The sequence below is a fragment of the Burkholderia sp. AU32262 genome (assembly GCF_020419985.1).
GTDB classification, from domain to species: domain Bacteria; phylum Pseudomonadota; class Gammaproteobacteria; order Burkholderiales; family Burkholderiaceae; genus Burkholderia; species Burkholderia semiarida.
The window spans coordinates 168,499-220,791 of record NZ_JAIZRS010000005.1 but is presented as its reverse complement, the minus strand read 5'-3'; the positions used below and the strand labels follow the sequence as shown (position 1 = coordinate 220,791).

Annotated in this window: 69 protein-coding genes and 1 tRNA gene (2 of these 70 cut by a window edge); 39 read left to right on the top strand and 31 right to left on the bottom strand. The window is 64.3% G+C overall.

The window, feature by feature from the left end:
* Positions 1-854, bottom strand: partial view of a porin gene (locus tag LGN10_RS08005; RefSeq protein WP_059576905.1) — the 5' portion only. It extends 232 nt beyond the left edge of the window; only the first 854 of its 1,086 coding nucleotides appear in the window; the start codon lies at positions 852-854; the stop codon falls past the left edge of the window.
* A 542-nt stretch (positions 855-1,396) separates the two neighbouring features.
* Positions 1,397-2,323, bottom strand: coding sequence for a LysR family transcriptional regulator (locus LGN10_RS08000; protein WP_226222658.1), 927 nt, complete (start codon positions 2,321-2,323; stop codon positions 1,397-1,399).
* Between the two features lie 134 nt (positions 2,324-2,457).
* Between LGN10_RS08000 and LGN10_RS07995 the strand changes: the two genes are divergently transcribed.
* Positions 2,458-2,955 (top strand): GNAT family N-acetyltransferase, encoded by a 498-nt coding sequence (locus LGN10_RS07995; protein WP_059646352.1) that lies wholly within the window; start codon positions 2,458-2,460, stop codon positions 2,953-2,955.
* Between the two features lie 71 nt (positions 2,956-3,026).
* Here the strand turns inward: LGN10_RS07995 and LGN10_RS07990 are convergent, their stop codons facing one another.
* The 4 genes from LGN10_RS07990 to LGN10_RS07975 form a co-directional block, all read right to left on the bottom strand.
* Entirely contained in the window at positions 3,027-3,806 is a 780-nt protein-coding gene (locus LGN10_RS07990; protein WP_060311936.1) for an ABC transporter ATP-binding protein, read from the bottom strand.
* A gap of 18 nt (positions 3,807-3,824) precedes the next feature.
* Positions 3,825-4,538, bottom strand: coding sequence for an ABC transporter permease (locus LGN10_RS07985; RefSeq protein ID WP_059576621.1), 714 nt, complete (start codon positions 4,536-4,538; stop codon positions 3,825-3,827).
* Complete coding sequence (locus tag LGN10_RS07980; RefSeq protein WP_006489645.1) at positions 4,535-5,224, bottom strand: ABC transporter permease; 690 nt, start codon at positions 5,222-5,224, stop codon at positions 4,535-4,537. Before LGN10_RS07980 ends, LGN10_RS07985 begins: the two co-directional genes overlap by 4 nt.
* Before the next feature lie 226 nt (positions 5,225-5,450).
* Positions 5,451-6,233: an ABC transporter substrate-binding protein gene (locus tag LGN10_RS07975; RefSeq protein ID WP_059576902.1), complete on the bottom strand. Its 783-nt coding sequence runs from the start codon at positions 6,231-6,233 to the stop codon at positions 5,451-5,453.
* Positions 6,234-6,599: 366 nt separating this feature from the next.
* Here LGN10_RS07975 and LGN10_RS07970 point away from each other — a divergent pair, with 366 nt between their 5' ends.
* The gene (locus LGN10_RS07970; protein WP_226222656.1) at positions 6,600-7,310 is read left to right on the top strand and encodes a pirin family protein; all 711 of its coding nucleotides are present in this window, start codon (positions 6,600-6,602) and stop codon (positions 7,308-7,310) included.
* A 69-nt stretch (positions 7,311-7,379) separates the two neighbouring features.
* On the opposite strand, the gene LGN10_RS07965 is transcribed toward LGN10_RS07970, so the two are convergent.
* Complete coding sequence (locus tag LGN10_RS07965; protein ID WP_059576616.1) at positions 7,380-7,934, bottom strand: periplasmic heavy metal sensor; 555 nt, start codon at positions 7,932-7,934, stop codon at positions 7,380-7,382.
* Positions 7,935-8,158: 224 nt separating this feature from the next.
* Between LGN10_RS07965 and LGN10_RS07960 the strand changes: the two genes are divergently transcribed.
* Both LGN10_RS07960 and LGN10_RS07955 read left to right on the top strand, forming a co-directional pair.
* Entirely contained in the window at positions 8,159-8,884 is a 726-nt protein-coding gene (locus LGN10_RS07960; RefSeq protein WP_006493394.1) for a response regulator, read from the top strand.
* Positions 8,868-10,184, top strand: a complete 1,317-nt coding sequence (locus tag LGN10_RS07955) for an ATP-binding protein (RefSeq protein WP_059576612.1) — start codon at positions 8,868-8,870, stop codon at positions 10,182-10,184. The genes LGN10_RS07960 and LGN10_RS07955 overlap by 17 nt, the downstream gene beginning before the upstream one ends.
* 42 nt (positions 10,185-10,226) lie before the next feature.
* Here the strand turns inward: LGN10_RS07955 and LGN10_RS07950 are convergent, their stop codons facing one another.
* Positions 10,227-10,493 carry a hypothetical protein gene (locus LGN10_RS07950; protein ID WP_011545926.1) on the bottom strand — a complete coding sequence of 89 codons (267 nt, stop codon included), beginning with the start codon at positions 10,491-10,493 and terminating at the stop codon, positions 10,227-10,229.
* Positions 10,494-10,993: 500 nt separating this feature from the next.
* Between LGN10_RS07950 and LGN10_RS07945 the strand changes: the two genes are divergently transcribed.
* Complete coding sequence (locus LGN10_RS07945) at positions 10,994-12,751, top strand: ABC transporter permease (protein ID WP_226222654.1); 1,758 nt, start codon at positions 10,994-10,996, stop codon at positions 12,749-12,751.
* Positions 12,752-12,773: 22 nt separating this feature from the next.
* Positions 12,774-14,111 carry an AAA-associated domain-containing protein gene (locus LGN10_RS07940; RefSeq protein ID WP_059576606.1) on the top strand — a complete coding sequence of 446 codons (1,338 nt, stop codon included), beginning with the start codon at positions 12,774-12,776 and terminating at the stop codon, positions 14,109-14,111.
* A gap of 76 nt (positions 14,112-14,187) precedes the next feature.
* Here LGN10_RS07940 and LGN10_RS07935 read toward each other — a convergent pair whose 3' ends face one another.
* Both LGN10_RS07935 and LGN10_RS07930 read right to left on the bottom strand, forming a co-directional pair.
* The gene (locus LGN10_RS07935; RefSeq protein ID WP_059576585.1) at positions 14,188-14,682 is read right to left on the bottom strand and encodes a hypothetical protein; all 495 of its coding nucleotides are present in this window, start codon (positions 14,680-14,682) and stop codon (positions 14,188-14,190) included.
* The gene (locus tag LGN10_RS07930; RefSeq protein ID WP_059646366.1) at positions 14,679-15,230 is read right to left on the bottom strand and encodes a hypothetical protein; all 552 of its coding nucleotides are present in this window, start codon (positions 15,228-15,230) and stop codon (positions 14,679-14,681) included. The genes LGN10_RS07935 and LGN10_RS07930 overlap by 4 nt, the downstream gene beginning before the upstream one ends.
* Positions 15,231-15,519: 289 nt before the next feature.
* Between LGN10_RS07930 and LGN10_RS07925 the strand changes: the two genes are divergently transcribed.
* From LGN10_RS07925 to LGN10_RS07915, 3 genes are all read left to right on the top strand, one after another.
* Positions 15,520-15,729 (top strand): hypothetical protein, encoded by a 210-nt coding sequence (locus LGN10_RS07925; protein ID WP_081083214.1) that lies wholly within the window; start codon positions 15,520-15,522, stop codon positions 15,727-15,729.
* Between the two features lie 138 nt (positions 15,730-15,867).
* Entirely contained in the window at positions 15,868-17,289 is a 1,422-nt protein-coding gene (otsA, locus tag LGN10_RS07920) for an alpha,alpha-trehalose-phosphate synthase (UDP-forming) (RefSeq protein ID WP_060311941.1), read from the top strand.
* Positions 17,282-17,875 (top strand): AAA family ATPase, encoded by a 594-nt coding sequence (locus tag LGN10_RS07915; protein WP_099316945.1) that lies wholly within the window; start codon positions 17,282-17,284, stop codon positions 17,873-17,875. Before otsA ends, LGN10_RS07915 begins: the two co-directional genes overlap by 8 nt.
* Positions 17,876-17,905: 30 nt before the next feature.
* On the opposite strand, the gene LGN10_RS07910 is transcribed toward LGN10_RS07915, so the two are convergent.
* Together LGN10_RS07910 and LGN10_RS07905 are read right to left on the bottom strand one after the other, a co-directional pair.
* Positions 17,906-19,273, bottom strand: coding sequence for an MFS transporter (locus LGN10_RS07910; RefSeq protein ID WP_060311943.1), 1,368 nt, complete (start codon positions 19,271-19,273; stop codon positions 17,906-17,908).
* Between the two features lie 182 nt (positions 19,274-19,455).
* On the bottom strand, positions 19,456-19,836 hold the full coding sequence (locus LGN10_RS07905; protein WP_059576572.1) for a DUF5594 family protein: 381 nt from the start codon (positions 19,834-19,836) through the stop codon (positions 19,456-19,458).
* A gap of 117 nt (positions 19,837-19,953) precedes the next feature.
* Between LGN10_RS07905 and LGN10_RS07900 the strand changes: the two genes are divergently transcribed.
* On the top strand, positions 19,954-20,355 hold the full coding sequence (locus LGN10_RS07900) for a hypothetical protein (protein WP_099316704.1): 402 nt from the start codon (positions 19,954-19,956) through the stop codon (positions 20,353-20,355).
* 195 nt (positions 20,356-20,550) lie between these two features.
* Here LGN10_RS07900 and LGN10_RS07895 read toward each other — a convergent pair whose 3' ends face one another.
* Complete coding sequence (locus LGN10_RS07895) at positions 20,551-20,868, bottom strand: hypothetical protein (RefSeq protein ID WP_226222651.1); 318 nt, start codon at positions 20,866-20,868, stop codon at positions 20,551-20,553.
* Positions 20,869-21,011: 143 nt separating this feature from the next.
* Here LGN10_RS07895 and eco point away from each other — a divergent pair, with 143 nt between their 5' ends.
* Positions 21,012-21,512 (top strand): serine protease inhibitor ecotin, encoded by a 501-nt coding sequence (eco, locus tag LGN10_RS07890; RefSeq protein WP_226222649.1) that lies wholly within the window; start codon positions 21,012-21,014, stop codon positions 21,510-21,512.
* A gap of 29 nt (positions 21,513-21,541) precedes the next feature.
* On the opposite strand, the gene LGN10_RS07885 is transcribed toward eco, so the two are convergent.
* Positions 21,542-22,165: a TetR/AcrR family transcriptional regulator gene (locus tag LGN10_RS07885; RefSeq protein ID WP_089465039.1), complete on the bottom strand. Its 624-nt coding sequence runs from the start codon at positions 22,163-22,165 to the stop codon at positions 21,542-21,544.
* Between the two features lie 115 nt (positions 22,166-22,280).
* Here LGN10_RS07885 and LGN10_RS07880 point away from each other — a divergent pair, with 115 nt between their 5' ends.
* Positions 22,281-23,021 carry an SDR family NAD(P)-dependent oxidoreductase gene (locus tag LGN10_RS07880; protein ID WP_226222638.1) on the top strand — a complete coding sequence of 247 codons (741 nt, stop codon included), beginning with the start codon at positions 22,281-22,283 and terminating at the stop codon, positions 23,019-23,021.
* A 54-nt stretch (positions 23,022-23,075) separates the two neighbouring features.
* Here the strand turns inward: LGN10_RS07880 and LGN10_RS07875 are convergent, their stop codons facing one another.
* A complete protein-coding gene (locus LGN10_RS07875) occupies positions 23,076-23,408 on the bottom strand; it encodes a hypothetical protein (RefSeq protein ID WP_226222636.1) in 333 nt (110 codons plus the stop codon).
* A 210-nt stretch (positions 23,409-23,618) separates the two neighbouring features.
* Positions 23,619-23,695: transfer RNA gene (locus tag LGN10_RS07870), tRNA-Met, on the bottom strand.
* Between the two features lie 173 nt (positions 23,696-23,868).
* Here LGN10_RS07870 and LGN10_RS07865 point away from each other — a divergent pair.
* The 6 genes from LGN10_RS07865 (at position 23,869) to LGN10_RS07840 (ending at position 28,331) form a co-directional block, all read left to right on the top strand.
* On the top strand, positions 23,869-24,450 hold the full coding sequence (locus LGN10_RS07865; protein WP_226222634.1) for an RNA polymerase sigma factor: 582 nt from the start codon (positions 23,869-23,871) through the stop codon (positions 24,448-24,450).
* 12 nt (positions 24,451-24,462) lie between these two features.
* Positions 24,463-24,771, top strand: coding sequence for a hypothetical protein (locus LGN10_RS07860; RefSeq protein ID WP_059576549.1), 309 nt, complete (start codon positions 24,463-24,465; stop codon positions 24,769-24,771).
* A gap of 2 nt (positions 24,772-24,773) precedes the next feature.
* Positions 24,774-25,070, top strand: coding sequence for a 4Fe-4S dicluster domain-containing protein (locus tag LGN10_RS07855; RefSeq protein ID WP_226222782.1), 297 nt, complete (start codon positions 24,774-24,776; stop codon positions 25,068-25,070).
* A 101-nt stretch (positions 25,071-25,171) separates the two neighbouring features.
* Entirely contained in the window at positions 25,172-25,894 is a 723-nt protein-coding gene (locus tag LGN10_RS07850) for an O-methyltransferase (protein WP_413227139.1), read from the top strand.
* A gap of 63 nt (positions 25,895-25,957) precedes the next feature.
* Complete coding sequence (locus tag LGN10_RS07845) at positions 25,958-27,127, top strand: tyrosine-type recombinase/integrase (RefSeq protein ID WP_226222630.1); 1,170 nt, start codon at positions 25,958-25,960, stop codon at positions 27,125-27,127.
* Positions 27,128-27,602: 475 nt separating this feature from the next.
* Positions 27,603-28,331 carry a hypothetical protein gene (locus LGN10_RS07840; protein WP_226222628.1) on the top strand — a complete coding sequence of 243 codons (729 nt, stop codon included), beginning with the start codon at positions 27,603-27,605 and terminating at the stop codon, positions 28,329-28,331.
* A 37-nt stretch (positions 28,332-28,368) separates the two neighbouring features.
* Here the strand turns inward: LGN10_RS07840 and LGN10_RS07835 are convergent, their stop codons facing one another.
* The 15 genes from LGN10_RS07835 to LGN10_RS07770 form a co-directional block, all read right to left on the bottom strand.
* Positions 28,369-28,668 (bottom strand): hypothetical protein, encoded by a 300-nt coding sequence (locus LGN10_RS07835; protein ID WP_226222627.1) that lies wholly within the window; start codon positions 28,666-28,668, stop codon positions 28,369-28,371.
* Between the two features lie 26 nt (positions 28,669-28,694).
* Positions 28,695-29,405 carry a hypothetical protein gene (locus LGN10_RS07830; protein WP_226222625.1) on the bottom strand — a complete coding sequence of 237 codons (711 nt, stop codon included), beginning with the start codon at positions 29,403-29,405 and terminating at the stop codon, positions 28,695-28,697.
* A 16-nt stretch (positions 29,406-29,421) separates the two neighbouring features.
* On the bottom strand, positions 29,422-30,225 hold the full coding sequence (locus tag LGN10_RS07825) for a ParB/RepB/Spo0J family partition protein (protein ID WP_226222623.1): 804 nt from the start codon (positions 30,223-30,225) through the stop codon (positions 29,422-29,424).
* A gap of 1 nt (position 30,226) precedes the next feature.
* A complete protein-coding gene (locus tag LGN10_RS07820) occupies positions 30,227-31,021 on the bottom strand; it encodes a PRTRC system ThiF family protein (protein ID WP_226222780.1) in 795 nt (264 codons plus the stop codon).
* Positions 31,018-31,824: a PRTRC system protein A gene (locus LGN10_RS07815; RefSeq protein ID WP_226222621.1), complete on the bottom strand. Its 807-nt coding sequence runs from the start codon at positions 31,822-31,824 to the stop codon at positions 31,018-31,020. Before LGN10_RS07815 ends, LGN10_RS07820 begins: the two co-directional genes overlap by 4 nt.
* A 4-nt stretch (positions 31,825-31,828) precedes the next feature.
* Positions 31,829-32,539 carry a PRTRC system protein B gene (locus tag LGN10_RS07810; protein WP_226222619.1) on the bottom strand — a complete coding sequence of 237 codons (711 nt, stop codon included), beginning with the start codon at positions 32,537-32,539 and terminating at the stop codon, positions 31,829-31,831.
* Positions 32,536-33,615, bottom strand: coding sequence for a PRTRC system protein F (locus LGN10_RS07805; protein ID WP_226222617.1), 1,080 nt, complete (start codon positions 33,613-33,615; stop codon positions 32,536-32,538). The genes LGN10_RS07810 and LGN10_RS07805 overlap by 4 nt, the downstream gene beginning before the upstream one ends.
* Before the next feature lie 178 nt (positions 33,616-33,793).
* On the bottom strand, positions 33,794-34,189 hold the full coding sequence (locus LGN10_RS33635; RefSeq protein ID WP_319001216.1) for a PRTRC system protein C: 396 nt from the start codon (positions 34,187-34,189) through the stop codon (positions 33,794-33,796).
* A gap of 14 nt (positions 34,190-34,203) precedes the next feature.
* Positions 34,204-34,752 carry a PRTRC system protein E gene (locus tag LGN10_RS07795; RefSeq protein ID WP_212159257.1) on the bottom strand — a complete coding sequence of 183 codons (549 nt, stop codon included), beginning with the start codon at positions 34,750-34,752 and terminating at the stop codon, positions 34,204-34,206.
* A gap of 315 nt (positions 34,753-35,067) precedes the next feature.
* On the bottom strand, positions 35,068-35,274 hold the full coding sequence (locus LGN10_RS07790) for a hypothetical protein (protein WP_059499130.1): 207 nt from the start codon (positions 35,272-35,274) through the stop codon (positions 35,068-35,070).
* Between the two features lie 7 nt (positions 35,275-35,281).
* Positions 35,282-35,407: a hypothetical protein gene (locus tag LGN10_RS33480; protein ID WP_264163085.1), complete on the bottom strand. Its 126-nt coding sequence runs from the start codon at positions 35,405-35,407 to the stop codon at positions 35,282-35,284.
* Entirely contained in the window at positions 35,404-35,640 is a 237-nt protein-coding gene (locus LGN10_RS07785) for a hypothetical protein (RefSeq protein WP_226222615.1), read from the bottom strand. Before LGN10_RS07785 ends, LGN10_RS33480 begins: the two co-directional genes overlap by 4 nt.
* Positions 35,641-35,648: 8 nt before the next feature.
* On the bottom strand, positions 35,649-35,789 hold the full coding sequence (locus LGN10_RS07780; protein ID WP_226222613.1) for a hypothetical protein: 141 nt from the start codon (positions 35,787-35,789) through the stop codon (positions 35,649-35,651).
* A gap of 386 nt (positions 35,790-36,175) precedes the next feature.
* Entirely contained in the window at positions 36,176-36,640 is a 465-nt protein-coding gene (locus LGN10_RS07775; protein WP_034174089.1) for a helix-turn-helix domain-containing protein, read from the bottom strand.
* 9 nt (positions 36,641-36,649) lie between these two features.
* Complete coding sequence (locus tag LGN10_RS07770; protein ID WP_226222611.1) at positions 36,650-36,949, bottom strand: hypothetical protein; 300 nt, start codon at positions 36,947-36,949, stop codon at positions 36,650-36,652.
* 227 nt (positions 36,950-37,176) lie between these two features.
* On the opposite strand from LGN10_RS07770, the gene LGN10_RS07765 reads away from it, so the two are divergent.
* The 21 genes from LGN10_RS07765 to LGN10_RS07670 form a co-directional block, all read left to right on the top strand.
* A complete protein-coding gene (locus tag LGN10_RS07765) occupies positions 37,177-37,728 on the top strand; it encodes a phage regulatory CII family protein (RefSeq protein ID WP_226222609.1) in 552 nt (183 codons plus the stop codon).
* Positions 37,729-37,754: 26 nt separating this feature from the next.
* Positions 37,755-39,122, top strand: a complete 1,368-nt coding sequence (gene dnaB, locus LGN10_RS07760; RefSeq protein WP_226222600.1) for a replicative DNA helicase — start codon at positions 37,755-37,757, stop codon at positions 39,120-39,122.
* Between the two features lie 38 nt (positions 39,123-39,160).
* Complete coding sequence (locus LGN10_RS07755) at positions 39,161-40,132, top strand: helix-turn-helix domain-containing protein (RefSeq protein ID WP_226222598.1); 972 nt, start codon at positions 39,161-39,163, stop codon at positions 40,130-40,132.
* Between the two features lie 12 nt (positions 40,133-40,144).
* Positions 40,145-40,543 (top strand): hypothetical protein, encoded by a 399-nt coding sequence (locus LGN10_RS07750; RefSeq protein ID WP_226222596.1) that lies wholly within the window; start codon positions 40,145-40,147, stop codon positions 40,541-40,543.
* A gap of 135 nt (positions 40,544-40,678) precedes the next feature.
* On the top strand, positions 40,679-41,092 hold the full coding sequence (locus tag LGN10_RS07745; RefSeq protein WP_226222595.1) for an HNH endonuclease: 414 nt from the start codon (positions 40,679-40,681) through the stop codon (positions 41,090-41,092).
* A 100-nt stretch (positions 41,093-41,192) separates the two neighbouring features.
* On the top strand, positions 41,193-41,681 hold the full coding sequence (locus tag LGN10_RS07740; RefSeq protein WP_226222594.1) for a phage terminase small subunit P27 family: 489 nt from the start codon (positions 41,193-41,195) through the stop codon (positions 41,679-41,681).
* 116 nt (positions 41,682-41,797) lie between these two features.
* Complete coding sequence (locus LGN10_RS07735; RefSeq protein ID WP_226222593.1) at positions 41,798-43,345, top strand: terminase large subunit; 1,548 nt, start codon at positions 41,798-41,800, stop codon at positions 43,343-43,345.
* Positions 43,346-43,348: 3 nt separating this feature from the next.
* Positions 43,349-44,599 carry a phage portal protein gene (locus LGN10_RS07730; protein WP_226222592.1) on the top strand — a complete coding sequence of 417 codons (1,251 nt, stop codon included), beginning with the start codon at positions 43,349-43,351 and terminating at the stop codon, positions 44,597-44,599.
* Positions 44,596-45,531, top strand: coding sequence for a S49 family peptidase (locus tag LGN10_RS07725; protein ID WP_226222591.1), 936 nt, complete (start codon positions 44,596-44,598; stop codon positions 45,529-45,531). Before LGN10_RS07730 ends, LGN10_RS07725 begins: the two co-directional genes overlap by 4 nt.
* 77 nt (positions 45,532-45,608) lie before the next feature.
* Positions 45,609-46,883, top strand: a complete 1,275-nt coding sequence (locus LGN10_RS07720; protein ID WP_226222590.1) for a phage major capsid protein — start codon at positions 45,609-45,611, stop codon at positions 46,881-46,883.
* 16 nt (positions 46,884-46,899) lie between these two features.
* Positions 46,900-47,220: a hypothetical protein gene (locus LGN10_RS07715; RefSeq protein WP_155626463.1), complete on the top strand. Its 321-nt coding sequence runs from the start codon at positions 46,900-46,902 to the stop codon at positions 47,218-47,220.
* Positions 47,217-47,711: a head-tail connector protein gene (locus LGN10_RS07710; RefSeq protein ID WP_226222589.1), complete on the top strand. Its 495-nt coding sequence runs from the start codon at positions 47,217-47,219 to the stop codon at positions 47,709-47,711. Before LGN10_RS07715 ends, LGN10_RS07710 begins: the two co-directional genes overlap by 4 nt.
* A complete protein-coding gene (locus LGN10_RS07705) occupies positions 47,711-48,046 on the top strand; it encodes a phage head closure protein (RefSeq protein ID WP_059723184.1) in 336 nt (111 codons plus the stop codon). The genes LGN10_RS07710 and LGN10_RS07705 overlap by 1 nt, the downstream gene beginning before the upstream one ends.
* A complete protein-coding gene (locus LGN10_RS07700; RefSeq protein WP_059723129.1) occupies positions 48,036-48,506 on the top strand; it encodes a hypothetical protein in 471 nt (156 codons plus the stop codon). Before LGN10_RS07705 ends, LGN10_RS07700 begins: the two co-directional genes overlap by 11 nt.
* 7 nt (positions 48,507-48,513) lie before the next feature.
* Complete coding sequence (locus LGN10_RS07695; RefSeq protein ID WP_059723127.1) at positions 48,514-49,104, top strand: hypothetical protein; 591 nt, start codon at positions 48,514-48,516, stop codon at positions 49,102-49,104.
* Positions 49,101-49,361, top strand: coding sequence for a DUF2635 domain-containing protein (locus tag LGN10_RS07690; protein ID WP_226222588.1), 261 nt, complete (start codon positions 49,101-49,103; stop codon positions 49,359-49,361). The genes LGN10_RS07695 and LGN10_RS07690 overlap by 4 nt, the downstream gene beginning before the upstream one ends.
* Entirely contained in the window at positions 49,358-50,854 is a 1,497-nt protein-coding gene (locus LGN10_RS07685; RefSeq protein ID WP_226222586.1) for a phage tail sheath subtilisin-like domain-containing protein, read from the top strand. Before LGN10_RS07690 ends, LGN10_RS07685 begins: the two co-directional genes overlap by 4 nt.
* Positions 50,855-50,923: 69 nt before the next feature.
* The gene (locus LGN10_RS07680; RefSeq protein ID WP_226222584.1) at positions 50,924-51,271 is read left to right on the top strand and encodes a phage tail tube protein; all 348 of its coding nucleotides are present in this window, start codon (positions 50,924-50,926) and stop codon (positions 51,269-51,271) included.
* On the top strand, positions 51,268-51,558 hold the full coding sequence (locus tag LGN10_RS07675) for a phage tail assembly protein (protein ID WP_226222582.1): 291 nt from the start codon (positions 51,268-51,270) through the stop codon (positions 51,556-51,558). Before LGN10_RS07680 ends, LGN10_RS07675 begins: the two co-directional genes overlap by 4 nt.
* Entirely contained in the window at positions 51,555-51,689 is a 135-nt protein-coding gene (locus tag LGN10_RS33475) for a hypothetical protein (RefSeq protein WP_264163084.1), read from the top strand. Before LGN10_RS07675 ends, LGN10_RS33475 begins: the two co-directional genes overlap by 4 nt.
* Before the next feature lie 2 nt (positions 51,690-51,691).
* On the top strand, positions 51,692-52,293 hold the beginning of the coding sequence (locus tag LGN10_RS07670; RefSeq protein ID WP_226222580.1) for a phage tail tape measure protein. 1,336 nt of this gene lie beyond the right edge of the window; only the first 602 of its 1,938 coding nucleotides appear in the window; the start codon lies at positions 51,692-51,694; the stop codon falls past the right edge of the window.

Here is a 52,293-nt window from a genome sequence, read left to right as displayed (position 1 = left end):
TACACGGCCGCGATCAGCGCCGCTGCCGGCGTGGCTTGCCACGTTACGCCGCCCCACACCTGTTGCGTACCGGTCACGCCGGCGTTCGCTGCCGGGCCGCCGCTGCCGTCGGCGCGCGATGCCTGGTAAGCCGCCTGAACCTTGAACTGGCCGAGGAACACGTTCACGCCCGCGAAGTATTCACGCGAGTAGTTGAACACGTCCGAGAAGCGACCGTTGCTGTCGCGCGTTTCGTCGTAGATGCCGCGCAACTGGAACAGCGAGTTCGTATAGGTGACCTGACCGCCCATGGCACGGCCGGGCGCGCCGGCCGTCGTGTTGCCGTTGAAGCTGGTCGAGTTCGAGAACGAGAACTGGCCGTAGAAGTCGAGGCCGTAGACCGACGGCGACTGGTACGACACGTTGTTGCTGGTCTTGTTCCAGTTGCGGCCGCGCACCAGCGAGGCCGTCGACCAGGCCGACTGGCCGAACGGGTCGAAGTCCCACACGCCGTTGGCGATCGCGAGTTCGCGACCCAGCAGCAGCGTACCGTAGCGGTCGTTCGAGATACCGACGGTCGCGAAACGATCCCAGATCGAGCCGCTCGTGCCGAGGCCGCCGTTCATCGTGTTGAACGCGCCTTCGAGGTGGAACAGGATCTTGTTGCCGCCGCCGATGTCCTCGCTACCCTTCAAGCCCCACAGGCTCGTGCCCCAGTCGCCGCTCTCCGCACGGTAGCGATGGCCGTCCTGCAGGCCGTTCATGTACTCGAGGCCGGCATCCAGGCGGCCATACAGCGTGACGCTGCTCTGCGCGTGCGCCGTCACCACCCCAGCAGCCATCAGCGCGGCCGCGACCAAAGCTTTCTTCATCATCTCCTCCATACCCTGTCAAAAAGTCAACCCAGACTGCACGAGATGCCCGGAGCGCGAGCGCCGGGCAAAAGCGGGATAACCAGGGAGACCTCGTGCAGGGCCGGTAAGCGCGGCACGCGGGCAAGCAGACGGAAAACCGTTGAGCGGTCCCGCGCAGCCGGGTCGGCCTGCGGGGTCTCCTTGTTGTGTCGTGAAGCTAAACTACATTTCACGAACTTCGTTTTGCTACTTTGGTTACTAATTTAGCAAAAATACAATTTTGTGGCGACGGAAATCGTTGTTTGACTAACCGCTGTCGCCAAATTGCCATGCAACACGGTGCGCGACAGGTGTCCCAAGGGTGCTCGATTACCGGAAAACCCTTGTGCCACAAGGGAAACGTGGTTTCCGCGGGCGTGGGTCAAGGATTGCCACTATTGACGTTGCCAGGGCGCCGGCGTAAGCGCGAAAGTCGCGAAATTGGTAAGTATTTCGTAATGATTCGGGCGATTGCCGCCATCGCCGGTCGACGCCGGGAACGTCCGTGCTGCCGCGTGCCGCGCTCAGTCCGGGCTCGGCCGCGCGTCGAGCATCTGCGCGCGAATCCAGCGGTGCGCATCGGTGCGCGCATGCTTCGCGTGCGAGTAGACCTTCACCGTGTAACGCGGGATCTCGAACGGCGCGGGGAAGATGCGGATCGGCGCCGCGTGCCGCAGCGCCTGCGCGGCGCGGTTCGGCACGGTCATCAGGAGTGCTGACTCCGCGATCACGAACGGCGCGGCCAGCACGGTCGGCAATTGCACGGCCACGTGCCGCGCGAGGCCGAGGCGATCGAGCACGTAGTCGACGACGCCGCGCGACTCGTTCCACGGCGTGACGACGACGTGGCGAGCCGCCAGATACTGGTCGAGCGTCAGCCGCCGGCGGATGTCCGGATGCGCGGCGCTCGCGATCACGACGTAGTCGTCGGAGAACCAGTCGAAGTCCTCGATGCCTGGCGCGTCGGCCGCCGATTCCTCGTGGTAGCCGAGCGCGAAGTCGATACGGCCGGCCGCGAGCTCGTCGACGGAAATCTTGCGGTCCGAATGGACGACGCGAATCCGCAGGTGCGGCGCCACGTGCTGGATGCGGGCCAGGAACGCCGGCAGTACCGCGAACGCCGTGTAGTCGGTCGCGGCGAACACGAACGTGCGGTCGCTGTGCGCCGGATCGAAGCGGCGCGCGCGGGCGAGCCCCTTCGACATCGCATCGAGCGCGTCGCCGACCCACGTGGCGATGTCGTCGGCGCGCACGGTCGGCTGCATCTCGTTGCCGAGGCGCACGAACAGCGCATCGCCGATCGCGTCGCGCAGCCGCGCGAGCGCGTGGCTCAACGCCGACGGGCTCAGCGCGAGTTCGTGCGCGGCCGCCGCGACCGACCGGTGGCGGTACAACGCGTCGAACACGAGCAGCAGGTTCAGGTCGAGGCGGCGCAGATCGGGATGCATCATGTTCAGGTCTGGATGAAGAAACTGCACTTCCTGCAGGCACGGCGCGAACGTAGCATGACGGTTCGAACGGCGCCAGTGCGGTTGCGCGGCGCCGCTTGTCCGTTTCACATCCGGGCCGGAGGAGGGCTCAACCCGTGCAAATCGATATTCGCTCCGCGACCGTCGCCGACGTGCCGCTGATCCTGCGCTTCATCACCGAACTGGCCGTCTACGAGAAGGCCGAGCACGAAGTCGTCGCCACGCCCGAATCGCTCGAACGCAGCCTGTTCGGCGAAGGCTCGCCGGCGCGTGCGCTGATCTGCGAGGTCGACGGCGAGCCGGCCGGGTTCGCCGTGTATTTCTTCTCGTATTCGACGTGGCTCGCGCGGCAGGGGCTGTATCTGGAGGATCTGTACGTGTCGCCGCGTTTTCGCGGCGCCGGTGCGGGGCTGCAACTGCTGAAGGCGCTCGCGCGGGTCGCGGTCGAGTCGGGCTGCGGGCGTTTCGAATGGAGCGTGCTCGACTGGAACGAGCCGGCGATCCGCTTCTACGAGCGCGTCGGCGCGGCGCCGCAGAGCGAATGGGTGCGCTACCGGCTGGCGGGCGACGAGCTGCGCGCGTTCGCCGACGGCGCGCCGGTGAGCGCCGCGTGACGGGTAAACGCAAAACGGGCGCCGCGCGGCGAACCGCGGGGCGCCCGTTCGGGCGTGGCGGGTGACGGGCGTTACTTGAGGCTGCCCGACAGGAACGCGCGCAGGCGCTCGCTCTTCGGATGCGCGAGCACCTCGGCCGGCACGCCTTCCTCCTCGACGCGGCCCTGGTGCAGGAACATCACGTGATTCGACACGTTGCGCGCGAAGCCCATCTCGTGCGTGACGACGATCATCGTGCGGCCTTCCTCGGCCAGCTTCTGCATCACCTTCAGCACTTCACCCACCAGCTCCGGGTCGAGCGCGGAGGTCGGCTCGTCGAACAGCATCACGTCCGGATGCATCGCGAGCGCGCGCGCGATCGCCACCCGCTGCTGCTGGCCGCCCGACAAATGCGACGGATACTGTTTCTCGACGCGCGGCGCGAGGCCGACCTTCTCGAGATACTCGCGCGCACGCTCCTCGGCTTCCTTCTTCGGGATGCCGAGCACGTTCACCGGCGCTTCCATCACGTTCTCGATCACGTTCATGTGCGACCACAGGTTGAAGTGCTGGAACACCATCGACAGCTTGGTGCGCACGCGCTGCAGCTGCTTCGGATCGGCCGCGCGCAGCGCGCCCGTCTTGTCGAGCGCGGTGCGCACTTCCTCGCGATCGACGAAGATGCGGCCCGCGTTCGGCTGCTCGAGGAAGTTGATACAGCGCAGCATCGTGCTCTTGCCGGAGCCGGACGAGCCGATCACGCTGATCACGTCGCCCGAGTTCGCCTTCAGCGACACGCCTTTGAGCACCTCGTTGTCGCCGTACCGCTTGTGGAGATCGTCGACGAAAAGCTTCTGGGTCTGGGAGTTCATCAGTAATCCTGCGAAAACTTACTTGCCTTGCGGGCGCAGATACGCGAGCCAGCGGCGCTCGGCCTGGCGGAACAGCCACACGAGCGTGAACGAGATCACGAGGTAGAGCAGGGCGGCGATGCCGAACGCGTGGAACGACATGTAGGTCGCCGAGTTCACGTCGCGCGCGATCTTCAGGATGTCCGGCACGGTCGCGGTGAAGGCCACCGTCGTCGCGTGCAGCATCAGGATCACTTCGTTGCTGTACAGCGGCAGCGCGCGGCGCAGCGCCGACGGCAGGATCACGCGGCGATACATCGTGAACGGGGACATCCCGTACGCGCGCGCGGCCTCGATCTCGCCGTACGACGTCGCCTTGATCGCGCCCGCGAAGATTTCGGTGGTGTACGCGCACGTGTTCAGCGTGAACGCCAGCAGCGTGCAGTGCATCCCGTCGCGGAAGAACGCATCGAGCATCGGCGTGCCGCGCACGGCCTGCAGGCTGTAGAGGCCCGTGTAGCAGAGCAGCAGCTGCACGTAGAGCGGCGTGCCGCGGAACACGTACGTGTACAGCCACACGGCGCCCGACAGCCATTTCTTCTTCGACACGCGCGCGACCGCGAGCGGCACCGACAGGCAGAAGCCGAGGCCGATCGACACGACCAGCAGCCACAGCGTGATCGCGACACCGGTGATGCGATAGCCGTCGGTGTACAGATAGTTGCGCCAGTATTCTTGGATGAGTTCGATCATAGGTCAGCCTTGCGGACGCCGGTCGAGTAGCGCTTTTCGAGCCACATCAGCACGAAGTTCGAGATCGTCGTGATGGCGAGGTAGACGGCGCCCGCGATCAGCGTGAAGAAGAAGAACCGCAGCGTGCCCTTGCCGGCGTCCTGCGACGCCTTCACGACGTCGGCCAGGCCGATGATCGACACGAGCGCGGTCGACTTCACGAGCACCTGCCAGTTGTTGCCGATGCCCGGCAGCGCGAAGCGCATCATCTGCGGGAACATGATCCGCGTGAATACCTGCCAGTTCGTCATCCCGTAGGCGCTGCCGGCCTCGAGCTGGCCGCGCGGCACGGACAGGAACGCGCCGCGGAACGTCTCGGTGAAGTACGCGCCGTAGATGAAGCCGAGCACGAGCACGCCGGCGAGGAACGGGTCGATGTCGATCTGGTCCCAGCCGAGCGCGTCGGTCGCCATGTTCAGCCAGATCTGCAGGCTGTAGAACAGCAGCAGCATCAGCACGAGATCGGGAACGCCGCGGATCAGCGTCGTGTAGACGGTGCCGACGCCGTTCGTGACGCGGTTGCGCGACAGCTTCGCGCCGGCGCCGAGCAGCCCCAGCAGGAACGACAGCGCAAGCGAAAGCACCGCCAGTTTGACGGTTTGCCAGGTGCCGGCGAGGATCAGCGGGCCGTAGCCTTGTAGAAACATATGGGGTCCCTGGTGTGGTCCCTGGGGGCGCACGCCGTGCGCCGCGAAAGACGCGCCCGCCAAGCTGCGCGGAACGCCCCGTGCGTATCATGACCGTCCGCCCCGGCAACGGTGCCGGGTCTACCCGTCGCGAGCGGCGGGCAAGGGGCGGGCGGCGCGTGGTTGACTGCCTGTACTGCCCGGACGCGGGGCCGCCCCCGCATCCGCTGCTTCTTCTTGTCCGCGTTCAGCGGGCCGGCGCCGAATAGACGCTGAACGAGAAGTACTTGTGCGACAGCCGGTCGTACGTGCCGTCCTTGTGCATGTCGGCCAGCGCCTGGTTGATCCTGAGCTTCAGGTCGGTATCTTCCTTGCGCAGGCCGATCGCGGTGCCGTCGCCGATCGTCTTCGGATCCTTCACTTCCGGCCCGGCGAACGCGAAACCCTTGCCGCGCGGCGTGCGCAGAAAGCCGTAGTCGGCCTGCAGCTCGTCCTGCAGCGTCGCGTCGAGGCGGCCCGTGCCGAGATCGGCATAGACCTGGTCCTGGTTCTGATAAGGAACGATCGTCACGCCCTGCGGTTCCCAGTACGCCTTCGCGTACGATTCCTGCGTCGAACCCTGCTCGACGCCGACGCGCTTGCCTTTCAGCGACGCGACCGTCGGCCGCAGCGGCGAGCCGGCCTTCGCGATCATCCGTGCGGGCGCGTCATACACCTTGTCGGAGAAGTCGATCTGCTCGCGGCGCTTGTCCGTGACCGTCAGCGACGACACGATGACGTCGTACTTCTTCGCTTTCAGCGCCGGGATGATTCCGTCGAGATCCTGCGCCACCCACACGCATTTCACGTTGATCCGCTTGCAGATTTCCTTGGTGAGATCGACGTCGAAACCGACGATCTCGCCGCTCGGCGCGGTCGACTCGAACGGCGGGTAGCTGGCGTCGACGCCGATCCGCACGGTCTTCCACTCCTTCGCGAAGGCGCTGCCCGCCACGAGGGCGAGGGCGGCGCACAGGGCGGCCTTCTTCATTTCCATCCTTCTGTTGCTGACTTTCCGGGGGCGCTCGCGGCCGGTCGGACCGGGCGCCGCGGCGTATTCTAGACGGCCAAAAATCGCCGATAGGCGCTCTGGCGTGGGCGGCCGCCTCGAGGGCGAACGCCAAAAGGGCGGTATTTTACCCGAACGCGATACCCGGAAAACGGCAATCCGGCGCGATCGACCGATTCCTCGATTCGGCTGTTGCGGCAGTCGTGGCATTCGCAACGAATATTCGGGCAATTGGTGGCGTGCTTGCAACAATGAGGTGCATTGGCGGCGGATTGTGGCGCGTTCGGCGTCCCCCTACAGTGGAGGTAAACCCGAACAGAACACCTGCGCCCCCGAGCGTCCACCTCCATGTTCCAGATCCTGCGCGCCGAAGACCGCTGGCACACGCGCCACGGCTGGCTCGAATCGAGTCACAGCTTTTCATCCGCCTGCCGCACCGGGCATGAGCCCGCGCCGGTGCGTCCGCCCGTCGGCGCGTTGTGCGTGCTGAGCGAGGACCTGATCGCGCCGACGCGCGGTTTCGGGATGCAGCCGCGCCGCGACGTGGAGATCGTCACTTACGTACTGGATGGCGTGCTTGCGCACCGCGACAGCCTCGGCTGTGGCGCGATCGTTCGAACCGGCGGAATCCAGCGGATGAGCGCCGGCACGGGGCTCGTGCACAGCGAAACCAACGCGTCGCGCGACCGGCCGCTGCACCTGTTGCAGATCTGGCTGCAGCCGGCCGGGCGGGGCGGGCGGCCCGATTACGAGGCGCGGCGTTTCGCCGACGACGAGAAGCGCGGCCGGTTGAGGCTCGTCGCGGCGCCCGACGGCGGCGACGGCGCGCTGTCGATGCGGGCGGACGCGCGCATCTTCGCGGGGCTGATCGACGGCGACGAGACGACGGCGTTCGACGTGCCGGCCGGGCGCAGCATCTACGTGCACGTGGCGCGCGGCGAGGTCGAGGTCAACGGCCGCGCGCTGGCGGCCGGCGACGGCGCGCGGATCGGCGGGGCGGACGCGGTGGCGTTCGCGCGCGGCCGGCTGGCCGAGGTGCTGCTGTTCGACGTCGCCTGAAACGAAAAAGGGGACGCAGGCCGGTGCCTGCGTCCCCTTCGGCGCCGCTGCGCAACGCGGCCCGCCTGCTTACTGCGCCGGCGCCGACGCGCCCTTGGCGGCCGCGCGATGCTGCTCCCAGCGCGCCTTCATCTTCTCGTGGCGCTGCTCCATGTTCGCGAACTGCTGCTTGAGCGCCGTGCTGACCATCGTCTTCTGCTGGTCGTTCAGCCCGTTGTAGAACGTGAGCCATGCGGCGGACGTCTGCTCGCGCAGTTGCGCGTTCTGCGCCTCCGCCTGCTGGCGCGCCGAATGCATCGCGCTCAGGTCGAGGATCGGCTGGTTCTGCTGCGCCTTGAACTGCTCGCGCATCTGCTCGTGGCTCTTGCGCATCGCGTCACGGTTCTGCTTCATCGTGTTGACGGCCGCTTGCCATTGCTGCTCTTGCGACGCATTGAGCTTCAGCTGGTCGTGCAGTTTCATGATCGCGCCGAACGGGCCGCCTTCATGCTCGCCGTGCATCCGGTGCATGCCGGGGCCGCCCGGCGGCGGCATGTCGTTGGGCTGCGCGGCATGCGCGGTGCCGAATGCGAGAGCGAGCAAGGCGGCGGCCGCGATGGCCACGCGGGAAGTCTTCTTATACATTTCAGAAACTCCTTGAATCCAAAGGGTCCGACGATGCGGTGCCGGGAAAGCCGGGTACCGCATCCGGTAAGACGCAGGTTAGCGATGCAGGCCCCGGCGGGTGTTACGCGGGGTGGCGGCCGGGTTACCGTGCATTACAGTTCCCTTGCGCGGTAACCCGCAGTAACCCTTTCGTCCCTTTGTTTCGTTCTTCGACTCCACCCTCGCGCGGTAAACTTCGAGCCATGACTACCCAGATCCTCATCGTCGACGACGACCAAGAACTCCGAGACCTGCTGCGCGACTATCTCGTGCGCCAGGGGATGGAAGTGTCCGTGCTGCACGACGCGGCGACGCTCGAGAAGCGCCTCGAGCGCGAGCGGCCCGACCTGATCGTGCTGGACCTGATGATGCCGGGCGTGGACGGCCTGACCGCGCTGCGCCAGTTGCGCGCGGCCGGCGACGACATCCCCGTGATCATGCTGACCGCGCGGGCGGACGACGTCGACCGCATCGTCGGGCTCGAGCTCGGCGCGGACGACTACCTCGGCAAGCCGTTCAACCCGCGCGAGCTGCTCGCGCGCGTGCAGGCCGTGCTGCGCCGCCGCCGCGCGACGCCGTCGGCCGCCGCCCCCGAGCAGCGCGAGCCGTTCGCGTTCGGCCGCTTCCTGCTCGATTTCCAGGCGCGCACGCTGTCGGTCGACGGCAAGCCGGCCACGCTGTCGAGCAGCGAATTCGCGCTGCTGAAGATCTTCGTGAACCATGCGCTGCGCACGCTCACGCGCGAGCGGCTGCTCGAGCTGCTGCATGGGCCCGAGTACGACGGCACCGACCGCGGCATCGACGTCCAGGTATGGCGCCTGCGCCGCATCCTCGAAACGGATCCGTCGACGCCGCGCTTCATCCAGACGGTCCGCGGGCGCGGCTACGTGTTCGTGCCCGACGGCGAGGCCCATGCGCAAACCCATTGATTCACTGTTCGGGCGGCTGGCGCTGCTCGTCGTCGGCGTCCTGCTGCTGTCGCACTTCGCATGGTTCTTCGCGATGCGGCTCGAGCGCAACCAGATGCAGACGCGTTATGCGGTCGAGGAGGCCGCGTTCCTCGTCGATGCGGTGCGCCAGCACGTCGCGCGCACGCCCGACCAGCCGCTGCCGTCGCGCGTGAGGCTCGTGTCGCCTGACAGCGCCGACGTGCCGAAAGGCGGCGATTCGGGGCTGCCGCCGCCGCTGAAGCGGTTTCGCGACGACGTGAGCGAGCGCATGCCGCCCGGCACGCAGGTCGAGATCGGCGCGCCCGGCCATCCGCCGGTGCTGTGGGTGAAGGAGCCGGCCGACCGCAACTGGATCGTGGTGCCCGTGCAGCCGCTGCGGCCGCCGCGCTCGCTCGACCGGATGCTGCTGTGGCTCGGCACGATCTTCTCGGCCGGCGTGATCGCCGCGCTGTTCGCCGCCTGGCAGTTGCAGCAGCCGCTGCGCTCGCTCGCGCGCGCGGTCGCGCGTTTCGGCCGCGGGCAGCCGGTGCCGCCGCTGCGCGAACGCGGCCCGCGCGAGCTGCGCCAGCTCACGCGCGGCTTCAATCAGATGGTGGAGCAGGTGTCGCAGGCCGAGAGCGATCGCGCGGTGATGCTGGCCGGCGTCGCGCACGACCTGCGCACGCCGCTCGCGCGGATGCGCCTGCGGGCCGAAATGATGGACGACGCGCGGCTGCGCGACGGCGTCGTGCGCGACGTCGACTCGATGTCGCACATCGTCGACCAGTTCCTGGTATTCGCACACGGCGGGGCCGACCGCAGCGAGCCGGTGCCGGTCGATCAGGCCTGCGAGCGGATCGCGCGCAGCTATCGTGCGGTCGCGCCGAACGCGCCGACGGTCCAGACGCGGCTGGAAGCCGATCCCGGCTTCCGGCTGCCGACGGCGACGCTCGACCGAATCCTGTCGAACCTGCTGGACAACGCGCATGCGTACGGTGCACCGCCCGTATTCGTCGAGACGGCGCGCACGCCGGCCGGCTACGTGCTGTCGGTCAGCGACAGCGGCGGCGGCATCGCGCCGCGCGACCTCGCGGCCGCCACGCGGCCGTTCGTGCGGCTCGATCCCGCGCGCGGCGGCAACGGCCACAGCGGGCTCGGGCTCGCGATCGTCGAGCGGCTCGTGCTCAGGCTGGGTGGCGCATGCGACATCGGCAATCGCCCCGAAGGCGGCCTGCGTGTGTCGATGACGTTCCCGTTCGAGGCCGTGCCGAAGGACGAACCTCACGAACAAGCCGCATGAGCGGCTGCGGCGCCTGCCCGGCCGGGCAGGCGCCGCGCGGCTTCATTCGCCGAACAGCGTGCCGAGCGTCTCGGCCGCATTGCTGTCGATCGTGTTGTAGGTCACCGTGGTGGCCTCGAAGATATAGACGGTCGTATACCGGCCGAGGCGCTCCAGGATTTCCTCCTGCAGCGATTCCGGCACGACGTTCATGTTCAGGTACCATGCCGTGGACGACAGCCGCGTCTGGAACGACCCGTACTCCTGCATCAGTTCATAGAACGCGTCGGCATCCTGATCGCGACAGACGATCACCAAGTTTCCTGCCATTCCCTTCCTCCCGCTCGTCGGTCGATCCCCGTGGCCTGTTGACAGAGGGCCGTGCGCATTGCCGCGACACGGCCGAACCGGACCCGGGGGCTAGCCCCGATCATACCTGCTTCGCCGTATCCGGCTGCTGATGCCGCACAGGGTTTGCGGCCGCATGCGGGTGGCGGGTTCACGGCCGGGCCGGATCACGGCATAATTCGGGCCTGCGTGCCGGCCGCAGGATCGCGGCCGGGCCGTTCCGTACCGCGCGCCCGCCATCCGCCCATGCGCCGGGCACGATCCCTGCGCTGCCCGCGCCGTCCCGGACGGTTGTGCCTGAAATACAGGTTGGTGTAGTGTCGTGCCGTCGCGGCCCGGCTCGACCGGCCGCGGCCGCGTGTGCGCGCACGGCGCGCCGCGCGCGCGAAATCGCCAGTCAATCGAATTACCGCGCCCGTGCGCTTTGCCATGAATCAACATCGACTGCCGGCTTCGTTCGGCCTTACCGGGGAGGGCGCCTGATGAACGTCGGATTCTTCAATCCGAACCGGACCGCCAACGCATCCGCGTGGCGTGTGCTGCCGAATCGGTGGGACTTCATCGCCTTTCCGCTGATCATCTGCCTGATCGCGATGGCGGTGGTCGGCTTCCACGAAACGATGGCGCCGATCGGCGTGCTGCAGACGCAGAAGATCTCGCTCGATCCGTCGAACCTGCCCGAATACGCGCTGCGCACCACGCTGCGGATGCTCGCCGCGATGGTCGCGTCGCTCGCGTTCACGCTCGTCTACGGCACGCTCGCGGCCAAGAGCCGCCGCGCGGGCATGGTGCTGATCCCGATCCTCGACATCCTGCAGTCGGTGCCGGTGCTCGGCTTCATTTCGTTTACGGTCACGTTCTTCCTCGCGCTGTTCCCGAGCCGCGTGCTCGGCGCCGAGCTGGCCGCGATCTTCGCGATCTTCACGAGCCAGGCGTGGAACATGACGTTCAGCTTCTACCAGTCGCTGCGCACGGTGCCGCGCGATCTGGACGAAGTGTCGCGCGGCTTCCACCTGACGTCCTGGCGGCGCTTCTGGAAGCTCGAGGTGCCGTTCTCGATGCCGGGCCTGATCTGGAACATGATGATGTCGATGTCGGGCGGCTGGTTCTTCGTCGTCGCGTCCGAGGCGATCACCGTCGGCAACCAGACGATCACGCTGCCGGGCATCGGCGCGTATCTCGCGCAGGCGATCTCGGACAAGAACTTCGGCGCGATCGGCTGGGTGATCCTGACGATGACGGTCGTGATCCTCGCGTACGACCAGTTCCTGTTCCGCCCGCTCATCGCGTGGGCCGACAAGTTCCGGATGGAGAACACCGCGTCGGGCGATGCGCCGCAATCGTGGCTGCTGGACCTCGTGCGCCGCACGCGGCTGATTCATCAGCTGCTCGTGCCGGCCGGCTGGTTCTTCGCGAAGGCCGCGCGGATTCCGCTGCGCCTGCCGCTGTCGGGCGCGATGCGCTTCACGCTGCCGAAAGTCGAGAAGAAGGCGTCGCGCACGGTCGACATCGCGTGGGCCGGGCTCGTGCTGATCGGCACCGCCTATATCGTGTGGCGCGTCGTCAGCTTCGTCGCCACCGGCGTGACGATGGCCGAAGTCGGCCACGTGGTCGTGCTCGGGCTCATCACGCTGCTGCGCGTGGTCGTGCTGATCTCGATCGCGTCGGTGATCTGGGTGCCGATCGGCGTGTGGGTCGGGCTGCGCCCGAAGCTGGCCGAGAAGCTGCAGCCGCTCGCGCAGTTCCTCGCCGCGTTCCCGGCGAACCTGCTGTTCCCGGTGTTCGTGATCGTGATCGCGCGCTTCCACCTGAACGCGGACATCTGGCTGTCGCCGCTGATCGTGCTCGGCACGCAGTGGTATATCCTGTTCAACGTGATCGCCGGTGCGACGTCCTACCCGAACGACTATCGCGAAGCGGCGACCAACTTCCGCATCCGCGGCTGGCAGTGGTGGCGCCAGGCGATCCTGCCCGGCATCTTCCCGTACTACGTGACGGGCGCGATCACCGCATCGGGTGGCGCGTGGAACGCGAGCATCGTGTCCGAAGCCGTGCAGTGGGGCAGCACCCGGATCGAGGCGCACGGCCTCGGCGCCTACATCGCGCAGACCACCGCCGCCGGCGATTTTCCGAAGATCATCCTGGGCATCGCCGTGATGTCCCTGTTCGTCACCCTGTTCAACCGCCTGCTGTGGCGCCCGCTGTATGCCTTCGCCGAAGCGAAGCTGCGGCTCGACTGAGACCGATTGAGAGCGAAACGCGATGCACAATCCGAATGCTGTAAACGCCCCCGTCCAGACGTCCCAGCCGCCGCGCCCCGGTGAAGAAATCCTGCGCGTCGAGCACGTCTGCCGCGGTTTCAACAAGACGCAGGGTGAACTGCTCGTGCTCGACGACGCGAACCTGTCGCTGCGCGAAGGCGAGATCGTCGGGCTGCTCGGCCGGTCGGGTTCGGGCAAGTCGACACTGCTGCGCATCATCGCCGGGCTGATCGAGCCGACCGGCGGCGAAGTGACGTACCTCGGCAAGCCGCTGCGCGGGCCGGCCGAGGGTGTCGCGATGGTGTTCCAGACCTTCGCGCTGTTCCCGTGGCTCACCGTGCTGCAGAACGTGGAAGCCGGGCTGGAGGCGCTCGGCGTCGGCGCGCGCGAGCGGCGCGAGCGTGCGCTCGCGGCGATCGACCTGATCGGTCTCGACGGCTTCGAGAACGCGTACCCGCGCGAGTTGTCGGGCGGCATGCGTCAGCGCGTGGGCTTCGCGCGCGCGCTCGTCGTCGACCCGACGATCCTGCTGATGGACGAGCCGTTCTCCGCGCTCGACGTGCTGACCGCCGAGACGCTGCGTACCGATTTGCTCGATCTGTGGACGCAAGGCCGCATGCCGATCAAGTCGGTGCTGATCGTCACGCACAACATCGAGGAAGCGGTGTTCATGTGCGACCGCATTCTCGTGCTGTCGTCGAACCCGGGCCGCGTGATCGCGGAGATCAAGGTGCCGTTCAAGCACCCGCGCAATCGTCTGGATCCGGCGTTCCGCAAGCTCGTCGACGACATCTACGCGAAGATGACGGCCCGCCAGACCGGCGAGGCGACGAAGAAGGGGCTCGAGCTCGGCAGCTGGCTGCCGCAGGTGTCGACCAACCTGATGGCCGGCCTGATCGAGACGCTCGCGATGGCGCCGTACCACGGCCGCGCGGACATGCCGGAAATCGCGCGCACGCTACACCTCGAGGTCGACGACCTGTTCCCGATCGCGGAAGTACTGCAGTACCTCGGCTTCGCGGACGTGCGCGAAGGCGACGTGTTCCTGACGCCGCCGGGGCGCGTGTTCGCGGAGTTCGGCACGCAGGAACGCAAGCTGATGTTTGCCGATCACTTGCTGAAGCACGTGCCGCTCGCCGCGCGGATCAAGAAGGTGCTGAACGAGCGCCCGGGCCATCGCGCGCCGCGCGTGCGCTTCGAGCAGGAGCTCGAGGATTTCCTGTCGGACGGCGCGGCCGAGGAAACGCTCGACGCGGTGATCGACTGGGGGCGTTACGGCGAGATCTTCTCGTACAACGACCAGACCGAGATCTTCAGCCTCGAGGACGTCGAGTCCTGATGCGATCGGGGAGCTCGGTGTAACTACGCATCGCAGAATCCCAGGCGCCACGCATGATGCGCGGCGCATCGCACCGTTACTGCAAGTTCCCCCACCGATCGACTGCCGGTTCCGCCGACGCCCACTTCCAGTGCGTGCCTTGCTGGCACGCATTCGCGAAATACCAGTCGGCCTTGTCGCCGTCCTTCACCGAGAACGCGAATTCCTTGCACAGCGCGAGCGCCGACGAGTACGCGCGCGTGACGCGCACTTCGCCTTCGCCGTTTTCCAGCGGCAGCGTGTTCTTCACCTTCCACGGCTTCACTTCGCCGACGGCGAGGCTGCCGGCTGTCTTCGCGATCGCGTCCTGCTGGTTCTGATGAAGCTGCTTCATCGTGCGGTTGACGGCTTCGTCGGTCGCGGCCTGCACGGCAATCCCGACGCCCACGCCGACCGCCGGGTTCGCGGTGACGAGCCCCGTCGCCGCGCCGGCCAGCGCACCGCTCGCCGCGCCGACCGAGCCGCAGCCCGACAGCGCGAGCGTCGCCGCGCACAGCGCGCCGATCGCCGCGATACGGATCGCCACGCTCATTGCAGCGCGCCCCAGCGCTCGGTCGCCGGTTCCGCCGACGCCCATTTCCACACGGGGCCGTCGCGGCAGATGGTGGCGACGTAGAACGCCGATTGCGCGGGCTTGTCGGCCTTCGCCGGCGTATCGACCGCGAACACGATTTCCTTGCAGTCGAGCGGGCCGACGCTGATCATCCGGCTGACCGTCACGCGGCCCTGCTCGTCGTCCTCGATCGGGAACGAATGGTGCGTCGACCACGGCGCGACGCCGCCGACGTCGAGCGGGCCGGCCGCCTTCGCGATCTGTTCCTGCGTGTAGCGGTGCGCGACGCGTTGCGTGTACTGGACGCCCGCCCGTGCGCCGGCGACGGCGCCGAGGCCGATGCCGGTGGCGACGGCGGCGTTGTTGGTGACCTTGGAGGCGATCGCGGCGCCCGCGATACCGGCGCCGGCCGTCGCGCCTTCGCTGTACAGCGAATTGCAGCCGGACAGCAGTGCGGCCGCGGCGATCACGGCCAGCACGACGCGCGCCGGCGTGGCCCGGCGCGGCGATTCGAAGCGAATGTTCATCCCTGAGTGCAAGTCCTGTCTGGGTGAGCGGCGACGCACGCACGCTCCTGATGCCGCGTCATTGTTTCGCAATTGTCATGGGAAAACTGCAAAGCTTTGACAAATCGCCGTGCGGCGGGCCGCGTGCGCGCGGGCGGCGTTATTGTCGAATAGATGAACGACGAGGGGTCGAAACGTTACAAATTGAAGGTAATTGTTACCTTCGGATGCGATCGCGCGACCTAGACTGTTTTGTTATGGAATGTTTCTACGACGGCCTCGAGCCGCGCCGCATATGAGACACCCAGCCATGCGCCGTTCGAAACGGTTGTCACACCGGCCACCCGACGCGGCGGCCGGCCATCCGGAAGACCGCCCGCGTCCGCGGACCGACGCGCCATCGGCCCCGCCCGCGGGCGCGCCGGACGAGGCGCCGTCGGACGGCGACCACAACCAGGGTGGTGCTCGCCCGGAAGGGCTCGACTATCAACGCGACCTCGGTCAGGAGCAGGACGCTTGATACGGTCGTCGCCGCATTCCAGCGCCGTATTTCATTGCAATTCTCGGAACTGAGTCGCCGCGCGGCCGCCTTCGGGCCGCCGCGCCTGCTTTGGCGCGCGTCGCGCGTCAGCCAATCGAATCGAGGAGGGGAAATCGCATGAGCAGATTGATCGTGGTATCGAATCGTGTCGCCGCCGGCGAGGACACGCGCCCGAGCGCGGGCGGCCTGGCCGTCGGCGTGATGGACGCGCTGCGGGAAACGGGGGGCGTCTGGTTCGGCTGGAACGGCGAGATCGTCGGTGCGCCGGACGCCGAGCCCGCGATCCAGCGGGACGGCAACGTGACCTACGCGACGGTCGGCCTGACCCGGCGCGACTACGACCAGTACTACCGCGGCTTCTCGAACGCGACGCTGTGGCCGGTGTTCCATTACCGCGGCGATCTCGCGCGCTTCGACCGGCAGGAGTACGCCGGCTACCTGCGCGTGAACGCGATGCTCGCGAAGCAGCTCGCCGCGCTGTTGCGCCCGGATGACCTGATCTGGGTGCACGACTACCACCTGCTGCCGTTCGCGCACTGCCTGCGCGAGCTCGGCGTGAAGAACCCGATCGGCTTCTTCCTGCATATCCCGTTTCCGTCGCCCGACGTGCTGCGCCTCGTGCCGCCGCACGAGGAACTCGTCAAGTTCATGTGCGCGTACGATGTCGCGGGCTTCCAGACCGAGGCCGACAAGCAGGCCTTCACCGACTACATCGAGCGGCGCGGCATCGGCGCGGCGAGCGACGACGGGATGCTGCATGCGCACGGCCGCGTCGTGAAGGTCGCGGCCTATCCGATCGGCGTGCATCCCGACGCGATCGCGCAGGCGGCCATCCAGTACGGCGCTCGCAAGCCGGTGAAGATGCTGCGCGAGGCGCTGGGCGACCGCAAGCTGGTGATGAGCGTCGATCGCCTCGATTATTCGAAGGGGCTCGTCGAACGCTTCCAGTCGTTCGAGCGGATGCTCGCGAATGCGCCGGGCTGGCAAGGGCGCGTGTCGCTGCTGCAGATCGCGCCGCCGACGCGTTCCGACGTGCAGACCTACCAGCAGATCCGCGAGACGCTGGAAGGCGAGGCCGGCCGCATCAACGGCCGCTTCTCGCAGCTCGACTGGACGCCGATCCAGTATCTGAACCGCAAGTACGAGCGCAACCTGCTGATGGCGTTCTTCCGGATGTCGCAGGTCGGCTACGTGACGCCGCTGCGCGACGGGATGAATCTCGTCGCGAAGGAATACGTCGCGTCGCAGGATCCGGCCGATCCGGGCGTGCTCGTGCTGTCGGAGTTCGCGGGCGCGGCGGCCGAGCTGACCGGCGCGCTGCTCGTCAATCCGTACGATCTGTCGCAGATGGCCGAGGCGCTCGAACGCGCGCTGTCGATGCCGCTCGCGGAGCGGCAGGCGCGTCACGAGGAGAACCTCGCGCGGCTGCGCGAGAACGACCTGTCGGTCTGGCGCGACACGTTCGTCGCCGACCTGCGCAGTGTCGCGGCGGCGGCGTCGGTCACGCGGCGCGCGGGCCAGCGGGCCGCGCATGCGTGAGTTCGCGCAGCGTGCGGCGAGTGACGACGAAGAAGCTGACGACGCAACCGGCCGCTTCTTCGTCGTGACGGGCGGCCCGGGTTCGGGCAAGAGCACGTTGCTCGATGCGCTCGAACGCGCCGGGTTCGCACGTTCGCAGGAAGCCGGGCGCGGCGTGATCCGCGACCAGATGGCCGTCGACGGTCCGGCGCTGCCGTGGCGCGACCCGGCTGCGTTCGCCGAGTTGATGCTGAGCTGGGAGATGCGGTCCTACCATCTCGCGCGGCACGCGCGCGGGCCGGTGTTCTTCGACCGCGGCGTGCCGGACGTGATCGGCTATCTGAAGCTGACCGGATTGGCGGTACCCGCGCACGCGGAAGCGGCGGCGCGGCGTTTTCGTTATCACCGGCGCGTGTTCATCGCGCCGCCGTGGCCCGACATCTATGCGCAGGATACCGAGCGCCGGCAGGATTTCGCGGAAGCGGTGCGGACCCATGACGCGATGGTCGATTGCTATACGTCGTACGGCTATCGGCTGATCGAATTGCCGCGCGCGAGCGTGAAGGCGCGCGTGCGCTTCGTGATGGATACGCTCGACGCCGCTTGACACCCGCCGCGGGTGCGGCGCGCGACGGTGTCAGGCCGCCGGGTCCGGCGGCGGCGACGCGATGCGCAGCAGGCTGACCACCGCGGCCACCGCCGCGAACACCGTGGCGACAAAGAGTGCGATCGTCGGCCCGCGATCGGGCGCGAGCCCGAAAATCAGCGCGACGAGCGCGGCGCCGAACGTCTGGCCCGTCAGGCGGGCGGTGCTCAGCATGCCGCCGGCGCCGCCGCTGCGCTCGCGCGGCGCCGACGACAGCATCGCGCGGTTGTTCGGCGACTGAAACAGCCCGAAGCCCGCGCCGCACAGCGCCATCCGCCACACGATGTCGACCGTGCCCGGGTGCGCGCCGATCGTCGCGAGCGACAGCAGCCCGGCTGCAAACAGCGCAAGCCCGATCCCGCCGAGCATGCCGGCCGAATAGCGGTCCGACAGCACGCCCGCGAGCGGCGCGGCGAACACGATCACGAGCGGCCACGGCGTCATGTAGAGGCCCGTCTCGACCTGCGAGAAGCCGAGCGAATGCTGCAGCCAGAACGGCAGCGCGACGAACGCGAGCATCTGCGACGTGAACGACGCCATCGACGTGTAGATCGACAGCGCGAACATCGGGATGCGCATCAGGTCGACGGGCAGCAGTGGCGCCGGCTGCGACAACTGACGCTTCACGAAGAAGTAGCCGACCACGCCCGCGATGGCCAGTTCCGCCGCGACGTACGCATGACCTTCGCCGTGACCGAGCCCGTCGACGGCCGTGATCAGGAGGCCGAACACGCACGCGTTCATCAGCGCGCTCGGGAAGTCGTACGGCGCGTCGTGCAGCGGGTTGGCCGGCAGCGCGCGCAGGCTGCCGAGCACGGCCGCGATGCCGATCGGCACGTTGACCGCGAAGAGCCACGGCCATGACGCGAACGACAGGATCGCGGACGCGACCGTCGGGCCGATCGCCGACGACAGCGCGACCACCATCGCGTTGATCGACAGCCCGCGCCCGAGCATCGACGACGGGTAGATCATCCTCACGAGCGCCGCGTTGACGCTCATGATGCCGGCCGCGCCGAACCCCTGGATCACGCGCATCACCGCCAGCATCGGCAGCGAGCCGGCCAGCGCGCAGCCGAGCGACGCCGCGGTGAACAGCGCGAGCCCGGCGATGTAGATGCGGCGATAGCCGATGCGCTCGCCGAGCGACGCGAGCGGCAGCAGCGTGATCGTGACCGCGAGCTGGTACGCGTTGACGATCCAGATCGACGCGGCGTCGGACGCGTGCAGGTCGCGCGCGATGGTCGGCAATGCGACGTTCGCGATGGCGCCGTCGAGTACGGCGAGCGTGATGCCCAGGGCGACGCAGACGATCGCCCAGTAGCGTTGCGGAAGCGGCAGGCCGGTATCGGCGTTCATGGCGGGAGCGAGAGCAGGGTTGTCCGCGCACCCGCTTGCCGGTTGCGTGCGCAACCATGTACGCGGGAGGCGGCGATGAACGGCCCGGCCGGCGCGGCTGCACCGGGGCGGGGCCGGTCGAGTGTATCACCGGGCCGCATCGTGCGACGCCAAGCCGCGAGGTGGCCGGCTGGCGCGCGCATTCAGCCTTCGAAGTCGAGACCGCCGAGCCGCACGAGTGGCTCGGCCTGCGTGCGCGACGCGAGATCGATGTCGCGCGCGCTTTGCCATGCGCCGAGCTTTCTCGGCAGCGCGGCGAGGTAGTGCTCGAAGCGTTGCGGGCCGTCGGGTTCCATCAGCCGCTCGATCTCGTCGGTGTCCCACGTCAGTTCGAGATTCAGCGGATGCACGAAGCCGCTCACGTGCTCGTGCGGCGCGCTGCGGATCTGCACGCGCGTCGGGTGCCCGTGCCCGCCATAGGGGACGACGTCGGCCCGCACGTGGTCGGCGAAGAACGCGGCGATCGCCTGCGCGATGCGCGGCGCGAATTCGGTATCGAAACGGCGGGCGGTTTCGGGCTGCATGAAGGCGTCTCCTGTGTGCCGAAAATCGTAGCACGGCGACGACGCGTTTCGGCGTGGGCAATACCGGTAATCGCGCGTTACCACTTGCTGCATCTATTACGGCCGCGTCCCGCCACAATGCATCGCATCCAGTACCACTTCGCGTGGGAGTCCATCATGAAAAAGATTGCCGCAGTGTGTGTCCTCGCCGGTTCGCTCGCGGTGGCGGGGCCGGCATCCGCGCATGGCCGCGACGGAGGCGCCGTCATCGGCGCATTGATCGGCGGCGCGGTGCTCGGCGCGATCGTGACGTCCGCGATGAATCCGCCCGTCGCGTATCAGGCGCCCGTGTACCAGGCGCCGGCCTATCAGCCGCCGACGTACTACCAGGCGCCCGCATACCAGCAGCCGGCCTATCCGACCTACCAGCAGGCGCAGTACCAGGACGACGGCCCGAACTATTGCTACGACCGCTACCAGCGCGCGTACGTGTGCGGTGCGCCCGTGTCCGGCGGCTACGCGCGGCCGGCCGGCTGGTAAGCGGGCCGCGCGCGAGCGCGGTTCCGGGCCGGTCGGGCCGGCGCCCGCCGGCGTTGGCTTTGCCGGGCCGGACGACGAAAGGCCCTCGTTTCATGCGAGGGCCTTTCGTCGTTTGCGTGGCCATTCCGTGGCCGGAGTAATGCGCCGCCGGCCATCGGCGGGCCGTGCGTGGATACAAACGGTTGCAATTGAACGTCAGTGGCGATGACCGCCGCCGTCGCCGCGACCGTGTCCGCCGCCACCGCCTTCGTTCCAGTCGCCACGGCGTCCGCCGCCGCGCCACCAGCCGTTGCCGCGGTTGCCGTCCCAGCGATGGTAGTCGCGCCGGCCGCGATCCCAGTCGCGTCCGCCGCCACCGCCCCAGATGTTGACCGTGCCGTACACGGGGGACGGGGCGTACGCATAGCCGGGATCGGAATAGTAGGGCTGCCCGTAGCCGTATCCGGCGTCCGGGGCGACGACGCAGCCGGCCAGCAGGGTAGCGACGCCGGCGGCAGCAATGAGCTTGAGCATGATGTTCTCCGTTGATTCCGCTATAAGTACCGCGCTCGGGGATTGCCGGCTGTTTGCAATTGTGTCGCCAAATTACGGCTCCGTAAGGTCTTGCGACGAAAGTGTTAGCATCCGGGGCTCATTGGTTTTTCAGGAGCACATCGATGAAATTCGCGATCCGGGCCGCGCTGGCCGCCTTCTGCGTGACGACCGCCGCCGCCTGCGTGGCCGCGCCTGCCTCCGCGCCTGCCGTATCCGCCGAGTCGATCAAGATGTTTCCGCAGGCAGCGGCCGGCCAGCAGCGCGCCGTGATCGCGCTGCCCGCGCTCGAGAACGAAGGCGATGCGCGCGTCGAGCTGATGATCGGCAAGACGTTGCAGACCGACTGCAACCAGCATTGGTTCGGCGGCGAGCTGACCGCCGAGGATGTGAAGGGTTGGGGCTACACGTATTACCGGCTCACCGACGTGAAGGGGCCGGCATCGACGTTGATGGCGTGCCCGGGCCAGGCGCCGCAGCAACGGTTCGTGCAGGTGCGCGGCGACGGTCAGCTGCTGCGCTACAACAGCCGCATGCCGCTCGTCGTCTATGTGCCGGACGGCTTCGACGTGCGCTATCGCGTGTGGCATGCGTCAAAGGACGTGCAGCAGGCTGCGAAGCAGTAACCTTTCTTTCGGCGGTGTCCTGCCGCTATCTATACACCGGCCGCGCTGCTCGTGCCGACGAGCGCCGGCCATGCGGCCAGCGCGGCCTGCGCGACGGCCTCCAGATCGCGGCGGCTCGCGCCGTCGCGCGCCTGGATCGACATGCCTTGCTGAACCGTCACGTAGTAGCGGGCGATCGCGTCGAGGTTCGCGTGCGTTGATATTTCGCCTGCCGCGACGCCTTGCACGAGGCGTTCCCGCAGCGCGTCCACCGTGCCCTCGCGCATCGCGATCAGCGTTTGCCGGACCATATCGGAACGTTCGGCCGGATGCAGCGCCGACAGCACGATCAGGCAGCCGGCCGGCTTCGAGCGCCGCGTGAACACGCGTGCGGTATCCATCAGGTAGCTGCGCACGGCCTCGTACGCGCTGGCCGCCCGTTCGACGCCGCCCCAGATTTCCCGCCCCTCGGTTGCGCGGTAATGCTCGAGCGCTTGCCGGAACAACGCTTCCTTGCTGCCGAAGGCCGCATACAGGCTCGGCGACGCGATGCCCATCGCGGCCGTCAGGTCCGTCATCGACGCCCCTTCGTAGCCGAGACGCCAGAACACCTCCATCGCGCGATCCAGCGCCGCTTCCTTGTCGAAGCTTCTCGGTCGGCCTCGTTCAGCCATTGTGTCCGTTCCTTCGTCGATATCTGTATCGATCGATAAAATAAATCAATTGACTGCGCGGTGCAACGTGCCACATTCTGTGTCGGTCGTTACATAAATTGGGAAAGGAACCGACATGAATCGACTTCAAGGCAAGCGTGCACTCATCACGGGCGGCAGCCGCGGCATCGGCGCGGCGATCGCGAAACGGCTGGCGGCCGATGGCGCGGACGTTGCGATCACGTATGAAAAATCCACCGAACGGGCGCAGGCCGTGGTCGCCGGCATCGAGGCACTGGGCCGCAAGGCCATTGCGATCCAGGCCGACAGCGCCGATCCGGTTGCCGTGCGCGACGCGGTCGATCGTGCGGCGCAGGCGTTGGGCGGCCTCGACATTCTCGTCAACAACGCGGGGATTTTCCGGGCCGGCGCGCTGGACGACCTCACGCTCGACGATATCGACGCGACGCTGAACGTGAACGTGCGCGCTGTGATCGTCGCGTCGCAGGCGGCGGCGCGGCATCTCGGGGAGGGCGGGCGCATCGTATCGACCGGCAGTTGCCTCGCGACGCGCGTGCCCGATGCCGGGATGAGCCTTTATGCGGCGAGCAAGGCCGCGTTGATCGGCTGGACGCAGGGGCTCGCGCGTGATCTCGGCTCGCTCGGCATCACGGTCAACATCGTGCATCCGGGGTCGACCGATACCGACATGAATCCGGCCGACGGCGAGCATGCCGATGCGCAGCGTGCGCGGATGGCGATTCAGCAGTACGGCAAGGCCGACGACGTAGCCGCGCTCGTGGCGTTCGTCGTCGGGCCGGAAGGGCGGTCGATCAACGGGACGGGGCTGACGATCGACGGCGGCGCGAACGCGTAAAGGCCGATGCCCGGCGTGAGTTGGCCGGGTAGGAGGCGTGTGTTCGTGTGCCCGTTACTGGCAGCCGAGGCGCTGGTGCTCGGCTTCCAGGTCGGCTCGTTTGTCGTAGGCGCGCAGTTCGTTGCGCGGCTTGCCGTCCGGGCCTGTTCCTCGCACGACCTTCTGGCCGCGGTCGGGCGAATGCGTGACCGCGTCGATGCCGGCGGCGAGTTCCCGGCAGCGGGCGTCGGGGGACGTGCTTTCCGGGTGCGGGGCTGCCGAAGCCGTGACGTTGGCGATGCCGGGGCTGACGTAGCGCTGTTTGGCGGGAGCCGAGCCGGTGTCGGCGGCGTTTGCCGCGGCGGTCATCGCTGAAAGCGCGGCGAGCGACGCGATCGTTCGAATCATTCGAGAATTCCGTCTGTTGAACCGAAGAAGGTTCGGAATTCTACGCAATGTTCGGTGCATGTCCGCGGCGAACGGGCGAGGTGCGATCGTGTGTCGCACGTCGTGGCGAGCGCTCGATTGCACCATCTTCGTGTACCGCGCCGCGCGCGCAAGCAATATTCCCCAGACAGCAAAAAGCCCGCTTGCTTTCGCAAAGCGGGCTTCGGTATTTGGTTGCGGGGGTAGGATTTGAACCTACGACCTTCGGGTTATGAGCCCGACGAGCTGCCAGACTGCTCCACCCCGCGGCGCGAAGTGTACTTGGGTCGGTGCGCGGAGTCAAACGATTCGTGCAATGACGGGCTGATGTCATATCGGGCCTGTTCCTTGAAACCCCTGTCACGCAGGGAAGCCGATGCGTACAGCCGAAAATTTTTCACACTCGCCACAATATTCGCGCGCCTGAAACGTCTTCAGATGCATGGAACCGCCACCCACTTCGCAAACGATGACCGACCCAGACCGCGACATCACTGCGACAGTGATGCGTGAACGAACGAGGCTAGGGAACTTCATTCGGCGCCGGATCCGCGACCCGGACGATGCCGAGGACGTTCTGCAGGATGTGCTTCACGAATTCGTGCAGGCTTATCGGCTTCCGGCGCCGATCGAACAGGCGAGCGCGTGGCTGTTCCGTACCGCGCGCAACCGCATCATCGATCGTTTCCGCAAGAAGAAGGAGCAGCCGCTGACCGATTTACTCGATGTCGACGACGAAGCGGACAGCGAGTATCGCCTGGATCTCGCGCTACCGGCACACGATGCCGGCCCTGAAGCGCTCTACGCTCGCACGCTGCTGCTCAAGGCGTTGCAGGATGCGCTCGACGAGTTGCCGGCCAATCAGCGCGAGGTTTTCATCGCACACGAACTGGAAGGGCTGTCCTTCAAGGAGCTGGCCGCGCAGAGCGGCGTCACGCTCAATACGCTGCTCGCGCGCAAACGCTACGCGGTCCTGCATCTGCGTGCTCGACTGCAACCCATTTATGACGAACTGGATATCTAGAGGAGTCGACGGATGAATTTTCGAATCAGATGTGCGGGCAAGGCGCTGCTCGTGGTGGTCGCCATCGGCGTGCTCGGATGGGTGGTCATGATGCTGTGGAACTGGGTGATGCCGGGGTTATTCGTCGGCGCACGGACGATCGACTTCGCCCATGCGCTGGGCCTGCTCGTTTTGAGCCGCATCCTGTTCGGCGGATTCCGCGGACACCGCGGCTGGCATGGCCGGCGTCATTGGCGCAAGTGGGAAGCCATGACGCCCGAAGAACGCGAGCAATTCCGGGCCGCATGGCGGTCGCGTGGCAAGCGGCCTACCGAGGAGTGAACATGCGCGAGAAATCAACGGCCGACTGCAAGCAGAAGGCGGGCGTGATTGCGCCCGTCGTCGATCTGAAACGTTGCGAAGGCAAGGGCGATTGCATCACCGTCTGCCCTGAAAACGTGTTCGAGGTCCGGCGCATCGATCAGACCGATTATCTCGATCTTGGCCTGATGCATCGCTTGAAGCTGCGCGTGCACGGAATGAAAGTCGCGTACACGCCGAATGCGCAAGCCTGCCGGTCATGCGGGCTTTGTGTGACGGCGTGCCCCGAACGGGCGATCACGCTTGCCCGACGGGCATAGCATCGCTCGTGCTCGCCGATGATCGAACGGCAGCGCAGGGAGCCTGACGGCGGACTGGCAGTCGCTGGATACGCCGTCTACGTCATCAACTTCGTGAAGGAATGGACTTGGCTTCGACCACCAACGCTCTTTTGCAACGGCTTCATGAAGAAAGCCGGAGCGAAATCATCGCCCGCGCACGCGCGCAGTTCCAGGGGCCGAACGAGGCGTTTCCGACGCTCGTCGACGAATACGAAGCGCTCGCCCCGAGGTTGCGAGGACGGTTTCTCGAGACGTTCGGCCTGTTCACCGAAGATTTCGAGTCATCGGGAGGGCGTGCTCTATCGTTGGCCGTGTCGGCGGAAACGGGAAGGTTTTTGCGCAACATGGTGCTGTCGCAACGGCCGAGCAGAATCCTCGAGCTCGGCAGTTCCTGCGGCGTGTCGACGCTGTATTTCGCCGATGCGCTGCGCACGCTGGGCCGTGGCGTGGTCATTGCAACCGAATGCGATGCGCTCAAGTGTGCGCGTTTGCGGGCTCATGTCGAAGCTGCGGGCCTGGATGCCTATGTCGACGTGCGGGAGGGCGATGTATTCGAGACGGTTGCCGAGCTGGAAGGAGCCGTCGACATGGTGTTTATCGACGTATGGGCCGACGCCTATCTGAATCTGTTCAAGCAGATCGAGCGCCTGCTACGGCCGGGGGCGGTTGTACTCGCCGACAACATGTACACGGCCGAGGACGCCGTTCGACCGTACAAGCATTACCTCGAGGCGGATCCGCGGTTTTCGACCACGACGCTGGATTTTGAGTCGGGGGTGGAGTTTACGGTCGTTGTGGCTTGAGGGAAGTTTCTTGCGAAGCCGGGGCGGTATCGGCTTGTCTGGTCCCCCCGACAGGAAGCGGCAGTGATTCCTTCAACAGCTATCAAACTCCATCAATTACCAACAGAGTCAATACTGGCGGGGCTTTGCGAGCAGGCGAAAGGTACGGGTTCGATTCCAGAGTTCCCCAAAATCCGTCAAATTTCCGCTATCCTTTACGCCAAAATTACGCCAGGGCACAGGATGGCAAGCTACAGAAAGCGGGGCGCGTCGTGGCGCGCGGAAGTCGCGAAGGCGGGTATTCGAGATTCGAGAACGTTCGACACAAAGGCGGAGGCCGTTGCCTGGGCGACCGCGCTCGAGGCGGAAATCGAGGCGGGTCGTAGACGATCCTATTCGAAGGTCAATAAGACGCTCGGAGATGGATTCGACGAGTATCTGGCGAAAGTGTCGCCGTCGATGGGCAAGCACGAATGGAACGAGACTCGGCTCGATTTTTTTTGCAAAGAGATGGAATTCGTGGGCGACCTGATCCGCAACGTGAAGCCGGAACAAATCGCGGCGTGGCGTGATGCGCGGCTCAAGGTGGTCAAGCCGTCGACCGTCAACCGAGACTTGAACCTGCTGTCCGCGGTATTTGAGGCCGCGCGCACAGAATGGAAGTGGGTTCACACGAACCCCGTTCACGAGGTGAAGCGTCCGAAGAATCCGCCGTCACGCGATCGGCGCGTGTCGGACGACGAGGCGGCCGCGATGGCCACGGCTCTCGGGTTGCGGGATGGGGTTCCCCCGAAGAACGTCAAGCAGTACACGGCGCTGGCTTTCCTGCTCGCCCTCGAGACTGGCATGAGGCAGATCGAAATGGCATCGATGACATGGCCGAGCGTGCACCTCGACAAGCGATTCGTGCGGCTGCCTAAGACGAAGAACGGTGATGCGCGCGATGTGCCGCTGTCGACGCGCGCCGTTGAATTGATCCAGCGTTTGCCGAGAATTAAGGGGGAACCGCGATGTTTCCCGGTTGCGCAGACCAGCATGGATGTGATGTGGCGGCGCACGCGCGGGACGCTCGCGAAGAAGCGGCCCGAGATCGCAGATTTGAATTTCCACGATTCCCGTCACGAAGCCACGACGCGCCTTTCTCGAAAGCTCCACGTGCTTGCGCTCGCGAAAATGATCGGGCACAGGGATATTCAGTCGCTCATGATTTACTATGATGAGACGGCCGCGGAGCTGGCGGCACGCTTGGACTGACCGACTGTCACAAAGAAAATACAGGATTACGGGGCATGCCTATTTTCCATCGCGAGTGCAACGGAACCACGCAGACGCTTGAGACGATGATCAAACAAATCAATTCCGGCGAAATTTGGGGGCGACCTAAACATCAGGGGAATGGGCTGCTGTCCGTGGCTGCGTTTCCGCGTCCGCTCCCCGATGGCGTAGATGGCATAGAATTCGAAACAGACGTGGAGTGCGATTCACCGGGAACACCAAAGGCGGTCTGGAGTCTAGAGTCTTGTGCTGCGGTGGAGCCCTTTGTGGGGTCGGATGGTTCTGAAATGTGCAAGATGAAGGTTGAGTTCACCCGGATCGTGTGCACTCGCCCTGACAATTTAAAGGGGGTCTCATGCAATTTGTAACGGGATACCCTGATGGCTGGAAGCCCGCCCAGTTTCAGCAAGTGGCGATAGTGGACGTGACGCGCTCTTACCTTCGAGAGCGCGGGATGGAGTTCAGCTCGGGCGAGGACGAGTTGGGTCAGTTCGACGAATGCGTAATCACCGTCGACGGAGACCCATTTATTTTTCAGCAGTACGTGAACCCGCCGCGTGGCGGCTTCGCGGTCGAATTGCCGCGCAGCTTGCTTGACGATACGCCCAAAGTGTCACGCAAATTGTCTGCGCTTTTAGCTCATTTGGGAGTCGAGTCCGAGGATTTAGTTTGGCGTCATGCCGGTGTTGAGCTCCAGTTTCCAGTCCAAGATAAGACTGAACCGCCGTCAGTTGCGGAGGGGGCCACTGAGTCTCAATTGCGTGGCGCCGCGGCGAGGGCGGTTCGTTTCGCGCAGGGTAACTGGACGCAACACTTGTTCGAACCGCCGGACTGGGTCGATCTTTATTCACGTGCCAATGAAGTAACGCGGCCGCTGCTATATCCGTCCAATCCGACCGAGACTCGGCCGTGGCTGATGGAGGTTGATCGCTACCGTATGGCGCTTGATCTCTACCGTACTCACCTTCGTCGGCGGTCAGGGGATGTTAGTGTGTGGGCCGCTGTGCACGAGATGATGCACCGGGCACAAAACGTTCAACATGATCCCGCGTTTGTCACGTTCCTCGTTCACGAGGGCGACGACGATGAAGATGAGCCGACTACCGAAAAGGCGGCGGCCGCGCCGGCGAAACGCACGCGCACGCCGCGTCGTGGCGGCAAATCTGCTAAGCGTGCGGGCTGATATCGGACGAAAAGAGGGTGCCTAGGCACCCTCAGTTTTATTGCGGCTTCCTGCGACGTCCGGGCCGTGGCGTCGGAAGCGTGCCCCGGTTGCGGCGCCCCCATTCGAGTACGTCACTCGCGAACCATCGGCGCTGCGCCTGCTGGCTTTCAACGGGGCGCATGCCGGCGGGAAAATCCTGGCGGGTGACGACTCGCAGCTCGACGGTGGCTTTCGACAGGCCGAGCCATTTCGCGATTTGCTCGGTGTTCCACAGCGTTTCATCGAGCTTCTTCGGTTGCTCGAGCGCAGCGACCAATCGGCGCAACTCGGGCAGCAGCAGCTGCAGTTCGCTCATGTCCATTATTGGGGGCCTCCGCTCGGTCAAGCCGTTCGATCGCGGCTTTGCTGCCGTATTTCTTCGTCGGTCCACGTGGCCGGCGCACCGCAGCGCGTGCACGCAAGCAAATGCGTGTATGCCGAGTTGATGATGGTAATCCCCTGCTGAGCATCTGCCTGAGACGTAGGCGTAGGAGCGACCTCGGCCGGGGCTGCAGTGGCGCCGTCGATGAAGAACGCGCCTTCTTCGGGGTATTCGGTGAGCCAGCAATACATCCCGCTGCCGGCGTGTCCGTCGCCACGCTGGAACGTCAATTCGCTTTCGAGCTGGTCGCGATCGCGATCCGGCGCAATGAAGTCGAGTGCTTCGAGCAACTGAGCGCCTGTCAGGGTGAGTGAGTGGCCGCTGGAGTTGAACAGGGGCTCGGTCGGCTCGATTGCGCCCGCGGCGAGTGCTTGTTTTGCCGTCACCGCATCAGCGTGGCTCAATTTCGAACTCGTCCCATTGCCACCGGCGTCGCCCGTGTCAACAATGCATTCGGCGGCCGGATCAACCTCCATAAGGTTTCTGTCCGTTTCCGGCCGCTGATGTGTTGCCCCGCTCGCCCTTTTGGGAGCGGGGCTCTTTTCATTGGAGTGTCGTTCGCGCAGTAGATCGAGCCAGTTCTCGACGCTTTCGAGTTCGCCATGCTGCAGGCAGTACAGCGCTTTCTCGATCACTTCGGCGTTCGTTTCGGTGTAGTTGTTGGTCGTCATGGTATGTCTTTGCTTGTTAGTGGTTGGTGTTCGTAATGCCGAGAACCCATCTGAGGGCTTCAGCGCGTTCGCCGTCGCATTTCGACAGTTCGTCGGCAATTTGCTTCCGGGTTTTCAAGCGCGGCGACGCATCGCCCATCACTTCGCGTTGAGCGCGCGCCCTTGCGTGACCCGTGTTGCTGTTTGCTGCATCGATGAGGTCGCGCACTTTTTCGCGTTGCTGGTCTGGTTTCATGCGAGCGAGCTTCGCTGCATGGGTCACGGGTACCTTTCCGCTGTCTACTGCCTTTTGAACCTCGGCGCAGCAGTCGAGCAGGGCAAGCGTTGACCGCACGGTCGCGACTTTGCAGCCGAACAGAATGGCGACTTCCTCCTCGGTGTGGTGCCCGAGTTGGCGCGCCATCTTCGCCGCGCGCGTCATCGGCGTCTCCTGCTGGCGGATGGCGTTCTCGCTGGCAATTGCTGCTGACAGTTTCTTGCTCCGGTCCTTCGGTGCAATGCGGCGCACGAAGGCGGGAATTAACCAGGGCTTTTCGCCGCGCTCGCGTCGCCGGCGATTCGCCTCGCGGCAGTTCTTTACCCGCTGGCGACCAGTAACCACTTCGGTCGCGCCCGTCTCCGGGTTCTTCGTGACTTCGATTGGCTGGATGATTCCCTGAAAGTCGATGTTGCGAACCATCGCTTCGTCCAGCGGCCAGTGAACGCGCTCGTCATAGAGCGGGTGCGTTTCGTCGGTCACGAGTGTCAGGTCATCCGGATCGAAATCGAGCAGGTTGCCTTTTCCTTTTGCGCCGTATGCGTCAACTGAATTCTTCGCCATACTATTTTTCTACCTTGGTGGTGGACTGCACTGCCTGAACGATCATCGGCCGCACATTGCCGGTTTTCAGGTTGACGAACGCGCCGCACCACGTCAGGCGCGCATGCCGGAAAAATTCCCACAGGATCGCGAGCCCCTGAGTGACGACGGCCTGGTTGATGAACAACTCCTGCCGCTCGAGCGCCTCGGCGAGGCTACAGCTCGGCGTGTCGTCCTCGGGTATCGTCGTGTCGACCAGTTCGGGCAGGACGTCGTACGGCCAGCGCAACGGTGTGCTATCAACTTGGTCGCCTCTACGGTTACCGATCGCCTGTTCGCCCGCGCCGAGAATTACTTGCCCGTCGCTCGCACGATTACCGAGATCCATCACATAGCTGCCGGCCTTTTTCAGGAACGGTGCCAGCTTGGCCCGTGCCGCGGCGCTGTCGACGCACATCACGACGAGATCAAGCGAGCCGCGTGCGATCGCGTCCGGCCCGGCATGTACTGGCCGGCCGCACCAGTCGAGCCCGAAGAACGCATTGAGGCGATGCACGAGCACAACGCTCTTGTACTGGCCGACGTCGGCCGGGCTGAACATTTGCCGGCCGACGTTTGCGGCGCTGACCGTGTCCGCGTCAAATGCGGTTACGTGCAGCCCCGGGTGGCCGAGCTCGACGAGCGCATGATTCAGGCGCGCGAGGCCCGTCAGCATCTGCGAACCGGTGCCACCGCATCCGATCAGCGCGACCTTTACGCGTTGATCGCCGATGAAATGTGCCGGCGTCCGGTGTTGATTCGTTGCCGACTGACTCACGCTGACGCCTCCGCTGCAGCGAAGAACGCGGTTACGGGTACCTTCAGTTGAATGGTTTTGCCGAGTGCGCAAAGGCGGAACGCGATGGTGGGCGTCGCGCCGGCCGTGAGCGTGCCGACGACGGCAGACAGCTTGACCTCGCCTGCGTCGTCACGATCATCGACTTCGCTGAAAAAAGCGCTGGCCGTGCCGTGGCTGTGCAGGTCCACGACGAGGCTTTCGTGTTCACTGAGAACAGGGCGCTTGAATGTGATGCTGCCCGGTGTAGCGTGGTCGATCTCGAGGTCACGATAGGCGAGTTCGCGTTTCTGGTTGTCCCACACGATCCACGCAGCGTGTTCGTTCGGGGCTGCGGCGCGCGCCTCCTCGCCGAACCGGCGGAAATGCTGCTCGGCGGCGCCGAGACGGCCGAACGCGAACTCGATTTTCGGCGTGAGCGAGCCGTACGGCGGACGTGGACCGGGGCCTTCGATCGATGCGACCGGCTGAATCAGGTGCAGCCACGGGCGACGGATCTCCACAAACAGGCCTTCCGCCGCGAGCAGGAATCGGTGACCAATGTCGAGCAGCGGGGCAAATTCCGCGTGGCGTGGGATCGTGGCGATGGGGGCGCTGTCGAACAGTGCTTCGTCGAGGCCGATATTCGCGTCGTCGGAATTCGCGGCGATCGGGCGCGACTGGCCGGCCTTCACTTCGTCGGCGACTGCCTCGCTGAATACCTTTAGGGCGTCGCCGAGTGCGCGCAGGGTGTCGGTCGTTGCAGCTTCGAACGTTGCCTTAATTTCTTCGATTTTGGTGGACATGTGGTTAGCTCCGTGGCGTGAGGCGTTGAATTGCGGATTCGACGGTCAAGTCGACCGGGACCAGTCTTTCGGTTGGAAATTCGGCGCCATCGAGCAACTGGCACCAGAGCGCGGAAATGCTTCCGCCCTGAATCAGCTTTGCGGCATTCGGGTGAGTGAAGCGGCTGCGAAAGAATTCCTCTTCGTAGTGCTCGACGTCGGCCGCGTTCGGCTGCTTCGCGATTTCGACGTTGCCGGTGCACACGGAGCCGGAGGAATAAACGTTGTAGTAAGGGGCCTGGAACAAGTCGGTCCCGCGTTGGGGTCGCTTATTCTCGGCGAGCGCAAACACGTGCCGGCAGTCACCTTGAGCGATGAACAGCAATGTAGGTTGATGCGCCGGGCCCGCGCGCATGCCGAGCGGTTCATCGGTCTTGAACCAGACGTGCCGCACGCCTGCCGGCATCCACCAAGCGACAACGCCGGGGCCTGCGAAGATCACGCGCTCATGCACGAAGCCTTGTTGACCGACGTGTTTCGCGGCTGCGCCGGCAAAGGCCGCAAGTTGTCGCTCTGTGACCGGCTCGCCGGCGAGTAGCGTGGGTACGCCGCCGACGACGCGAGCAGCGTGCCGCGTTACGTAGACGTGCGTATCTGACTTGTTTCGGTACAGCAGCAGTGCTGAATCCAGTTCGAGGTGTGTGCTGCCTTCGCAATAAATATCGACGGTCGTCATACGCGTACCTGTACGGTGACATTTTCGGGCGTGCGAAGCGCAAGCAGATCGAGCAGGGTTTCAACTGCACGCGCGAGCCGGGCGGTGTTGCTCATCCGCGCGAACCAGTTTCCGATTTCGCTGCCGGTGAGCGACAGCTGGACCGCGCACGAGACCTCGATCGGATCGCCCTGGAGTTCGTTTTCGAGGAAATCGTCGAGGATGCGATCGGTGCCGTCGTGCTGGTCCCAGAGGAGATACAGTGAATGATCGATGGGGCCGCGGCCGGTGTCGCGGTTGTCGACTCGGGCAAATGGCCCCCCGTTGACGATGAGGCGGTGAATTTCATCGCAGGCGTTGGCGACGGCCGCGGCGGTATCATCAATCAGGGACGCATATCCAACGTCGGCAATGCTCAGCACTTGCTCGGGATTTGCGATCCACTCGGGCGCGTAGCGGAAAAATTCTGTGCGTCGGGGTATCGAATGCTCAGTGAAGAATTCCTCGGCGGTAGCTTTTTCAGGGTCGCTGTCGTAGCAAAACATCAAATCTTCGAGCGCATCGATTTCGTTCGCGTGTCCTTGCCAGTACAGATACTCGGCAAGATAAAGCGTTTCGCGCGGCGTACAAACGTTCGGCAAGTAGTGGTGACAGGCTTCGTACAAAACGGCGAGAACGGTTTGCCCAAGCCCGGACATCACGTTTTCAAGGTGGTTGATGCCGGCGCGCAGATACCGGCATGGCGCCGTTCCGGCTCCTTGGTTGGAGTGAATTGAGAACCACGCGCATTGAGTGCTGCCAGAGGCGTACGGCGTCGGGGAATAGCGCTCTTCGCTGACGCGCAAATTCCACTCGAAGATCGTCAGGCCGTCGGTTCGGTCGAGCCATTCACGGGTAATTGCATGGCGCACGAGTTCGATTTCGTCGCGGTGATTGTCCGCATTCGTGGCATCGTCGTCCGTGAGCAACTTGCCACGCATCAGCGCGAGCGCAAGCTCGTGTGCGAAATTTCTGTCGCTTTCCTGATTGATTCCGGTGACGTACCGGACCGGTACGCCTGCGGCAATGACCGGGATGGCGAGTGCGGGCGTGATCATGGCAGTACGGGCATGATGGATGAGGGCAGGCGCAGGCGCGGAGACGTGCGGTCCGGGTACTGAGTCACACGTTGCACGTAGCGAGCGAGTCGGCTGTTGACGTGCTTCGCGCGTGCGCGCGGCGTCGATTCGCCCGCGAATGTGTTTTCGCGCAGGTGCTTTCGAAGTTCGCGGAGCGTCATTTCGGTTGCGTGCAGTAGCGCGCGTGCAGCGCATTGATGAATGCGACTTCTTCGTCGAGCAGCGGGCATGCGTGTGCGCGAGCGAATCGCTCGACGTCCAGCAGGTAGGACAAGATCGGATACGGCGGACGCGTCGTGCCGTGGATGATCGCGTCGATCATCGCGGAAATGTCGCGCGTTGCCGCGTCGCTTCCCTTCGTGCCGACAGCGCGCCGGAACGTATAGACGTTGCGATTGCCTTTGATGACCGGCCCCTCGATCTCGGCGTTCGTCAGCTCGGGATAGGTCTGCGAATAGAAATCGCGGACCTGCTGCAGCGTGAATGTCGGAGCCGGGTCGGCGAGCTTGGCGCCGTTATACGAGAATTCGCGAGCGAGCGTTTCGATATGCATGTCGTTGTCTCCGATCAGTACAGGTCGACGCCAGCGTCGGTCGATTGCGGCTGCTCTGCACTAGCGGGTTCCGCAGCTGCCGGCGTTTCTGCGGCCGGCGTCTCGCTGCCGTCGCTCGGTTGGCTGGCATCGTCGATGCGCATCTGGCGCGGGTCAGTCGCGCCGGCGTTTGCGCCGTCAGTCGAAGGCGGGTTGTTGGCGTCGTCGGCCTTCGCGGCCTTCGGCGGCCGACCGCGACCGCGCTTCCCGGGGGTGCCTGCGGCGCCACCAGCGTTCGGCGCCGGAAGCGCGGGCGCCGCGTCGGATTTGTTCGCGGCGGCGCACGCGCGCGCCTGGTCGAGCAGCGACAGCGCGCCGGGCTCGTACGCCTCGACCGCGGCTGCGAATTCGGCGTCGAGTTCTTGGGGCGTCGCAACCAGTGACAGCGGCCAGAGTTCTTTCTTGCCTTTCGCATTCGGCAGCGGCGTGACGTTGACGCGCAAGTTTTCGTCGCCTTCGGCAGTGATCAGGATGTTGATGCTCGTGGTGCGCGCGAGCTCGTGCAGTGACGTGAACAGGGACATGCGATTACCTCTCAGGTGAAGTCAGGCCGCGAGGCCGTCGTAATTGCGATCGGCGAAATCGGTATCGCCGGGATAGCGGTTCGAGCCGTCGGCTCGATGCCAGCAAAACAGGGAGCCGCGTCGGTGCGGGAACCAGTAACCGGCGCAGTCGCAACGCATGCGCGTCGTGTTCCGGCGGTTCATCCACTGATCGATGCGGTATTTCCGGCGGTTGCACGTGCGGCACGCCGGCAGGCGCGTGTAGCGATCGGGGTGGCGACGCAGGCATCGGCGCGCGTCGCAGTGCGTGCAGCGAACGTGACAGCGCGGCATTGATCAATCCTCCGCGTCGCCGGCCTGCAGCCGTTTGACGTCCACACGTGCAGCTGCGCGTCGTCGTTCGCGCGTTTCTCGTGCCCGCGCAGACGATTCGAGCGCGTCCCGCACGCTGGCGCGCTGGATTGCGGTTTCGAAGTCGCCCGTCATGTGCAACAGTTGCCACTCGACGCGCAGTAGATGGGTTGGCAGGTGATCTTTCTGCATGGCCGACTCACGCGCTGTAGGTGCTCGCGCTCGGCGTGTCCGGTGCTTCGTCGCTGTACGTCCACGCGACGCAGCCGATACCTACCGCGAGCCAGAGCAGTACGATTTTCCAGAGGGGCATGGGCTTGTTCATGCGCCCTCCGCTCGGTACAGGTGTTCCTTGCCGCTGCCGGTCGCGATTGCCTTGGCGAGTTCGAGATATCCGCGTGCCTCGAGCGCACCGCAAAGGCACACGACGAAATCTGCGGTGCGGCGATCGGGCGCGGAGCTGTCCGGGTTGTGTTTCTTGGCGGTTTCGGCCGAGTCCTTGATGCAGTCGAAAATCGCAGCCTCAAGCTGACGTGCGGAGCGCGGTTTGTTATTCATCGCGCACCTCAAACGCTGAATACGGGGGCGACCGCGCTGGCGATCAGGTAAAGGACGACGAGCGCGGCGAGCGGGTGCCAGTCGCGCGCCTGCAGCGCACGTGATTTAAGCCACGTGAATTCGCTGCGTCGGAACAGGATGGTAAGCATCGAAATTCGCCTCGTTGGATGCGCAGCGAAAGGGCTGCGTGGAGACGAATTTAAGCACACTTAATTTCAGAGAGCAAAGAAAATTTAGTGTGCTTAAGTTGACGAGCGATCTAGACTGCGTGCATACTGGATATCCATACAGTACTGAAAGCGTTTTGTAGAAAAAGACTGAGGGTGCGCGTCGATGAATTTGGACGAACAGATGAGCGAGGGCCGTATCAATCCGGGGGATCTGGCCGTGATCAGCCGGTGCGCCAACAAGGCGCACATCGGTTTGGTGGTGCGGGTGATGGGGGTGCACGAGACGCCCGAGTATGACTGGGACGTCGAGCTGCTAGGGATGCCCGTCAAGGGCTACGCGGCAGGGCATGACCGCGTAGGGGTGTTTAGGTGCGCGGCGGTTTTCGATTGGAATCTGAGTCGTCTGGTGGCGTCGGCGCATTCAAATCGAGCAGATCACCGCGAGCTCTCTCGTGCATAGCCAGCACCGCCTTTAAGGGTGCGTGCACGGCGGCGACCGCGAGTTCGCTCATGCCCAGGGCAATCGCCTTTTTGAGATCGGCATAGAACGCCTGCGCTTCTTGCGGCAGGTCGTCTTGGGCATCCTTCATTGGCCCGCGCTTATCCCAAAGCCAGTCAGCGCGAACGCGCAGAAAGCGCGCAACGCGGAACACCGGCGCGGCCTTCAAATTCTCAACGTTCACTTTGCCGCTCGTCCACTGCGAGACAGCTGACGGGGAAACTCCTGCCTTGGCGGCGATTTCCTTGTCGTCGATTGACGCCCCCAGTTCTGCCTCGCGCAACGTCTTGGCATACCGGAGTCGTCCTACGAAGGTGTCTAGGTCGTTCATTTCAGCAGGCTAAACCTTAGCAGATAAGAGCACTTCACTTTTGAAATTAAGTGTGCTTAAATCCGGTCCATGGAAAACGACCTGCGCATCGCGTATGCGAGCGAAATCATTGATCGATTGGGCGGGACCGGGGTTGTCGCTGATCTCTTCGAGATTGACGACGCGGCCGTGTCTCAGTGGCGCCGGAATGGCATCCCGAAGCCGAGGATGCAGTTCATTTCTGTTGCGCGGCCGGATGTCCTTGTTGGGCTGGGGCAGCGTGATCGCACAGAGCGGAATGGCGCAGACGGGAACGTATTGCATCTGCATGCGGACATTCGATCGCGGTCGCGTCGCACGTCTGCCGCATGAAAGCGGCAAACGAGCGCGAGGCCTTCGCCTCGCTCAAGGCGCGCCGGATCGCATCGCGCATGTGTCGTTTGAGTTGTGGCTTCGGGGTCGCTGTTGCGTGCTGAATTCTGAATTTTTGCGTTTTCATGGTGATGCTCCGTTTGGCGATGGAGCAATTTTCTCGGAAACGCGAGCACGTTAACAGTATGAAAAACGGTGAAATTCAAGGGGCAAATGTGGCTCACCATTACAGTCAAACCGCGTGGATTGACGTCCTGTATACGTCCGTATCCAACACGCCCGGGAAAGTCGAAGACGCTGCCCGCTTTCTTACCGAGCGGCGAGGTACGCGGATTTCCGGCGAGCATCTGCGGTTGCGGCTGCGGGAGGTTGAGGGCGCGCGTATTACGGGCGAAATGTTCGAGCTGCTAGTCGAATGGATGCTCGAAAAGAAGCAACCGCATGCGCTCGATGCGGTGTACGCGTTCAACGCTCGGTTTGGGCTCGTCGCAACGGAAACGGTCGCCGATGCTGAATCGGATTGCGTCCGTGCGCTTGTCGACTCCGCGCTTACGGTAAGTACGAAAGCGGGCGGCCTGGCTGAAGAGGTCCGGCGCGCCGCTGAAGATGGGGTGATCGAGCCGCGAGAAGCCGAGGCCATCGAGCAAGCCGGGCGCGTGGCGCAACGCCAGATCGAACAGACGATCGCAATCGCGCGACGTTCCGCGCAGGGCCGTCGCCGTAGCCGCGGCGCGTAATTCAACTATTCCCGGAGGTTCTCCTGATGGGCGCACACGACCCATTGGATGCGCACGCCCGTACGTCGGCGCCCGAAGCCGAGCAAAGCATCCTTGGCGCAGTGTTGCTTGATAACGGCGCGCTTGAAGAAATTGTGGGCATCGTCTCCGAAGCGGATTTCACGATCGGCGAACATGCGCTCGTTTTCAAGGCAATTCGCGAGCTCATTCAGCGTGGCGCAGTTGCTGATGCCGTGACGGTATTTGAGCGATTGCTATCCGTCGACGCAAAGGTTGATCAGCCGCTCGCTTTCTTGAACGACCTGGTTCGAGCTACACCTAGCGCCGCGGGCGTTCGCCATTACGCGGAGATTGTGCGTAACCGCTCGATTTCCCGGCGGATGCTGCGTGTGTCCGAGCGGCTGCGCGATGCCGTGTTGAAACCCGGCGGCAAATCCCCTATTGAACTGTTGGACCTCGTGCAGGGCGAACTGCTAAGAATCGCAGATACGAGAAGCGCAGCCGATGAAGAGTTTCGGCCAATCTCGGCCGCTCTGACGTCGGTAATTCAGCGGATCGACGATCGTTATCACGCGGGCGGTGCTGCGCAAATAGGTGGGACGGCAACGGGCTTTGTCGATGTTGATCGCCATACCGACGGAATGCATGGCGGTGAGCTGATAGTCGTCGCCGGTCGCCCGTCAATGGGAAAGACCTCGTACGCGATGAACATTGCGGAGCACGTTGCAGTCGAGCTGCGCATGCCTGTCGCGGTGCTGTCGTTGGAAATGCCGGACGACCAACTGGCGACGCGGATGCTTGCTGGCACGTCGCGGATCAATCAGCACAAGCTGCGAACAGCGAGTTTGCGTGACGATGACTGGTCAAAGCTGACGCATGGTACGCAGATCCTCGTTGATGCTCCGGTGTACGTGCTCGACAGTTCGTCCGTCACGCCGTTGCAGTTCAAGGCAAAGCTCCGTCGTTTGCAGCGTGTCGTCGGGAAACTTGGCCTGATCATCGTCGACTACCTGCAGCTGATGTCGGGGGATGGTGGATCAGGCGAAAACCGCACAAGCGAGGTATCGCAAATATCCCGCGAGTTGAAAAAGACGGCGAAGGAATTCGATGCGCCAGTGATCGCGCTGTCACAGCTGAATCGTGGGCTCGAGCAGCGCCCGAATAAGCGGCCGATGATGTCCGACCTTCGCGAGTCCGGCGCGATCGAACAGGATGCTGATGTTATTCAGTTTATTTACCGAGACGAGGTGTACAACCCTGACAGCGCGGACCGGGGTACCGCGGAGCTAATTATCGCCAAACAGCGGAATGGGGCGCTTGCTACGGTGAGATTGGCATTCCGAAACGAATTAGCGAGATTCGAGAATTTTGCAGAACCTACAGGGGCGTATTAATGGCGGGAGTGCCAACATCATTTACTTGGCGTCGGGCGATGACCGCGAGCGAATTGCCTGGTACGACCAAGCTCGTACTGTTCGTCATAGCCGAGTATGCGAATTCGATCGACGACACATGCTGGCCGTCTATCGATGAAATTGCCGCGCGCGCGACGTTGACGGCGCGCGCCGTGTCAAAGCATCTCGGAGTGGCAGAGCAGGCGGGCTGGATCAAGCGGTGGAAGTCGAGAAAGAGCGGGCGGAAGTGGGCGCACGGTCACTATCGTCTCACGGTGCCGGAGGAGGTTGCGCGTCGCGCGCGTGACGACCTGAACCTCGATATCGCCGGAGCTGACTTCGACGAGTCGGAACAACGTTCCGGTAATTCGGGGGAGTTTGAGGAACCACGTTCCGGTAATCCGGGCGAGTTTGACGAACCTAGTTCACGTGTCTCGCCGGAGGTCGGCGATTCTGAGGGTGGTCCGGGAAGTTACAGGAACCACGTTCCAACTAACAACCCAACAAACAGATATTACGAAACTCCCTCTCTCTCTCAAACTTCGTCGGTATACCTGGGCGGTGAAGGTACAAGCAGAGAGGGAAATCGTCAAGAGGGCTGCCCGGCGCTCACGGCTTGGATGGCTCGGCGGCTTCGCGACAGCGATCCGGGGGCTCGCGAGCCGGATTTTCGTGAGTGGGCGTCGGACGTTGACCGCATGTTGGCCGACGGATTCGACCCACAGCAAATCGCAAAGCTGTGGGCGTGGGCACTGCGCGACGGATTCTGGTGTTCCGTGATTCGCTCGCCGGCGCGCCTTCGAAAAAATTGGGATCAGGTGCGCGCGAAGCGTAACCAGTCGCTGCAGCGCGAGCGGCAGCCTGCGAACCAGCAAACGCGGGACGATCGATGCTGTGCACACGTTGACGGCGACGGCAAGCGATGTACCAACGTCGCCACGTCCATTCTCGGCGCAGGATCGACGCGTCGCGGTTATTGCCGGCTGCACGTCGGCCTTTATGAAGATTGAAACGGGGGAAGTATGACGATCGAGCAACAATTGGAAAATTGGGCCCGCGCACAGCGTGGTGGGCAAGGCGGGACAGACGGGCTCACGTCGAGCATCTACTTTCCTTCGGTCGGCGGGCGTACAGTCGACTCAACGCTCGACCTTGAAGAGGCGAATCGGGTGGAGGTGGCGATGCGGAAGATTATGCCGTTCGATCGCAAGGTGCTTACGATGCACTTCGTGTGGCGCGCACCGCCGGCAGTGATCTGTCGCCGGCTCGGCCTGAAGGCGCGGCCGACCAGCATATTCGACCTCGCGCTTGCGCATGCAAAACGAGTGATCGAGGAGAAGCTCGTCGTGCCTCGGCCGCAATATGTCTCCATGCAGTCTGTGATCGATAAGTTGAAAGAGGGTGTTGCGGAAACGAAATAGCTGATCTACACTCCGATCCACAATTTGATCCGGTTAATACCGAGCGACGCGGCCTGTACCGGGCCGTCGCTCGCCCGGAAGAATCATGAAGCCCTGAGTGCGAAAGCCTTGGGGCTTTTTGCATTGGAGCGTCGAATGACGAAGAAAGCCCCGACGCCCTGCCGCCACGTTGGCTGTCGAGCATTGGTCGACGTGCCGGGATATTGCGAACGGCACCAGTCGGAAGCGACCGGTTGGAACGCGCCGCGGTGGAGCGGCAGTCGTCACGAACGCGGCTACGGATCACGATGGGTCAAGCTTCGCGAGCGCATCATGAAGCGGGACAACGGCCTCTGCCAACAGTGCCTGCGGGAGCGCAAGGTGACGCGAGCTGAGCACGTCGATCACATCGTCTCGAAGGCGAGCGGCGGAACCGACGCCGATTCGAATCTCGAGGCGCTCTGCGGGCCGTGCCACCGGGCCAAGACGGCGAGGGAGCGGCGGCGGCCGGCGGTCGCGCCGACCCCGGGGGCGGGTCGATTTTTTGGGGGCGAGCCCGGTCGGGACTGATCGCCCAATCGTTTTTTTGTGTGCGCAAGTTTTGGAGGGGGGGGTATCAAAGCCCCTTTAACAGAGCATGGGACAAAGAGGACCGCAAGCGCAGCCGAATGTGCTGAAGCTGATGCGGGGAAATCCGGGCAAGCGCCCGTTGAACCTCGCTGATGGCGTGCACCCCGAAGTCGCGGTGCCCGACATGCCGCCGCACCTCAATCGCGAGGCGCGCAAGGAATGGAAGCGAATCACGGTCGAGCTCGAGAAGCTCGGCTTGATCTCGCGACTGGATCGAGCGGCGCTTACGTTGTACTGCCAAGCATGGGGGCGGCTCGTCGAGCTCGAGACCGCATTCGAGCGGCGCAAGGAAGTGCTCGACCTGTCGGGGATCGGCGCGACCGCTGCCTACGTTGACACGGCGCCGAGCGGCTATCGATCCAACGCCGTCGAGATCAACATGATCAACGCGCTGCAGGAGCAGGTGCACAAGTTCCTGCAGAGCTTCGGCCTGTCGCCGGCAAGTCGCTCGCGCGTCACGCCGTCGAACAATCAAATGCAGCTGCCCGGCATGGAAGAACCGGCAGGGTGGGGGAAATTCGCTAAATGACATTCGTTGATACGGCCAACCAGTACATCGACGATGTCCTGGCCGGCCGTATCGTCGCGTGCAAGTGGGTGAAACTGGCATGCGAACGGCAGCGCCGGGATCTCGCTCGCGCCGAAATGGGCGATCCGGAGTTTCCGTACCGCTTCGACAACGACGCGGCGACGCGCATCTGCGAATTCATCGAGCTCCTGCCGCACACGAAGGGGCGATGGGCGCGCACGCGCCAGCGCATCAAGCTCGAACCGTGGCAGGCGTTCATTCTGACCACGGTGTTCGGCTGGCTGCATGTCGACAGTGGCCTACGCCGGTTTCGGCGTGCCTACGAAGAGGTCGCGCGCAAGAACGCGAAGTCGACGAAGAGCTCCGGCATCGCGCTGTATCTGTTCGCGGCTGACGGCGAACCGGGCGCGGAGGTCTATAGCGCGGCGACGACGCGCGATCAGGCAAAGATCGTGTTCGACGACGCGCGCGCGATGGCGCTGCGTGAGCCGGAAATGTGTGCGGCGCTTGGCGTCGAGATCCTTCAGCACCAGTTGCTGACGGACGACGGCAGCAAGTTCCTCCCGTTGTCAGCGGAGGGCAGCACACTCGACGGCCTCAACGTGCACGGCGGCGTGATCGACGAGTTGCACGCGCACAAGACACGCGCGGTGTTCGACGTGATCGACTCGGGCACGGGCGCGCGCGATCAGTCGCTGTTGTGGCTGATCACGACGGCCGGCTCCGACCTGACGGGCATTTGTTACGAGCAACGTACGCACGTGACGAAGATTCTCGAAGGCGTGTTCGTCGACGAGACGTTCTTCGGCATCATCTTCACGCTCGACGACGGGGACGACTGGTCCGATCCGTCCGTGTGGATCAAGGCGAATCCGAATCTTGGCGTGTCCGTGTTCGTGGACGACATGGAGATGGCTTGCCGCAAGGCGCAGTCGATGCCGAGCGCGGTGAACAACTTCCTGACGAAGCGGCTGAATGTCTGGGTGAACGCGGATTCGGCGTGGATGGACATGCGCGCGTGGGAACGCTGCGCCGATCGAGACATGCGGCTCGACGATTTTGTTGGTGAGCGCTGTTGGATCGGCATGGACCTTGCGGAAAAGACCGACTTTGCCGCGCTGGTGCTGGTGTTTGAGCGGGCCGGTACGTTCTACGTATTCCCTCGGTTCTATTTGAACGAGTACGCAGTCGACAATGGCTCGAACTCGCAATACAGCGGTTGGGTGCGAGCTGAACACATCATCGTCAATGAAGGTAACGCGACGGATTTTGACGTTATTGCCGATGATATTCGCCGCTATTGCGAGATGTTCGATGTGCAAGAGATCCCGTTCGACCCGGCGATGTCGCGATATTTTGCGACGCAGCTGGTGAAGGAAGGGTTGCCGCTCGTCGAAATTCGTCAGGCGCCGATCTTCTTTACGCAACCGATCATCCAAACCGAGAACCTCGTGCTCGAGGGCAAGCTCAAGTTCGACGGCAACCCGGCGATGACGTGGATGGTCAGCAACGTAGTCGTGACAACGTCGCGATACAACGGGCTCAAGCATCCGACCAAGGAACGGCCGGAAAACAAGATCGACGGCCCGGTTGCGATGTTCCTGGCCCTCGGCCGGGCAATGATGGGCGATGAAAGCGACGATGGAGTCGCGGACGGACTGTAGGCGATGAGCATTCGACAACGATTTTCAGCCGCGATGCAGGCATTCGGCCGGCCGGAGCTTTCGGCACAGGCGGTAACGAATCCGCCGAGCGGGACGGCCAGCCCGGAGGGTTGGCTTCTGCGGGCGTTCGGCGGTGGGCGAAGCGTCTCGGGACAGGTTGTGACACCCGACAGTGCGCTGCGCGTGATGGCCGTCTACGCGGCGACGCGGATTCTGGCGGAATCGATGGCGAGCCTGCCGATCTCGGTCTATCAGGCCGATGGCACGAAGCGCCGTCGCGTGTCGCAGCACGCTCTCAGCACGTTGCTTCACGACTCGCCGAACCCGAATAACACGACGTTCGAGTTCGTCGAAATGGGGCAGGCGCATCTCGGCTTGCGTGGGAATTGCTATTCGTGGATCGATTGGAGTGGCGCGGGCGAGGTGCAGGGTCTTTATCCGATGCATCCGGACAAGGTCGTGCCTCGCTACGACAAGACTGCCCGGAAATTTACCTACGACCTGGACGGGATATCCGACGTGCCGGCACATCACGTGTTGCACATCCGGGGTTTTTCGCTCGACGGGTTGCTCGGTCTGTCGCCGATCGGCCTCGCGCGTGAAACGCTCGGGCTGGCGATGGCTGCCGAGCAGGTCGGCAACGAAGCGTTCTCGGATGGTTTCGTTCCGCCGATTGTGTTGGAGGTGGCGGAGAAAGCAGGCAAGGATCAGCGAGATACGTACCGCCGCGAATGGGTCGATCTCATTCGGCAGCGCCGCAATGGTCCACCCGTGATTTCCGGCGGCATGAAGTTGCACGCGTTGCGCTTGTCGATGGCTGACCTGCAGTTCATCGAGTCGCGGCGGTTCAGTATCGCCGAGATTGCACGATTGTTCCGCATCCCGCTGCACATGCTGGGCGATCTCGAGCGCGCGACGAACAACAACATCGAGCAGCTGTCGCTCGAGTTCGTGAAGTACACGCTCGCGCCGTGGATCAAGCGGTGGGAACAGCGACTGAACCTGACGTTGCTCTCGCAGGATGAGCGCAAGCGCGGCCTGTACATGAAATTCAACGTGGACGCGTTGCTTCGCGGCGACATCAAGTCTCGTTACGAGGCATACCGGATCGGGTTGGAGGGGCGAATTCTCAACGCGAACGATGTTCGCGAGATGGAGGATCGCGACGCGTACGACGGCGGCGACGAATTCTGGGCGCCGCTCAACATGGCGCCGGTCTCGGTGCCGCGGGAAAAGAAGGACGGACAGCAATGAAATATCCGCTTTTGGCGTCGTTGGTCTTCGGCCAGGCGCACATGATCGAACCCGGAAAGCTGGACGTGATTCTTCGCGTACTGGCCGATCGTATGGACCTGCAACTCGACATGGGCGAGCGGGCGCCGATCGGCGCGTTCGATGATCCGAACAAATTTGCGCCGACGCAGGCGGCCGCTCAGCGTGATGCCTGGGCCGACATCGGATCCGGCGTTGCGGTGCTGTCGGTTGGTGGCACGCTCGTTCATCGCGCGTCGAGTCTTGACGCCATGTCGGGGCTCACGAGCTACGCGCAGTTGTCGTCAGCGTTCAACGCGATGCTCGGCAACAGCCAGATCGCGCATATCGTACTCGACGTGAACTCGCCGGGCGGCTCGGTGAACGGAGCATTCGATTTTGCCGACGAGATTTTCAGTGCGCGCGGCAGGAAGCCGATCACGGCAATCGTCGACGAGTCCGCGTATTCGGCAGCGTATGCGATCGCGAGCGCGGCCGACGAGATCATCGTTCCGCGAACGGGCGGTGTCGGGAGCATCGGCGTGGTCGCAGCGCACCTTGACCGTAGCGAGGCAAACGAGCGGCAGGGGATCAAGGTCAATTACGTATATGCCGGCGCGAGAAAGATCGACGGCAACCCGAATGCGCCCCTCAGCGACGAAGCGCACGCCGAGCTGAAGGCCGAAGTGGATCGGATTTACGGCCTGTTCGTAGAGACGGTCGCCCGCAATCGCGGGCTGAGCGTGGACGCGGTGCGCGGCACGGAGGCTGGCGTGTTCCGCGGCCCGGCTGCTATCGATCATCGCCTCGCCGATCGTGTGCAGGCCCCGCGCGACGCGATGCGAGCCATCGTCGAGCGACATCAGGGGGCGAGGTCGACGAGATCGGGGCGGCTGCAGCGGGCGGCTAGTGCGATGCGAATGCGGGCGATGTAAGGAATCCCCGCGAGGGGTATGGAGGGTCACCAGTCGGTGGCCCTTTTTTATTTTCAGTGGCAATCAGGGAGTATCACATGGTGGATCTCACGAGTCTGTTGCAGCGCCGCGCGGGGGTGCAGGCGAGGGTGGCAGAGCTGGCGGCAATTGAGGCCGCGGGTACGGCGCTCACCGACGAGCAGGTAGCCGAATTTTCGGCGCTCGAGGCGGAATTCAACGCGCTGACGGAAAAAATCAACCGTATCGAGGCGTCGAATCGCATGTCAGCTGCGATCGCGACGCCCGTTACCGGCGCGCTTCATGCGCAACCGCGAGGCGCGAACGAGCGTCAGCGGGGCGAGTCGCTCGGCATCATCGTTCGTTCGCTGGTGTCGAGCCGTGGCGATCTGCGCGCCGCGGCGAACTACGCGGAAACGCAGTGCCATGCGCCGGATATCGCGGCGGCGCTCAACACGGGCACACAATCGGCCGGCGGCTTTATCGTGCCGCCGGGTTACGTACCCGAACTGATCGAGCTGCTGCGTCCGGCCAGTGTCGTGCGTGCGCTTGGCGCGCGCACCATGCCGATGCCGGCCGGCACGCTGACGATGCCGAAGCTGGCGTCCGGATCGACGGCATCGTACGTGAGCGAGGGGGCGGACATCGCGACGAGCGAGCCGACGTTCGGCGACCTGAATCTTTCGAAGAAGAAGCTCGTCGCGATGGTGCCGATATCGAACGACCTCATTCGTTTCAGTTCGCCGTCGGCGAACGAGATCGTGCGCGACGACATCATCCAGGGTATCGGCACGCGCGAGGATCGCGCATTCCTGCGCGACAACGGGGCGGACAACACGCCGAAGGGGCTGCGCTATCTCGCGATTGCGTCGAACGTGATTTCTGCGAATCCCACGATCAGCGTACAAAACGTGAAGAACGACGCGGGCCGGCTCGAGCTCGCGCTGCTCGGCAAGAACGTGAAGATGCTCAAGCCGGGCTGGATCTTCTCACCGCGCACGCTGGTGTTCCTGCAAAACCTCGTCGACGGCAACGGCAATCACGTTTTCCCGGAGATTGCCGCGGGCCAGTGGCGCGGCAAGCCGTTCAAGGTGACGACGAGCGTGCCGGACAACCTCGGCGCTGACGGTGACGAGTCGGAAATCTATTTGACCGACTTCAACGACGCAATCATCGGCGAAGCGACGGGCCTGATCATCGACATTTCCGGCGAAGCGTCGTACGTCGAGGGCGACAAGCTGGTCTCGGCATTCAGTCGTGACCAGACGCTCGTGCGCGCAATCACGGAGCACGACTTTGGCCTGCGTCACGATCCGTCCGTGGCGGTGCTGACTGCAGTGAAGTGGGCGCCGTAACGCGGCGTGTTGGTGGGTGATGGGCGCGAAGCGCCCATCAGATTTCGCACACAGGAGTGTCAATTCAATGAAATCGATCAAGTTTCTGCGGCGTGTTCCGCCGTATCAGGCAGGGGAAATTGCCGGGTTTCCCGATCGTGACGCCGATCGGCTGATCGAGGCGGGCGCCGCGGAAGAATTCCGTGCACCGCGTCGTGCGGCGACGCGGGGCGCACGCTCGGGCAGCGATGCGGCGAATGCCGTCGACCAGCCGAACGCAAGTGGTAGCGGTGCCGGATCGAATGGCGACGATGCGTCGGACGACGATTCGCCGACCAAGGGCGGTGACCCGTCGTGATCGCCCGCCTGATCGATCCTCCGAAAGAGGAGCCGGTCGGCCGTGAAGAATCCAGGGTGTGGGCGAAGATCGACGACGACATCGACGACGTGATCATCGATGTGGCGATTCAGGCCGGTCGCGAAAAGGCCGAGCACGCCACGGGCCGCCGTTTCATCAGGCAGGTGTGGGGTATCCGCGTTCGCGCAGGCGAAACGGTTTCCCTGCATGGCCTGATGCCTGTCATTTCGGTGAAAACCGCCGATGGTGCCGACGTTCCGTGGGACGACGGGTTGCCGGCGACTCTAACGGCGACGGCGGACGCGGACCTTCGGGTCGAGTGCGGTTATCCGGATGCCAAGGCGGTGCCCGCGTCGATCAAGATGTGGATCTGGCAACGCCTCGGCTACCTGATCGAGCATCGCGACGCATTGATGTCCGGGCAAAGCGTTGAGCCACCCCGGGATTATGTCGACGGGTTGCTCGACCCGTACCTGGTGCCGAGGTTGTGATGCGAATCCCGACGATTGGCGAGTTGAACCGGCGGGTGCAGCTGCGTGAGCGACGGGACTATCCCTACCGCGATGCCGAGCTCGAGTCCGAGTTTCCCGAGCAAAAACCGCGCTGGGCGAAGATCGAGCCGGTCGGCGCGGCCGTGTATAGCGGCAGCGTGCAGATCGACGAAAAAGTCACCCACCGAATCTACCTGCGATACCTCGACGGCATCACGACCGATTACGAGGTCGTGTATCGCGAGCAGGTATTTCGCGTGAAACGTGTCGGTGATTTGAACGGTGCACGGCGCTTTACGGTTCTCGAAGTGGAGGAGCTCCGACATGGCGGGTAACGCTGATATTGCGCTGCATATCGAAGGGTTCGAAGGCTTCGATCGGTTGATCGATTTCGACAAGCGCGAAGTTCGGAAAGGAATGCGCAAGGCCGGCCGCATCGTCGAGCGGCGCGCAAAAGCGCTTGTCGCGCTCGGCGGGCGGTCGGCGCCGGGGCGGTATCCGGCTCGGCAAACCGGTCGGCTTCAGCGATCGATCAAGACGAAGGTCTCGCGCTCGGGGTTCATGGTCAAGGTCATGCCGCAGAAGATCGCAGGCATGCGCGATTTCTATCCGGCATTCCTGTATTACGGCGCACGACGTAAACGCGGCGTGCGTCGCGATCGCGGGTCGCGCGGCACGTCCAACTGGCGTATTGAGCCGCGCGGCAACTACATGGTCGATGCGAAGGACGACAGCGTGCGCGAGGTTCGTGCATTGCTCGTCGACGTATACCGCCGCGCTCTTACGATCCGTTGAGGTTGTCATGAAGCTATCGCCGACGATCGCGCATGTGCGCGATTTCTGTCCGTTGTTCGAGCGCCGCGTATCCGGGGGCATCGATTGGGCGGCGCTGGAGGACAGCGCAAAGTTGGAAATGCCCGCCGCGTTCGTCGTGATGACCGGCGACGATCCCGAGCCCAACCAGTTGCAGAACGGGACGAGGCAGGACATTGCCGACGAGTTCGACGTCATCGTCGCGCTGAAGCAGGGGAACGAGCGCGGGCAGGCGGCGGCCGACGAACTGCATGACGTACGCGCGGCGCTGCTGCGCGCGCTCGTTGGGTGGACGCCTGCCGAACGATACGAGCCGGTCGAGTACACGGGGTGCGATCTCGTATCGACCGACCGGTTTCGCGTTCTCTATCGGTTCGGCTTTTCGGCGCTGTGGACGCTCGGCAGCGACGACGATCCCGAGACCTGGCACGAGGACATGCTCGATCAATTGCCTGCTTTGGAGGGCGTCGACATTCACGTCGATGCCATCGATCCCATGGCCGACCCGAATCTGAAAAAGCCCGGCCCGGACGGCCGGATCGAAATGGAGCTCCGTGTTGAGCTGAAGGATGAACGATGACGAAAACGATGCGCGTGAAGCCCGCGGACGGGCGAATCGTTCGCGACCCGTTGCGCGGTGACGATCTGCCGGCCGACGGGCGCGATGTACCGCGAAATGTGTACTGGCGCCGCTGCGTGCAGTCTGGCGACGTGGTTGAAATTGCAAAGCCGGCCGCCGCCGACGTTGCGGAGGCTGAGCCGGCCGCCGCCAACGTTGCAGAGGCAGAGCCGGCCGCTGCTGCTCAAGGCAAGGCAACCAAGGGGAGTAAGGGATGATCAGTTTCAACAATATTCCCGCGGATCTCGCGGTTCCGCTGTTCTACGCCGAAATCGACAACTCGGCGGCGGCCACGGGCGGCAACACCCTGCGCCGTCTGATCATCGGGCAGGCGAACGATGATGCCATTGTCGACGCGCCGACGCTCACGTTGCTGTCGCGCACGAGCGATGCGATTGCACTCGCCGGTGAAGGCTCGATGCTCGCAGCGATGAGCGACATCTGGCGCCGCGGCGATCCGGTTGGCGAAGTGTGGGGGATTGCGGTCAAGGTCGCGGAAGGCGTGGCGGCAAAGAGCACGATCGAGCTGGTCGGCACGGCGACGGAGACCGGTCTGCTGTCGCTTTACGTCGCGGGCCGACGCGTGCGCGTGACCGTCGCGAGCGGGGCGGTTGCGGCTGATGTCCTGTTGCAGCTGGTTGCTGCCGTGAACGGGACCGCCAATATGCCGGTGCGTGCAGCCATTGCGGGCGTCAAACTGGAACTGACGTGCAAGTGGAAGGGCGACACGGGCAACGACATCGCGGTTGAATTCAACCGCGGGGGCCTCGCTGCAAACGAGCGTTTGCCGGCGGGGCTGACTGCGACGGTGACGCCGATGGCAGGCGGTGCGGGCTCGCCCGAACTGGCTGATGTCCTGGCGGCCGTGGGCGACGAGGAGTTCGAATTCGTCTGCCAGCCGTGGACGGATCCGACGTCGCTCGATGCATTCGCTGAATGGATGAACGACGTATCGGGACGCTGGGCGTGGTCGTCGATGTTGTACGGGCATGTCTATTCGGCGCGCCGCGGCACGCCGGGCCAACTGGTGGCCGCGGGCCGTGTGCGCAACGATCAGCACATGACGATCAACGGTTTCGAGCCCGATTCGCCACGTCCGTCGTGGGAACAGGCCGCGGCATTCGGTGCGCGGCAAGCCGTTTTCATTTCGGCCGATCCGGCGCGGCCGACCCAAACCGGGTTGCTTGTCGGGATCAGTGCGGCTCGACCGGGGAAGCGGTTCATCCTGAACGAGCGCCAGTCGTTGCTGACGAGCGGCATCGCGACGACGAACTCCGCGGACGGATCGGTGCGAATCGAGCGCGCGGTGACGACGTACCAGCGCAACGCCTACGGGCAGTCGGACAACAGCTATCTCGACTCGGAGACGCTGCATACGACGGGGTACGTGATGCGGTTCCTGCGCCAACGGATTACGAGCAAGTACGGTCGGCACAAGCTGGCCGTCGACGGAACCAGATTCGGGCCGGGCGCCGCAATCGTGACGCCGAAGATCATCCGTGCGGAGCTGATTGCCGCATACGACGAACTGGAACTGGCCGGCATCGTGGAAAACGCCGACCTGTTCGCGCAATACCTGATCGTCGAGATCAACAAGACGAACCCGAATCGGGTCGATGTGCTGTTCCCGCCGGACTACATCAACCAGCTGCGCATCTTCGGGCTGTTGAACCAGTTCCGGTTGCAGTACCCGGAAGCGGCGGCGGCCTGACGGCGTCGACGATAGTGCAAACCGAGCGGCCCGCCATCGTGCGGGCCGCTGTCATTTCAGGAGACCGATATGGGTCAGAAGGTCGCCGGGACCGCCTACGTGAAGGCGGATGGCGAGCAGTTTTCGGTAACGGGCGGTGTCGAGTGCCCCTTGTCCGACGTCAAGCGCGAAAGCATTTTGCCGGGCCTCTATAAAGAAGAGGATCGCGTGCCGTACGTGAAGGTCGACGCGGTGTTCGAGAAGAGCTTTCCGATCGCGAAGATTCAATCCGCGGACGACATGGTCGTAACCGTGGAATTCAAGAACGGCCGCGTGTACGTGCTGAGCGGTGCCTACGTCGTGGGCGAACCGGCGGCGATGGGCGATGACGGTAAGGCATCGCTGGAATTCAACGGTGTGAAGGGAAGGTGGCAATGAAGATTCAATTGAGCAAACCGATCGAGGCGCACGGCGAGACGCTGGACGTGTTGGAAATGTACGAGCCGACCCCGGCGGACGTGCGGGCAATCAAGGCACTCCCGTATGCAGTCGATCAAGACGAGAACGTGCATATGCGTCCGGAAATCGTTGCGAAGTACGTTTCGCGCTGCGCAAGCATTCCGCCATCGTCGGTCGACCAGATCGACCTGACCGACTTCAACGAGATCTGCTGGACGGTCGCCGGTTTTTTCTTGAAACGGGGGTCGCGGACGCCCACGACTTGATCGGCGGCGTCTACGAGCTCGCCCATTTCTGGCGCGTCGATCCGGAGCTGGAAATGACGCGCCCGATCTCGATCATTCTCGAGCATTTCGAACAGGCGAACCGCATTAGTCGTGCGGTTCCGGAGACGTAAGCGTGGCCGATCAATTTCAACTCAAAGCGCTGATTACTGGCGTCGACAAACTGTCGCCGGCGCTCCAGGGTATTCGAAAGAATATCGCGGGCTTTCGTAAGGGGCTGAAGGCGGACGGCCTGGGCGAGATCGGTTTTCGTGACGTGGTAGCGGGCGTGGCGATTGCCGCACCCATCATCGCGGCGACGAAGGCGGCGATCGACTTCGAGTCGGCGATGGCGGACGTGAAAAAGGTCGTCAACTTCGACACGCCGGAGCAGTTCAAGAAGATGACCGATGACGTGCTCGGGCTCTCGAAGCGGCTGCCGATGGCCGCACGCGACATCGCGAAGATCACCGCGGCCGGCGGCCAGGCGGGCATCGACAAGAGCGAGCTCGGGCAGTTTGCCGAGGACGCGGTGAAGATGGGCGTCGCCTTCGACCAGACGGCCGAGCAGGCCGGCGACATGATGGCGAAGTGGCGCACGGCGTTCAAGATGGGCCAGGGCGAGGTCGTGTCGCTCGCGGACAAGATCAACTATCTCGGTAACACGGGGCCGGCGAACGCCCGGCAGATTTCCGAGATCGTTACGCGCATCGGGCCGCTCGGCGCCGTAGCCGGCAT

Coding starts and splice junctions, on each gene's coding strand:
- LGN10_RS07685 (WP_226222586.1), top strand. CDS start 49,358: ATGATCAGTTTCAACAATATTCCCGCGGATCTCGCGGTTCCGCTGTTC.
- LGN10_RS33480 (WP_264163085.1), bottom strand. CDS start 35,407: ATGAACAAGCCCATGCCCCTCTGGAAAATCGTACTGCTCTGGCTCGCG.
- LGN10_RS07860 (WP_059576549.1), top strand. CDS start 24,463: ATGAATTTTCGAATCAGATGTGCGGGCAAGGCGCTGCTCGTGGTGGTC.
- LGN10_RS07810 (WP_226222619.1), bottom strand. CDS start 32,539: ATGACGACCGTCGATATTTATTGCGAAGGCAGCACACACCTCGAACTG.
- LGN10_RS07900 (WP_099316704.1), top strand. CDS start 19,954: ATGCATCGCATCCAGTACCACTTCGCGTGGGAGTCCATCATGAAAAAG.
- LGN10_RS07690 (WP_226222588.1), top strand. CDS start 49,101: ATGACGAAAACGATGCGCGTGAAGCCCGCGGACGGGCGAATCGTTCGC.
- LGN10_RS07835 (WP_226222627.1), bottom strand. CDS start 28,668: ATGAGCGAACTGCAGCTGCTGCTGCCCGAGTTGCGCCGATTGGTCGCT.
- LGN10_RS07735 (WP_226222593.1), top strand. CDS start 41,798: ATGGGCGATCCGGAGTTTCCGTACCGCTTCGACAACGACGCGGCGACG.
- LGN10_RS07915 (WP_099316945.1), top strand. CDS start 17,282: ATGCGTGAGTTCGCGCAGCGTGCGGCGAGTGACGACGAAGAAGCTGAC.
- LGN10_RS08000 (WP_226222658.1), bottom strand. CDS start 2,323: ATGATGCATCCCGATCTGCGCCGCCTCGACCTGAACCTGCTGCTCGTG.
- LGN10_RS07965 (WP_059576616.1), bottom strand. CDS start 7,934: ATGTATAAGAAGACTTCCCGCGTGGCCATCGCGGCCGCCGCCTTGCTC.
- LGN10_RS07910 (WP_060311943.1), bottom strand. CDS start 19,273: ATGAACGCCGATACCGGCCTGCCGCTTCCGCAACGCTACTGGGCGATC.
- LGN10_RS07930 (WP_059646366.1), bottom strand. CDS start 15,230: ATGAACATTCGCTTCGAATCGCCGCGCCGGGCCACGCCGGCGCGCGTC.
- LGN10_RS07880 (WP_226222638.1), top strand. CDS start 22,281: ATGAATCGACTTCAAGGCAAGCGTGCACTCATCACGGGCGGCAGCCGC.
- LGN10_RS07975 (WP_059576902.1), bottom strand. CDS start 6,233: ATGAAGAAGGCCGCCCTGTGCGCCGCCCTCGCCCTCGTGGCGGGCAGC.
- LGN10_RS07905 (WP_059576572.1), bottom strand. CDS start 19,836: ATGCAGCCCGAAACCGCCCGCCGTTTCGATACCGAATTCGCGCCGCGC.
- LGN10_RS07775 (WP_034174089.1), bottom strand. CDS start 36,640: ATGAACGACCTAGACACCTTCGTAGGACGACTCCGGTATGCCAAGACG.
- LGN10_RS07730 (WP_226222592.1), top strand. CDS start 43,349: ATGAGCATTCGACAACGATTTTCAGCCGCGATGCAGGCATTCGGCCGG.
- LGN10_RS07945 (WP_226222654.1), top strand. CDS start 10,994: ATGAACGTCGGATTCTTCAATCCGAACCGGACCGCCAACGCATCCGCG.
- LGN10_RS07695 (WP_059723127.1), top strand. CDS start 48,514: ATGAAGCTATCGCCGACGATCGCGCATGTGCGCGATTTCTGTCCGTTG.
- LGN10_RS07985 (WP_059576621.1), bottom strand. CDS start 4,538: ATGATCGAACTCATCCAAGAATACTGGCGCAACTATCTGTACACCGAC.
- LGN10_RS07795 (WP_212159257.1), bottom strand. CDS start 34,752: ATGTCCCTGTTCACGTCACTGCACGAGCTCGCGCGCACCACGAGCATC.
- LGN10_RS07990 (WP_060311936.1), bottom strand. CDS start 3,806: ATGAACTCCCAGACCCAGAAGCTTTTCGTCGACGATCTCCACAAGCGG.
- LGN10_RS07925 (WP_081083214.1), top strand. CDS start 15,520: ATGCGCCGTTCGAAACGGTTGTCACACCGGCCACCCGACGCGGCGGCC.
- otsA (WP_060311941.1), top strand. CDS start 15,868: ATGAGCAGATTGATCGTGGTATCGAATCGTGTCGCCGCCGGCGAGGAC.
- LGN10_RS07895 (WP_226222651.1), bottom strand. CDS start 20,868: ATGCTCAAGCTCATTGCTGCCGCCGGCGTCGCTACCCTGCTGGCCGGC.
- LGN10_RS07790 (WP_059499130.1), bottom strand. CDS start 35,274: ATGCAGAAAGATCACCTGCCAACCCATCTACTGCGCGTCGAGTGGCAA.
- LGN10_RS07875 (WP_226222636.1), bottom strand. CDS start 23,408: ATGATTCGAACGATCGCGTCGCTCGCCGCGCTTTCAGCGATGACCGCC.
- LGN10_RS07960 (WP_006493394.1), top strand. CDS start 8,159: ATGACTACCCAGATCCTCATCGTCGACGACGACCAAGAACTCCGAGAC.
- dnaB (WP_226222600.1), top strand. CDS start 37,755: ATGGGCGCACACGACCCATTGGATGCGCACGCCCGTACGTCGGCGCCC.
- LGN10_RS07805 (WP_226222617.1), bottom strand. CDS start 33,615: ATGATCACGCCCGCACTCGCCATCCCGGTCATTGCCGCAGGCGTACCG.
- LGN10_RS07675 (WP_226222582.1), top strand. CDS start 51,268: ATGAAGATTCAATTGAGCAAACCGATCGAGGCGCACGGCGAGACGCTG.
- LGN10_RS07680 (WP_226222584.1), top strand. CDS start 50,924: ATGGGTCAGAAGGTCGCCGGGACCGCCTACGTGAAGGCGGATGGCGAG.
- LGN10_RS07885 (WP_089465039.1), bottom strand. CDS start 22,165: ATGGCTGAACGAGGCCGACCGAGAAGCTTCGACAAGGAAGCGGCGCTG.
- LGN10_RS07825 (WP_226222623.1), bottom strand. CDS start 30,225: ATGGCGAAGAATTCAGTTGACGCATACGGCGCAAAAGGAAAAGGCAAC.
- LGN10_RS07950 (WP_011545926.1), bottom strand. CDS start 10,493: ATGGCAGGAAACTTGGTGATCGTCTGTCGCGATCAGGATGCCGACGCG.
- LGN10_RS07770 (WP_226222611.1), bottom strand. CDS start 36,949: ATGCAGATGCAATACGTTCCCGTCTGCGCCATTCCGCTCTGTGCGATC.
- LGN10_RS07765 (WP_226222609.1), top strand. CDS start 37,177: ATGAAAAACGGTGAAATTCAAGGGGCAAATGTGGCTCACCATTACAGT.
- LGN10_RS07840 (WP_226222628.1), top strand. CDS start 27,603: ATGGAGTTCAGCTCGGGCGAGGACGAGTTGGGTCAGTTCGACGAATGC.
- LGN10_RS07940 (WP_059576606.1), top strand. CDS start 12,774: ATGCACAATCCGAATGCTGTAAACGCCCCCGTCCAGACGTCCCAGCCG.
- LGN10_RS07750 (WP_226222596.1), top strand. CDS start 40,145: ATGACGATCGAGCAACAATTGGAAAATTGGGCCCGCGCACAGCGTGGT.
- LGN10_RS07865 (WP_226222634.1), top strand. CDS start 23,869: ATGGAACCGCCACCCACTTCGCAAACGATGACCGACCCAGACCGCGAC.
- LGN10_RS07955 (WP_059576612.1), top strand. CDS start 8,868: ATGCGCAAACCCATTGATTCACTGTTCGGGCGGCTGGCGCTGCTCGTC.
- LGN10_RS07980 (WP_006489645.1), bottom strand. CDS start 5,224: ATGTTTCTACAAGGCTACGGCCCGCTGATCCTCGCCGGCACCTGGCAA.
- LGN10_RS07850 (WP_413227139.1), top strand. CDS start 25,172: ATGGACTTGGCTTCGACCACCAACGCTCTTTTGCAACGGCTTCATGAA.
- LGN10_RS07720 (WP_226222590.1), top strand. CDS start 45,609: ATGGTGGATCTCACGAGTCTGTTGCAGCGCCGCGCGGGGGTGCAGGCG.
- LGN10_RS07935 (WP_059576585.1), bottom strand. CDS start 14,682: ATGAGCGTGGCGATCCGTATCGCGGCGATCGGCGCGCTGTGCGCGGCG.
- LGN10_RS07970 (WP_226222656.1), top strand. CDS start 6,600: ATGTTCCAGATCCTGCGCGCCGAAGACCGCTGGCACACGCGCCACGGC.
- LGN10_RS33635 (WP_319001216.1), bottom strand. CDS start 34,189: ATGCATATCGAAACGCTCGCTCGCGAATTCTCGTATAACGGCGCCAAG.
- LGN10_RS07855 (WP_226222782.1), top strand. CDS start 24,774: ATGCGCGAGAAATCAACGGCCGACTGCAAGCAGAAGGCGGGCGTGATT.
- LGN10_RS07815 (WP_226222621.1), bottom strand. CDS start 31,824: ATGTCCACCAAAATCGAAGAAATTAAGGCAACGTTCGAAGCTGCAACG.
- LGN10_RS07745 (WP_226222595.1), top strand. CDS start 40,679: ATGACGAAGAAAGCCCCGACGCCCTGCCGCCACGTTGGCTGTCGAGCA.
- LGN10_RS07700 (WP_059723129.1), top strand. CDS start 48,036: ATGGCGGGTAACGCTGATATTGCGCTGCATATCGAAGGGTTCGAAGGC.
- eco (WP_226222649.1), top strand. CDS start 21,012: ATGAAATTCGCGATCCGGGCCGCGCTGGCCGCCTTCTGCGTGACGACC.
- LGN10_RS07725 (WP_226222591.1), top strand. CDS start 44,596: ATGAAATATCCGCTTTTGGCGTCGTTGGTCTTCGGCCAGGCGCACATG.
- LGN10_RS07830 (WP_226222625.1), bottom strand. CDS start 29,405: ATGACGACCAACAACTACACCGAAACGAACGCCGAAGTGATCGAGAAA.
- LGN10_RS07780 (WP_226222613.1), bottom strand. CDS start 35,789: ATGCTTACCATCCTGTTCCGACGCAGCGAATTCACGTGGCTTAAATCA.
- LGN10_RS07755 (WP_226222598.1), top strand. CDS start 39,161: ATGACCGCGAGCGAATTGCCTGGTACGACCAAGCTCGTACTGTTCGTC.
- LGN10_RS07785 (WP_226222615.1), bottom strand. CDS start 35,640: ATGAATAACAAACCGCGCTCCGCACGTCAGCTTGAGGCTGCGATTTTC.
- LGN10_RS07705 (WP_059723184.1), top strand. CDS start 47,711: ATGCGAATCCCGACGATTGGCGAGTTGAACCGGCGGGTGCAGCTGCGT.